Raw genomic sequence first — 44,025 nt, forward strand, 5'->3', positions numbered from 1 at the left:
GTATAATCTTTGGTGTATAGTTTTGTTTGCATAACTAAATTATACCAGGGTACGGGCTCCTTCGCGAGCCCGTATTCTCGTTATTAGACAAAAAAGGGCCGTGCAGGATGAACTAATCAACGTTCATTCTGCAACAGCCCCATTCCCAACTCTTAGCTCTGTTTCCCTCCGTGGGTTTCCACATCTTTGGCACCGTGCTGCCTGAGGATGGAGCTGGCGTCATTTGCTTTGTCATCGCTAGTCTCGATTACAGCCAAGACGCCTCCCTGCTTCAGGTTCTCTTCGTATTGGCGCCCCTTATCTTCGGGGATGCCCAGGTCAATCAAGCCCCCGGCCACACCCCCAGTCACCGCACCGGACAGGGCGCCGGCCAGCGGCCCCGCCGCCACAATGGGCCCGATGCCGGGGATGGCCAGGGCGCCAACACCAGCCAACAGGCCCGCCACGCCGCCCAGGGCCCCACCCCAGGTGGTTCCCTCGGCGATGGAATCGGTGCCGAACTCTCCCCCCGTTTCCATGTCGGTGCCGCCCCGACGGGCCTTCTCATCTTTGGCCACGATGGAGATCTCGTTGTCTTTGAACCCTTTATCTCTCAGTGCCTTAACCGCCTTTTCGGCCGTGGATATGTCACTGAAAACGCCAATGACAGTTGACAATAATGTTCCCCCTTTCCATGTCTTAGCTCTAGCTTACCCAAAGAAAGGGGGCTTATTCCAACTGCGTCCTTCCTGAATTTTCTTCATCACCGCACTGTAGTCCTCAGCCGTGGTCAGATCCACAATGATCAAATCCCGGCCGATCTTTTTGATGCCCCGCCAGGGGATGACAATGAGCTTGGGCCGGAACCAGCGGCTGCCGTAGGGAATCACGATAGACTGCACCTCACCGGTGCGCAGGTCAATGATCAAATCGGTGCGGTCCACAACCCCAAGCCGGATGCCCTCATCGATGCAGACGATCTCCTTGCCCGACAGTTCCGAGTAGCGCATACCACCACCTCGGCTTAGCATATGTGCACGCGCGAGGGGCTAGAACTGCCACCCCCAAGATAGTTTGAGCTGGGCCGGCTGGCCGAAGCTCGCGGTGAGGTTGCCCCCATCATATTCCCCCAGCTCCAGCTGTACATACTGCTTGGCCCTCTCCCAGCGCACCCTGAGGTAAGTGTGGGCTCGGTGCAGGAGGAAATCGTACTTCGCCACCAGGCGCCACTTCAGGGTCCTATCCAGCTGCACTTCGAGACGGGCGATCCTGCGCTTGGCATCGGCGCGCCAGCTCCAGCTCCCCGCCTCGGTTTCCCGGTCATGGCGCACCACTAGATTTACGGCATCAACCTGCCAGAGCAGACCCTCCCCGCTGTAGCGCAGCACCAGCGCCCGGGTGGGTTCCAGCCGCCACTGCACGCTGAAGTTTTCCCCTGCCCGGCAGGTGAAAGCCAGGCGGTTATAGCTGCGGGTCCCTGCCAGGTTGCCCTGGCGGCGCAGATCCACCTCCCCTTCCAGGGCGCCAAGGGGAAGCTTAAGTTCCAGTTCCCAGCCCCTACGGCCTGGAGGGTAGCGGTTGCTCTTCGCCAAAAGACTGGCAAAACCAGGTTCGATGCTCTGCCAGGTGAAGCTGCCCTGCAGGCCGCTGCCGCTTCTTTCCAGTACCACAACGGTGCCCCGGCTCGCCAAAGTGCCCTCCTGGACCCAGCCCGCGGCTGCCGCCGCGGCCCAAGGTCCCAGCGCGGCCTCAGCCTGCAGAACTGCCGCGGTACCCCCCTGGCCACCGCCGGCGAACTGCAGGTGCAGACCCCGGAAACCGAGGGGCCCCGCTTCCAGGAGCGCCTCTGCGAACAGCGCGCTGACGGGATCCCCGCTGCGCAGGGGTACAGCCTGCAGAAAACCGAAGGAAGCTTGGGGGCTTTCCAGGGTTAAGAAGGAACTGGCTGGGGAGCGGTTGTTTTTGCTGATTAAGCGGAAGAGATCAGAGGAGGTGTAGTGGTCTACATCTCGTCCAGCCCGCAGGAGAAAGGGGCCCAGGTCACCAAGTTCCAGCTGCCACCTGGGGCTAAGCTGGAAAGCCCCCTCAGAGCCGTACTCCCCCACCACACCGAGGCGCAGGTCTGTGGAATCCAGCTGGTGGTCAAAGGAAAGGTAAAAGCTCTGGGCAAACCCGTCGGGGGATAGAAAGCCGGAAACTTCTCCGCCCAAGCCCGCTGCGGAGGCTGCAGCTGTGGCGGCCAGGCAAAAAAGGACAAAAAAAGCTCCGCGCATGTACAAAGAACACTCTCCTTTGGACATCTCCCTGGGCGCGGAGTAACAGTATTATAACACAATCTTCTATTTGTTCCAAGCATACCCTTCCCGGTCAGTTCGGCCCTCCTGCCGGGCGAAATTCTCCTGGTTTTTGCGGATGTAGGCCCGGTACAGCTCTTCCGGCCCGATGCCGGCCTTCAGGCACATGCTGACAAAGAAGTGCAGCACATCCACGATCTCTTCCAGGAGCCGCTCGCGGTCGATCTCCTTGGGGTCTTTCCACCACTTGAAATTCACCTCATCCAAGATCTCCGCAAGCTCGGACATGATGGCCAGAACTTCCTTTTGAATCCAGACCTCCTGGCTGAAGTTGAGGCCCCGCTTTTCCACGACTGCCCGGTCAAAACGCTCCTGCAGATGGAAAATCTTCTTCAGCATATCTTTCTCCATGCGACATCCTCCCTCACATAGCGGCTGGGCCCCACAGCAGCCCAGCTCCAGCGCTCTGGATGGTACAGCTCCCGGGCCAGCTCCACAACCTGTGGATGCTGCACATCTTCAACCAAGCGAAGGACCACCTCCGGCGGCAGGGGACCGCCGTCGTAGATCTCTCCCTTGGCCAGCCGGGACATGCGGGTACTGGTGCTTTCCAAGGAGAGCAGCAGTCCGCTGCGCAGCTGCTGTTTGGACCTTTCCACCACCTCTTCCGTGATCAGCTGGGGAATATCTGTAAAGAGCCCCTGGAGCACATCCCAGACCCGGCCCCAGTTCCTGGGGGCGAAGCCCGCATAGACCCCGTAAAAGCCCACATCACTGTACAGGTCGTTGAAGGAATAGGTACTGTACACCAGGCCCAGCTCTTCCCGGAGCTTCTGGAAGAGCAGAGAACTGACCCCTCCGCCGATGATCACATCCAGAACCTGCAGGCGATACCTGCGCTCATCGCTGCGGGCAATGGCCGGGGCGCCCAGGCAGAGATGTACCTGCTCGATCTCTCTGTCCTGGAAGCGGCAGCTGCCCGCGGTGTACTGAGGCTTGCTAGCTGACACCCTGCCGCCCCGGGGCAGCTTGCCGAGGGCTTGGGCGAAAGCTTCCACCACCTCCCCATGGTGGATGTTGCCCACGCAGGCGATGACCAACCGGTCGGCGGTGTAGTGCTTGGCCACATACTCCCGCACCTTCTCCGCTGTGAACGCCTGAACGGTGGCCTCTGAGCCCAGGATGTTCTTACCCAGGGGATCTCCAGGCCAAAGCACCGCGGAGAAAAGGTCATGTACAAAGTCCTCTGGAGAGTCTTCGTACATGCGCAGCTCCTCTAGAACCACGTTTTTCTCCTTTTCCACATCCTCCGGCAGAAACAGGGAATTGAGCAGCATATCCTGGAGCAGCGCCGCGGCCGTGGAAAAGTGCTCGTCCAGCACTTTGAAATAGTAGCAGGTCTGCTCCTTTTCCGTGAAGGCATTGAGGTGACCGCCCCGCTGATCCATGATTTCCGCAATGTCCTGGGCCGAAAAGTTTGCGGTGCCCTTAAACATCATGTGCTCCACAAAGTGGGACATCCCCCACTCATGCGGCTCTTCCAGCCGGCTGCCCACTTCAAACCAAGCGCCTAAGGTTACCGAGCGCACATGGGGCAGGCGCTCGCTGATTATTCTAACCCCGTTGGGTAACACTGTCTTTTGGTACATGCCAGACCTCCACAGCACTGCCGTTCTTCACCAGCACGTGCTGTTCTTTCCACTGAAATTGGCGATATGAATATGATACCATAGATTCAGCACATCAGAAAGGGGGAGTGCCCTTTGAACCGAGGTGCCGTTGTGGCCATCTTATCCATGCTCTTTTATTTTTCATCCCTCTTGGGCGGACAGGCACCCCAGCCCGTGGAACCCCTGGTTCCCGCCGGACAGCAGCAGGCATTGGAAGTCCTGGGGCGCAGGGCGGAACTTGCCCTTGAGGCACTGACGGTGCGCGCCGCCCCCTTCGCAGAGGCACAGGCCCTGGGAGTAATCAAGCAAGATACCGAGCCCGTGGTCATCCTGGACAGGCAGGACGGATGGTACAGGATCCGCCCAAGCTCAGGACCGGTGGGCTGGGTTCCCGAATATGGGCTGAGACTGCTGAAGGAGGCCCCCAAAGAAGGGGGGCCCATGCTGCTGGGCCTTTATGAACCGGAGAGCCCCGCCTACGAGACGCTGCTGCAGCATTCCTCCCACCTCACCGCCCTCGCACCCCTGGGGTGGAGCCTGGGCAGTGGCGGGCAGATCACCGCGAACTTTGACCCTGTGGACATGGGCAGAAGCCTGTATTTCGCCGGCAATCAGGAGCTGCTCACCTTCGGGCACATCCAGGTACCGGCCAGCCCAACCCAGCTTCTGGCCAGTCCCCAGCTGAAGGAGCAAGCCCTCCGTGGGCTGGTCCAGCTCACGGAAGAGTGGGGCCTGAAGGGACTCCTTGTCCACCTGGCCTACACCCCAGGACCTGAACAGGCTGATCTTTTCGCCTTCCTCACTGCCCTCCGGGGAGAGCTGGCAGCCCGCGGGCGGCGCACCCTGATCAGCCTCCCCTGGCAGGAAGGCCTGGACTACGGCGCCGCAGGCCGCGGAGCCGACTTCCTTTTGCTCCACAGCTCCCCAGGTACCCAAGGCCCTGGCCCTCTGGCAGCCCTGCCGGAGCTGGAGGCCATGCTGGAAGCAGTTACCCAAACTGTAGACCCGGGGAAGATCATCCTCAGCCTGCCCACCTCCGGTCTAGATTGGACGCGGACAGGCACAGCCCAGGAAATCAGCCATGGAGAAGCGCTGGAGCTGGCGGCCCGGCACGGCGCGAAAATCCGCTGGGATGCCTCCTCCATGACCCCGTACTTCCACTACGGAAACGGCCGTGAAGTATGGTTTGAAAACCGCTACAGCTTGAAATACAAGTTGGAACTGGTGACCAAGTACCGCTTAGGCGGTGCAGCCCTCTCAGGTTTGGGCCAAGAAGACCCGGCGATCTGGCAAGGCGCTGCGGCGAATCTAATCGGCTAAGAGCTCGCTCACGGTGACACATTGAAAGCCCCGGGCCGCCAGGTGATCCAAGATCACCGGCAGCGCCTCCAGGGTAGGCTGTGTGGGATGCATGAGGATCAGGGCGCCATTGGCCAGCCCGCTGAGCACCCGGTCGATGATCTGGGTGGGAGCGGGCCGCTGCCAATCCACGGTGTCCACCGTCCACAGTACCGTTTTGTAGCCCATCTCCGCGGCCACCGCCACTGTCTGCTGCGTATAATCCCCCGCGGGAGGGGCGAAGACCTGGGGCCGCTGTCCTGTGGCCTCCAGGATCAAATCTTCCCCCTCCTGGATGAGCTGGGCCACCTCCCCGGGACTCATTTCCCCGGCTAAGCCGTGCCAGCCGCCGTGGTTGCCAATTTCATGTCCCCCCTCAGCTATGGCCTTGGCCAGCTGGGGGGCTTTTTCCACCCAGCGTCCGGTGAGAAACCAGGTCGCCGCGACATCGGCCTCGGCCAACACCTCCAAAAGGCCCGGGATGTACTCATCACCCCAGTCCACATTGAACATCAAAGCCACCCGCGGTTCGCTGGTGGGCCCGCGATAATAGGGGCGGAAGTGGGCCCGGGTGATGGAAGGGAGCACCACCACCGTCACCAGCCGCACCGCAGAGCGGGCCGGTGCCTCAAGCAGGGCGGCCACCGTGCTCTGCACATCCACCACCTGCCCCACAACTTCCGGCAGCACCTCACCCCGCTGCCAGTCCCAGCTGGCGTTGCTTGCTTCCACATAGAAGCTCTCCGCCAGGCTGGCCACCACATCATAGAGCTCCTCCTCCAGGAGCCCCTCCACCAGCTGCCCCTCTAAAGTGACCCCTGGCTTCACTCCGTACAGGGCCCGCTGGGCCGCCTCATAGACCACAGGGGCCAAAAAGAGCAGGGCTATGCCCACAATGATACCGGCGGTAAAGAGGAGGGCCCTCTTGGTGATGATCATGCCTAGCTGCCCCCTTTGCCGGGACGCTGGGTACCGGCGTGATCAATGTAATAATCCCCTTTGTGCAGCAGCTGGGAAACGGGCACTATTTCATAACCCTGGGCGAGCAGATCGGGGATCAGACGGCGAATAGCCCCAGGAGTACCTGGAGCTGCGTTGTGGAAAAGCACGATGGAGCCGGGTTTGATCTGACCCATAACCCGCTCGTAAATCTGGCTGCTGCTCAAGTTCTTCCAATCCAGGGAATCCACAGACCATTGGATGGTCTGGTAGCCTAAGGCGCTCGCCACGGAGATGACCTCGTTGGAGTACTCGCCAAAGGGGGGCCTGAAGAGGGTCGTTTTCTGCCCCGTGAGCTCGTGGATCAGATGCTCGTTCTTCTGCAGTTCAAAGGCAATGCCCTGCTCGCTGAGGGTGTTCATGTGGGGATGGGAGTAGCTGTGGTTGCCCAGTTCATGGCCTGCGGCGGCAATTTTCACCACATAGTCGGGATGCTTATCCACCCAACACCCTGCCAGGAAAAAAGTGGTTTTGATCCCGTGGTCCTGGAGGATCTCCAGGATCTCGTCCGTCAGGTCAGCACCCCAGGTGGCGTCAAAGGAAAAGGCCACCTTCTTTTCTGCCGTCTGCACGCTGTAAATGGGTACCAGCCGGCCCTTGGATAAAACACTGATGATCAAAGGCGCACGCAGCTGGGGAACCATGCTCAAAAAGGCCAGCATCAGCACCAGCAGCAGGTACCACCACCTGACCTTCACCACATAGACGCGCATGACCTCACCTCTAGGGCATTTTATTCACCTAGAGGGCGAAGTTATGATTCCCGATCCTCTTGATCACCTGTTTGGTTGCCCAGAACTCAGCGGACTGGGTGGTGTGGGGGTTGTAGAAAAACAGTGCCCCGCCCGTGGGATCTTCCCCAGCTAAGGCCCTGCGTACCGCTTCCACGCAGCTGGCATCGGCCTTCTTGGGCAGCTTGCCCTGCTCCACCGGGGTGAACTGCCCCGGCTGGTGCAGAACCTCCCAGACAGAATCGGGGTACCTGCTGGAGCGCACCCGGTTGAGGATCACCGCGGCCACCGCCACTTTGCCTTCGAAGGGTTCACCCCCCGCTTCAGCCTGAACCACCCGGGCCAGCAGTTCCACTTCCTCGCTAGTCACCGTGACAGTGCTGCCATCGTGGAGTACCAGTTTGGTCCCGCTCTGGGTGGTGGTGGGCAGACGCAGCCTGGTGCCCACCTGCAGTGTGGTGGGATCCTTGATTTTATTCAGCGAAGCCAACTCCTGCCAGGAAATGCCGTGGGCCAGGGCAATATCCCACAGGGTATCGCCTGGCTGCACTATGTGAACGGGGCCTGAATCCGCTTGGACCAGGCAGGAGGTGAGGGTCAGGCCCAGCAGGATCAAAACTAGATTGCGCATCATCTTTCTCCTTAATCGGTGAAGTCGGTAACACAATATTCCACATCAAAACCGCCAATCCTTCAGCGCCCTAACCGATCTAGGAAATCTAGGAAGCGGCTGCCCTCGATGACCCGTGAGAAGGAAATCCGTTCAGAAAGCAGGTTCAGCGCGGCTAAAGCCGCAAGGAGCACTGCCTTAACCGCCAGGGGTAAGTACCACGCGGCCATCAAGCCCAAGGCCGCTCCTAAAGGATTGGCTCCCGTATCACCCATCATGGCCTTGCGGGACAGATCCCAGGGCAGGTAACCCAAAACGGCACCACAGAGCACCTGGAGGGGTACAGGCCGCGGAGTGAAAAAGTGAAAAGGCAGGCTAAGCAGGAGAAACGCTTTGGCCGCCCGCCCGGGCCGCAGGTCCAAAAGGTTCAAGAAGTTGGCCCCCAGGGCCATGAGCCCGCCGTTGACCAGAAGCTCCAGCCAGCCGCTCTCCAGCAAACTGGCGGCAACCAGCGCGCTCACAGCCCCGCCTAAAGCCTTCAGGGCGCCGCTGGAAAGAACTCCACCGCGCAAGTGCCCCCGGAAGCCCTTCTGATCCGGGCTGCCCAAGGCATCATCAACCGCCCCCAAGGCGGCAAAGAGCAGGAGCAGTATGGCGCAGAGCAGTGGCTGCACGGCCCGCCCAGAGCGCAGGATCATCACCAGCACCGCGGGGAGCAAAAAGCTGTAGCCCAGCCCGGCGGGAACGGATTCGCCGCGGTAATTGCGGCTAGCCTGTTTTTTGTACAGGGGCAGAAGCAAAGGTACGACTAGATAGGCCAGGGCCGCCGCGGCTAGATTCCAGACCATCGATGCCACCCCTTCCGCCAGCAGTGCCAGAGGGCGCAAAGCACATGCACCATCTGGCGCCCCCGGTGCCAAAACCCCCGCAGGCCCCGGCCGTGGGCCCGGTGCCGCATGGGCAGGGGGACCTCTAGCACCCTGAAGCCGTGGTGCAGGGCGCCCACGGTAAGACTCACTTCCACGCCAAAACCACGGGCCAGCCCGCCCAGCTCCCGCAGGAGCTCCGCCCTGATGGCCCGCTGGCCCGAGAGGGGGCTGGTGACTTGCTGGCCCGTGAGCAGCCTCACCCCCAGGATAGCTGTGCGGCGCACCAGTCCAAAGCCCATCTTGCCTTCCGCGGACTGCCCGCCGGTAAAGGCAGCCACCGTCATGTCCGCCCGGCCTTCCAAGACGGGATCCAAAAGAGCCCTGGCCTGCCGGGCGCTCGTGCCCAAATCGGCATCTAGGAAAAGGTACACATCCCCCGCCGCCTGGGCCAACCCGTGTTCCAGGGCGGCTCCCTTCCCCTGGTTGCTGCTGAGATCGACAAGCTGGAGGCGTCCCGGTATCCGCCGCTGGAAGGTCCGCACCACCTCAGCGGTGGAATCGCCGGATCCATCGTTGACAACCACGATTTCCCCGACCTCCTCCAGGGAGCACACAGCCTCCAACGTCGCTGGGAGGCGGCTTTCTTCGTTGTAAGCCGGGATCAGCGCGACCACCTTCATGGGAATAACTTCTGGGCACTTTCCTGCAGGCCGTAGTGCCCCTCTAGGTCCGCGGACAGGGCCAAAAGCAAAGCGATCTCCCCGAAGCTGGTGTCAATGCTGTCCACCTGGAGGCTGGGGGGCAGCTCCGCAGCGGACGGCTTTAGCTCTCGACCCCAGACAAAGCTGAGGCGGGTTCCCGCGGCGGCCAGGGCCTGGACGATCTCCTGCTCCGTCTGGGAAAGCCTTTCGCTGGTCAGGGGAAAGATCACCGTCAGCCCTTCATGGAAATCCATCTGCCCCAGGCGCTCCAACCCCACCATCTCCACCTGGGCCCCAGCCTGTTCCAGTACCGAGGCCAAGGAGCTTTTCCCCTCCCCCACCACCACAACCGGCCGGCCCGTCAGCCGGTCCCGGGATATACTCTCTTTAAGCTCCAGCCAAGCCCGGCTGGACAGGTCCAGTTCCGCCTGGAGGGCAGCTAACTGGGCCCTGTTTTCCCGGAAGCGCTCCTCCAATTCGCTGATGAGCAGGGCCTGCTCTTCCACTAAAGAGTGATCTGGAAAGACAGCGCCTCCGATTAGGATGCCCAGAATGAGGCTGAAAAACACCGCGAGGAGCGATGCCACGTGGTAGCGGAAGCCCAAGTTCACCTAGAGCCACCCCGCAATCAGGCGCAGCTGCAGCCAAAGCAGGCGCAGGAAATGGCGCCAGGGAGAAGCTAAGCCCATAAAGAGCAGAATGGGGATCAAAGCCGCCAGCACCAGGGGCAGAGCCCCAAAGGCCGTCTTGGGCCGATAAAGATCGCTGACCTTCTTAGCATCCAGAAGGATGGGCCCGATTTTCAAGCGGGTCAGCAGGGTGGAAGCCATGCCCGGGCGCCCCTTCTCCAAGAAGTCGATCATATTGGAATGGGAACCCACCAGCACAATCAGCTCAGCCCCTTTGTCGTGGGCCAACAGCAGGGCCAGGTCTTCACTGGTACCCGGTGCGGCAACCACATGGAAGTCCAGGCCCAACCTGGTCAAACGCTGGGCACTGGGGCAGCGCCCGTCGGGATAGGCGTGGGCAACGAGCTGGGCTCCCGAGCGCAGGGCGACATCGGTTACGCTGTCCATGTCGCCGATGATAATGTGGGGCCGGTAGCCCGCCTGCAGCAGGGCATCTGCCCCCCCATCCACCCCCATGAGGATTGGTCCCGCCTCTTGGATAAAGGGAGCCAGAACCTGGAGATCTTGGCGGTAGCCCACTCCCCGGACCACCACCACCACCGCTTTGCCGCTGCAGTCCACCGGGAGGGGTGGAAATTCGATGCGCCCCAAGATCACATCCTTTTCCCGTGCCGCGTATTCCAAAGTGTTGCCCACGAACTTCTCCAGCTCCCTGGGGAGATTGAGCTTAGCAAGCTCGGCCCGCCTTTCAATCATGTGGCCGGTCACGATGGTGCCCACGGCGATCACCTGTCCATCCTTGAGGACCTTGCGGCCCTGGATCTCCACCAGATCGCCGTCCTGAAGGAGCTGGAAGATCTCCTCACCCACGCTGTCCAAAAGGGGTACACCGTGTTCGTGCAACAGGCGCGGTCCTAAGTTGGGGTAGCGGCAGGTCAAAGAAGCATGGGCATTGATCACCGCCGCAGCCCCCGCTTCCACCAACCCCGCGGCTGCCACCGCATCCAGATCTTCATGGGCGATCACCGCAATTTCCTGGGGCTGGAGCCGCGCCGCCAGCTCCTTGGTGCGCCTGCCCAGCCGAACCCTGCCCCGCATCCCACCACCTCCCGGCCACGAAAAAAGAGACGGTCTCTACCGTCTCTTAGTATGCGCTTCTACCAGCCTCTTTAGCCCTGGCCTTCCGCTGCTAAACCTACCAGGTTCACCATGGTACTGATGAACTCGGAGTTGGTGGGTTTGCCTCTATTGGCCTGGACATAGGGGAAGATCGCGTAGAGCTGGTCCAGATTGCCCTTGGCCCAGGCCGCTTCCAGGGCATAGCGCATGGCCCGCTCAACTTGGGCCCCGCTCACCCCAAAGCGCTCCCCAAGGGCGGGGTACAGATGCTGGGTGACCGCGTTGAGCCACTGGGGATGCAGCGAGGCCAGGTAGATGCCTTCGATCAGATAGCGGTAACCCTTGTAATGGGGAGGTATGCCCATCCGCTCGAAGTAGGCTGTGCAGATATCCTGCACGAGCTTGAAGGAAAGCTCCCGGGCGGGCGCCTCCACCGGAGACTGCAGCAGCTGCCTGATGCGCTTTTCCAGGACAACCACATCCACAGGGCGCAGGAGGAAATAATCCGCGCCCAGCTCGGCAGCCCTGGCCAGAAGCTCCTCCCCTGGGGGAGTGCTGGAAACCATGATCACTTTTGTCTCGTCCCGTTTCAAACTGCTCCTGATCTCCCTTAAGGCCTCCATGCCGCCCCGGGGCTGGCAGTACAGATCCAAGAGGATCACCTGGGGCTTGTTCCCTGCTACCGCCGGCCCGAGATCAGCTGCGCAGTCCAGGCCGCGGTAGATAAAGCCGTCTAACCTGCGGAAATAGGCGGCCACCTTGTCCCGAAAGGCCTGATCGCTATCTACCTGCACGACACGGATCACTCCGGGCCCCCCCTTTTACCCCACGCGCCCGGCCAGCAAAAAGGTCTTAGAAATCGGTGAATAATGGAAGTTCTTATCCAGGCGGAAATTCACGATTTCGCCCGTGGAAGCCATGTGAATGCGCGGCCCCGAGCACTTGAGTTTTTCCTGCCCGATGAGGATGGCATTCTCGTTGTAGACACTGATGGGTAAATCCTGCTGGATATATTCCAGTACGCGCCGCTCCACCTCCGCCAAGTCCACTTCGGGTTGGCGGGTAAACTCCACCACAAACCCGCGACGCACATCGCTATGGAAAGTGGGCGGTTCAATGCCCATCTGTTCCAGGACAATGCCCGTTAAGTCCTCGGCGCTGTGGGCCATCTTCCGGTACACCAAAGACTCATAGGCTTCCTCCGCAATCTCCGCGGGGAAGGGCCCGAAGAGGGTGGGAATGGTGACCACCACCTCTTCGCCAATACCGATGAGCATTTCCGCGTTGACGTTGAGCAGAGGATAGAGCAGCTCAAAATGCTCCACCACCACGCGGCGCCCAGCAGATATGGCCTTCTTGACGGCATCCGCCAGCTCCCAGAGGGGCGTGAAGGCCATCTCAAAGCGAACGTCCAGATGGTAAGTGTGCGTTCTGAAATGGTCGGCCTGGGCGTCCTCCAGGACCGGCAGCGGCCTCACGTTCACGCCATCGTCATCATTGGTGAGCACGAGTCCAGGGAACATGCCCCTGATGATCAGGGACTTGCCCGCCCCCGCATCACCGATGACGCCGATGAGCAGAGCTTCGGCATCGAGATACCGCTGGGCCACGATCTGCCCCAGGTGCATCAGGCGCTGGCGGCCCCGGGGCGCGTAGTAAACTGCTTTGACCAGCGTGGTGTAATGCATCTCACAACACCGCCTCAGCGTGCCGCGCCACGTGGCAGTTAATGTTTACAGCCACAGGCAGTCCGGCGATATGGGTGGGATAGGTTTCCACAAAGAGTGCTAAAGCTGTTTGGGTCCCCCCGAAGCCCTGTGGCCCCACTCCCGTTTTGTTCACCAGTTCCAAAAGCTCCTCTTCCAGCTTGGCGATGTGGGGCTGGGGATGCTTGGAACCAATCTCCCTGAGCACCGCTTGCTTGGCCAACAGCGCCGCCTTTTCCATGGTGCCCCCGATGCCCACGCCGATGATGATGGGCGGGCAGGGATTGCCCCCGGCTTCACTGACTGTCTTCACCACAAAATCCTTGATCCCCTGCACCCCGTCCGCGGGTTTGAGCATCTTCAGGGCCGACATGTTCTCACTGCCGAAGCCCTTAGGGGCCACAATCAGGCGCAGCTTGTCGCCTGCCACCAAGGACACATGGAGTACCGCCGGGGTGTTGTCCTTGGTGTTCACCCGCTGGATGGGATCGGCCACAACACTCTTGCGGAAGTAGCCTTCGTCGTAGGCCCGGCGCACCCCTTCGTTCACCGCATCACTGAGCAGACCGCCCTCAATGTGCACATCCTGCCCCACCTCGGCGAAGACCACCACCATGCCCGTATCCTGGCAAAGGGGCATCTTCTTCTCCCGGGCGATTTTGGCGTTCTGCAGAATCACATCCAAGATATTCTGCCCCAGGGGCGACTCCTCCTTCTGCTCCGCTGCCACCAAGGCCTGGTAGACGTCCATGGGCAGGTTGCAGTTGGCGTCCAGGCAGAGCTCCTTGACCTGGGCCACAATGTCCTCGTACCGGATTGTCCTCAACACCTATCCCCTACCTTGCTTTGCTTTTCAGTAAGGCCACCAGGCGGTTCATCTCGTTGGTGCAGATGGCCAAGCCCTCATCCACGCCCATACCGGGCTTAGACAAGATCTGCCGCGGCCGTGTGGCCACCGCCAGCTGCACGGTGATCTGCGCGGAGCGCTCAGTTTCGTTGCAGGTTCCGCCCAGATAGGGAATGATTCCGTGCTCATGGCAGTACAACACCGCCTCCACACTGTTGTTGATGCCGCCCAGATCCGGCGCCTTGATCTGGATCATATGCCCTGCTTTGGCTTGGGCAAACTCCTTGATATCCTCTAAGGTATTGCACCACTCATCGGCCACGAAGACCACGGGGATGTTGTGCTTGTCCACATATTCACGGAGTTCTGCCATCACCCGAATCTGCTCAGCCTTGGAGCCGCAGTCCACCGGCCCCTCAATGGCCAGGCGGTGGGGTGCCGCCAGTTCCGCGAGCTCCTGAACATAGTGGCCGATCTCCTCGATGTTGTCATCGAACGCTTCCCCGATGGTGCCGTACACATCAAATTGGAAATCAGGCAGGTAGTCCTCCCTTGGTTTAAGCTCCTGCACCCGGTTTTTCAGCCAGACCACATAATCCTTCAGGTGCTCGCCCTTCCGGCCCAGCTTGTTCACGTTGTTGAACAAGCCGTGGGGAAGTACATCCACCTGCTTGATGATCATGCGATCCGCGTTCAGCTTGCGGTCATCGCCGGTTTGGGCGAAGATCTTCACCCGCTCCGGGATGAGCTCCAGGCCGTATTCCTCCACAATGACCTCAGCCATGGTGAGGTGCTTGCTTCTGGCCACCGCATCCAGGATCGCCTGGGTCACTCCGTAGCGGATGGCCGTGTGCAGGGGCTTCCCTTCCCCGTTGGTGAGCTGGTCGATCTCTTCAGCCAGCTCACGGAAGGAGGTGAGCTTGCGCCCCACCAGCTTTGGTACAACGTATTCCTCAATCTGGGGTATATACCTATCGGCGAGGAAGAGGGGATCCCGCCCACCTGCGCCCGAATACTGAACCGCGGCGCAATCGCCATAGGCCACCTGACCGTCTTCCAGGACTAACTGAACCGACACGCTCTCCCCCGCTTGACGGATCTTGCTAAAGCCGGGGGTCATAGGCTCGCCTAGATATGCTATGCCGTTTTCTTGGTAGTTCCCCTGGCGAATAGCCCGCTGGTCATCGAAGTAAAACCCAGTAAGTCCCTTTGACAGTACGACATCCTTAATAAGCATGCCAACACTCCTTCTCCGAAATGGTTAATAGGTCAACTCCAGCAGCGGAGCGTGCTGCTGAGCCCCGTAGACATCGGTTTCCCCCAAGTCTCCGGAGGCCCGCGGCCGCACAATGGTGATCTTCACGGCATGGGCTGGCGCGAAATGGATAATGGAAAGCACCTGGCTCACGTCGATTTTGTACAGGGCAGCGATTTTTTCCTTCGTGATGCTGTGTCTGACCTGTTCGTAAGTTTCTGCATCGGGAAACATCAAGTCAAAAGTCAGTTCATAAGGACCTGCATTTTTGCTGCGGATAACCGAAGCAGCATCCTTCACGTAACGCATAGCTCACTCCTCTCTAATCTCCAGAGGGAACAGCCCCTTGGGGTCATCCACCTCCAGAAGATGGTAGATATTGAACCTGTACACCGCTCCCGTCGATGTATCCGAAGGCGAATAAGGAAAGGCCAGATTGCCCGCGGTTGACTTCCGGCCGGGATAACCATAGTGGAGCAGGGTGGAGCGGAAGAAGCTGCAGATGGTATCGGCCACCTCCTGGGTGGGCGCCACCGCTTCCATCACCAAGCCCAGTTCATGGGCGGGCTCGATCTGCGGTTCCAAACTGCCCATCACCCCGTTCTTTCCGTAGCAGTGGACATGGAGCTGGTAATCGCGGAGATCGCGGAAGTTGTCGGCAACCCTTTCTTTAACCGCGGCAATGATGTCATCGATCTGGCTGATCATGATGGGGTCCCGCACACCGGCTATGCTGATGGTGCGGTAGCCGACCTGACGGGCTCCTTCCAGCTTGAGATAGTACTTCTCCGTGGGCCTAAAGCGGGTGCCGGAAACCTTCACCTTCCCGCCGGGGAGCTCGGCAAACCGCGTCTCCCGCAGATCCAAAGTTCCACCGGGACCCGGAAGCTCATAGGGGTTGCTCTTCTCGTAGAGCGTGTGGGCGGCCACGGAAAGCTTGGTGCAGGTCCGCTCCGGACTTAGGGCTTCCAGAATAAAGGCATCTTCCTGCAGGTAGCCAAAGAGGCAGTCACTGCCGCTGCCGGGACTGGCCGCGATGGCAGCACATTCCAGGATCTTCCCCATATGCAGGGCGAGGGCCAGATCATAACCCTTAAGAACTGGCAGGGCGGCAAACACGGTGGGGTCATAGGCCCGGCCGGCCACGATGATCTGGGCCCCAGCTTCCAAGGCCTCCATGATGGGCTCTAACCCCATCTGGGCCACTATATGGGAACTGGCCAGGATTTCTTCCTCCGTGAGGGGACCCACGGGACCCAGGGGCTGGATTCTGCCCCGGCGCAGCTCCCTAAGGAGCAGCTCCCGATCCACATCGCTGTAGATCACCGCCAGCTTGGCCCGGACACCCAGTTCCTGGAGAATCTCCTTGATGATCTCCAGGGTCCAGTCCACATGGGGTTTGGCCCCGGAGCCTCCCGCCGTGCCGATAATCAGGGGGATGCCCCGCTCCAGGGCTGCTTTAACTAGGTAATGCAAATCTCTTTTCACCGGAGCACGCTGGGTGAAGGATTTACCGGCGCCCAGGTAATAGGGGCCGGGGTCGGTAGAACCAGCATCTACCGCAATCACGTGCGGATCCCGTTCCAATCCGGCCTGGAACGAGGACAGGGGAAAACCGTAGCCTAAAATGGCTGTGGGGGAAAGCACTCTCAGTTCACTCAATGCGCATCTCTCCTATCGGGGACGTCCCACTAATCTGCCTTGACCAACGGCGTAGATGTCGTCAATGACCATCTGGAAACTGGGGGCGCGCCGCTCCGCTTTGCCCCGCTCCGCCAGTTTGGCCCGGTGGAAATCCTGGATTTCCTTGGGGAAGGGCAGGTTGCCCCAGTGCAGGAAGCGCACCGCCCCCTCGTTGTCCCGGGCGGGCATGGTGCGGCCCAAATTGAAGGTGCTGGGGGCAAAGGGTACATCGATCACCCCTGCGGCAAAGGCCCTTACTGCGCCCAGGGCCCAGTCGCCCTCCCCGAGTTCCAGGGTCCGGTTTAAAATCGCCCGGGTCTCCTGCAGGATGATGTCCCGCTCCTCCGCCAGGCACGGGTTTTCCGGGAACACCTGATCCTGGAGCATGTTCAGCACCTGCTTGGTGGCCCGGATACCCTGGGCGTTTGCTTCCTTGGTGGGAATACCCAGGGCTTCATGGGTGGTTTTCACGATCACCTTCGTTGCTTTGCCCAAAGCGGCGGTGGCACTGCCCAGGGCGATGACACCATAGGCCTTGGCCTCGTCTTTGGGGAAGCCACCCATCCATTGGTGGAAGACGGTGGTGATTTCCACATCGTAGATGTTCTCCGCCCGCAGGTATTCTTCAGCCAAGATGGTCAGGGTCTGGAGGGCGGCCACATCCTGGATCACGTTGCCGCACTGGCCGTAGCCTAAGGTGATGTTCTTCACTCCCTGCTTAGCCGCGAGTACCGCCTCGATCACAGCCACCGCATGGGAGATGCAGGGCGCGACCAGGGTACCTGTGAGGGGGCCGAAGGGCTCGCGATTGATGGTCACCCCTTGCTCTTCATAAAAGCCCACTAAGCGGTCCACATACTGCCAGTGGCGGATACTTTCCTCCAAGGGGACCCGTTTGGCATAGGGGATGTTGTAGGAGATGCCTCCCCCTTCGAAGGCGGTAAAGCCCGCGGCGAGGGTGATTTCCGCCAGCAGCCGGGCATCGGGGGTGCCGTGGCGAACCTGGAGGGGGCGGGAGACGCTTTCCACCAAACGCCGGCAGCTGGCCACCCCATGATTGACCGCGGGGAATCCGTTGAGGAGTGACCTCCCCTCCCGCACGCTTTCCGCCAAGGCCTTTTCCGCTTCCTCATAGCGGTTCTGCCTGGTGTAGGAGTCTATGGTAGTGGGCAGAAGATCCGCTTCGCCCTCATCCTGCAGGTATAAAAGCAGCTGCAGGTGGCTGTTGAGGTCCGCGACCCCCGCCCTGGGCTGCGCCAGGGTTCTGCCTTCGGTCTTGGCCCGGCTCAGGCACTGGGCGAAGTTCAAATCTGCCGGCAGCTGTTTATGGAATGCCACGGCCTCGTCCACATCCACATCTTGGCCCGTGGGCCAGCTGACCAGCACCTGCTGCCTTTCCTCCTGCAGTTCATTCCAATCTAGTTTGTCATGCGTGAGCCGCTCACCCAACGATGGTTCCCTCCCCGCAAAGCTTGTAGTTGCTCAATGAGTTCTTCAAGATCTCCAGTGCAGCCTCCGGTTCCTCCTGGGCCAAAAGACCCATGGCTGCTAAGATGTAATCTCCATCCAGGTAAAACTCTGGACGCTCAGGCCGCAGTTCCAAAGGGGCATCGGCCTGTTTCCCGGCTCCTTCCAGCGCCGCTAAGGGATCGTCGCTTTTCACCAAAACGCCTCCTGTGCCGATAACCGTGGTCACCTGGGAAAGGTCCTTGCCTTCCTGCACCCAAACCAAACCCGCCGGAGTGTAAAGCTCGGAGAGATGGCCCACATGCCTGCCCACCGCGTGCCTCACCGCCTGCCGGGCCAGGGCCCGGTCGAAAGCAGCCTCCGCCTGGTTTTGAGGAAGAACCTCCGGCTGGCTGTGCAGAAGCTGGGCCCTGCTTTCCACTTCTTCCCGGGTCCAACGGGTCTCCTGGACCAGGGCGTCCACACCCACCGCCTCCAGGAGGGACAGCACGCTCACCCTCACCCCCAGATCCCCTTCCACAGTGCGTTTGGCAAAGGGTTCCGGCAGCCCCCGCAGGACAACCCCGGCCCGGCTGGGCAGACCTGTCCCCAGGGAATGGACATCGGTGGTGGCACCCCCCACATCGACGATAATCAGATCGCCCCAACCTGGGTTGGCGGCCGTGCCTTCGCTCAGAAGCTGCCCGGCCCGGAGCACCGCCGCAGGCGTGGGCATGAAGATGCCGTCGATCCAGCGCTCCGCCTTATCTAAACCTTTGGCATAGATGATCTTCTCCATGAACACCCGGCGGATCACTTCCCGGGCAGGGTCCACCTGGAGCTTGCCGATCTGAGGCATGACGTTCGGCGCTATATAAGTGCTGAACTCTTCGGGAAAACAGGCAGCCACTTCCTTGGCCACCGAGCGATTGCCAGCGATGACCACAGGCAGCGGCTGGGGCAAGCTGGCCAGCACCCGGGCGTTGTGGAGAATGTTCTCGCTGTTGCCTCCATCTGTGCCTCCAGCCAAGAGGATGATATCGGGCCCCAGTTCAATGATCTCTTCCCGATCCGCCTCGGTCAGCTGAAAGGAATAGGTGTTCAAAACCCGCGCCCCTGCTCCCAAGGCCGCCAGTTTAGCGGCTTTAGCCGTCAGATCCTGGACCAGGCCGATGGCCACCATGCGCAGGCCCCCCGCGGCACTGGAACAGGCCAGCTTCCTGGCCTGGCGCAGCTCTTCTGCGGTGAGCCCCAGCCCCTGCAGGGCATTTTTCAGACCGATGCTCACGTCTTGGATAGTGGTGGGCGCGCTGGATTGGGCCAGAATCCTTGCTTGGCCGGTGTCCACCGCCGTCACTTTAGTAAAGGTGCTGCCGATATCAACCAAAACCAGCGTCCGGTTCATGAAAAACCCCCCAACTACATACCCAGGTCTTCCCGCAGTGTGGGAATGAAATCCTCAGGCAGTGTACTGGGAGGATACACCCTATCAAAGCCCAGCTGTTTGAACTTGGCCTCCACTTCGGACCAATCCTGATTTCCCACTACCAGGTAGCCACCGATATACATTAAAATATCGCCGATACCGGCTTCGATCAGTGCTTCCCTAAGACCCCTGGCATCGATCTCCGCATGACCGTATAGGGACGAGACCAAAATTGCATCCGCGTTCGTCTCCAGGGCGGCTTCTACGAATTCCTTTTGCGAAACCAGTACTCCTAGGTTGACTACGTTGAATCCCGCTTCGGTAAGGGCGATTTCCAAAATCTTATTACCGACAGCGTGTACATCAGCGCCTATAACGCCCAATACAAGCGTCTTTGCCTCCATTCGCCTCTCTCCCTATTAACTATACGTAAATAAAATGTGCCTACGTAAGTTCTTCTCTATGGGCACAAAAAAACCTCCCGCGAAGACGCTTGTTTCGCGGGATTTTGTTCACTCAGGCCTAACCCTGCCTCATAGACCATCCATTCGGCAAAACTGGCGTACCCCTTTGTGGGATTATTCACAAAAACGTGGGTGATCACCCCCACAAGCATGCCGTTTTGCACCAGGGGACTTCCGGACATCCCTTGGACGATGCCACCTGTGAGCCGCAGCAGCCGCTCGTCGGTAACCTCAACCACCATCCCCTTTTCTGCGGGTTTGGTCTGGTTCACCACCTTGATGATCTCCACCTCAAACCGCTCGATGTTGGTGCCCTCCACCACGGTGTACATCTGCGCGGGCCCGGCCCTCACCTGGTGGGCAAAGGCCACGGGAATCGGCTGCGGGAAGGAGCTGCGGGCCTGGGAGCCCACCAGCTGACCGTAAATCCCTAAGCTGCTGTTGGAATCGATGATGCCCAAAATATTCTGCTCCCCGTGGAAGAACCCCACCTTTTCACCGGGCGTGCCCCTGCTGCCGTAGCGGATGGAATCGATGGAGGCCTCCACGATGGTCCCCTCATCGATCTGCACAGGCCGTCCCAAGCTGTCGGTGATGGTATGGCCCAGCGCCCCGAAGCGCCCCGTCTCGGGATGGAAGAAACTCAAGGTGCCCACTCCAGCCGCGGGATCTTCCAGGAGGATGCCTAAAAGGTACTGATGGGAACCCTGGCCGAAAATGTTGGTCTGCCAGGTCTTGGCAGGCTCCACAGCGATGGTCAGGATGCGGTCGCCCCGCTTCACCTCCAGCTGCAGAAAGCGCTTTTCCTGGGCCAGGGCGTTGATCAGCTGGCTCACCAGTTCAGGTCGGCGGGTGGGATAGCCCTCGATGGACAGGAGAATGTCCCCCGCCCTAATGCCGGCTTCCCGGGCCGGTGAGCGCTCCTTTCCCTCCAGGTCCACCACAGCGCCCAATTCGCTGATGACCAGGCCCTCGGAGTTGAGCAGCACGCCAATGGACTGCCCGCCGGGGAAGACCTCCACCAGGGGGACAACATCCACCACCAAGTTGGTCACCGGCAGCCAGCCAAACAAGCTGACCCGATAGACCCGGCTGCCTAAGCTTTCTGTGTCAAAAAAGCCGGTTACTTCCCGGCCATCTTGATCTTGGATGCGAAAGGGAGGTTTGAGGTCCACAGGCAGCTCCATGCCAGGGAAAACCCTGAGCTGCCGGGGTATACCCACTGCCGAGACCCAGTAGGGAACTGTGGAGAGCAAGAGCACGCAGGCCAAAACCAAAGTCACAACTACTCTGAGTAAAACTTTCCTCACAAAGCCACCTACCCCCTACATGCAGTTCATGGGTGTAGGTTGCCCGGCCCGCGAGGGCTATATAGAAGGAACTAGCTGCCAAGCTCCCCGGAAGTTCTGCGCAGAAGCTCCCGGGCATGTTCGCTGGTGACCTGCTCATCGGCGCTGCCGCCCAACATGCGGGTGAGTTCCACAACCCGCTCTTCAGGCCCCAGAAGCGAAGCCTGCACGATAGTCCGGCTTTGGCGGGTGGATTTCTGCACCGAATAGTGATGCGTGCCAAAACTGGCCACCACAGGCAGGTGAGTTACGCAGAGCACCTGGCGCAGCTCACCCAGGCTCCTGAGCTTCTCGCCCAGCTTAACCGCGGTGCGTCCGCCTAAGCCCGCATCCACTTCATCGAAGACGATGGTGGGAATCTCCTCCGCCTGGGCCAGCACGGTCTTCAGGGCCAAGAGCACCCGGGCTAGTTCACCCCCGGAGGCCACTTTGGCCAAGGGCTTGAGCTCTTCGCCCACGTTGGCGGCAAGCAGGAACTCAACCCTTTCCCGGCCCCCCAGGGCGGGGCTGCGGCCTTCCCTAGGCACAAAGTGCACCGCAAAGCGGGTGCCTTCCATGGCCAGATCCCTCAGCTCCTCCTTGACCCGCCGCTCCAGCTCCTGGGCCAGCTCCCGGCGGCGCTGCGTCAGCTGCTCCGCGCAGTGCAGCCAGTGCTCCTCCAAGCGCCGGCATTCCTCATCCAGACCCGCGGCCCTAACACCTGCCGTCTGGAGCACGGCCAGTTCGTCTGCGGCCCGCTGCCCGTAGCTGAGGATTTCCTCCACCGTACTTCCATATTTCCTCTTCAATCCGTCCAAAAGCGCCAGCCGCTCCTCGATGGCGTTGAGCCGTCCCGGGTCCGCGGGCAGGCCCTCCAAATAGCCCCGCAGTTCCCGGTGGAGCTCCTGTAGGTTGATGACCAGTTCTCCGTAGCGCTGGGCCAGCGGTTCCAGCTGCAGATCAAGCCTCGCGGCCCGGCCGAGTTCCCCCTCGATGGAAGAGAGCAGGTGCAGCAGGGGCTCGCCATCTCCCAAGCCTTCCCCCAAGAGGCCCACCGCCAGCTCCACAGCCTGGCGGATGCGGTCCAAGTTGGCCAGCCGGGAGCGCTCCTGTTCCAGCTGTCCATCTTCTCCGGGCTGCAGCTGCGCGGCGGTGATCTCTTCGATCTGGTAGGCTAGCAGATCCATCCGCCGGTTCCTCTCCCGCTCATCGCTCTCCAGGCGCCGCTTTTCCGCCTGGAGGGCCAGCCACTTTTTGGCCAATTCATCGCTTCTGGCCAGAAGACTCAATTGGTCCGGGCCCCCATAGCCGTCCAGCAGCTGCACATGGTTCTCCGGCCTTAAGAGGCTTTGGCTGTCGTGCTGTCCCACAATATCGACCAACTGGGCCCCTAAGGAGGCCAGCTGGCCCACGGTGGCCAGATGGCCGTTAATCCAGCACCTGCTGCGGCCGCTTGTGCTGATCTCCCTGGTGATGATCAGCTCCTCCCCCTCCAGCATGCCCCATGTTTCCAAAAGGGCAGCCGCGGCTGGGCTGGGGGTAAAGGCGCCGGAGATGAGGGCGCGCCCGGCTCCAGTGCGGATCACCTCGGTGGAGGCCCTAGCCCCCGTGAGCAGGCTCAGAGCATCGATGATGATGGATTTCCCGGCACCCGTTTCTCCGCTGAGCACACTGAAGCCAGAATAGAATGATAATTCCAAGTCCTCGATTAGGGCAAAGTCGCGAATCTGCAGCTCTTTGAGCATGCACTCACCTCTCCATGAGCTCTTGGATGCGGCTGAAGACAAGACCTGCGGGACCTTCCGGTTGGCTGGGCTTATTTTGAGGATCGTGGGTGAGAATCAGGATGCTGTCATCACCGGCTATGCTCCCAAGCATTTCCGGCCACTCCAGTTCATCTATGATGGCCGCCACCGCATGGGCCCCGCCGGGGTAGGTCTTGATCAGAATGAAAGGGCCGCTGAAGTCCACACTGCGCACATAGTCCCGGAAAATGCGGCGGGCGCGCCCCAAAAGATCCCCCATGGTCACGGTGGAGGGCAGGGAATACTTGTAGCCGCCCTGACCGTTGGGAACCTTAACCAAGCGCAGCTCTTTGATATCCCTGGAGATGGTGGCCTGGGTTACCCGGAACCCGTGGGCCTGGAGAAGCTCCATGAGGGCTTCCTGGGTCTCCACATTGTGCTGGCGCACCAGTTCCAAGAGCTTGCTCTGGCGCTTATGCTTCACGGATCCCACCTCCCATCTGCGGCATTCTCAGGCGAGAATGCAGTACTTGAAAAAAGCCCCGATCACCCAGCCGGGCGAATAAAGCCCACTGCCCTGCCCGCCGGATGGTCACCCGATCTCCAGTCAAGAGGGGAAAGCCATCGTGTCCGTCGATGGTCAGCATCACCGACTCACTGGCCCGGTTGAGGCGGATCTGCACCTCCACCTCGGGCCTGATCACCACGGAGCGGGCAGCCAAAGAATGGGCGCAGATGGGAGTGATGCAGATGGATTCCAGCAGGGGTTCGATGATGGGCCCTCCAGCTGCCAGGGAATAGGCGGTGGAGCCTGTGGGCGTAGCCACAATAACTCCGTCACCTACATAATCAGCAACTGGCTGTCCGTCGGCGAAAATACTGAACTCGATAATGCGGGCAAAGGTGCCCCGGGTCACCACAAAATCATTGAGGGCCACATGGCTGGCGATCTCCCGGCCTTCCCGCTCAATGCTGGCGCTGATCAGCATGCGCTTCTCGATGGTGAACTCCCCGGCCAAGAGCCTGTCCAGGGCGGGGAAGAGTCCATCGGTTTCCACTTCGGTCAAAAAGCCCAAATGGCCCACATTCACCCCAAAAACGGGCACCTGGACGTGGCTGGCCAGGCGCGCCGTGTTGAGCAGCGTTCCATCACCGCCCAAGACGATCACCAGGTCTACATGGGCCAGGTTATCCCGGCTGGGCGCCAAGATCACCCGGTGTTCCACACCCCGCTGGTCAAGGATGTGTGCCAGTTCGCGGCTGAGATCCATGGCTGTCTCTTTTCCCGTATGGGGTACGATTCCTATCCTCATCGACGTTCATCCTTTCCCTGACTGGCGGTCCCACCCGGCGCGGATAGCCTCGGCAACCACGTGGGAGGCGTCGCGCACCGCGGCCCCCAGGCGAAAATGGGCCAAAAATTCCAAATTGCCCTTCAGACCGCTGATGGGCGAGGGCTCAAAGCCCAAGAGCCCCAGATCCTGGCCCTGCAGTTCATTGACCAGCGGAGGCAGATAGGTCAAGTGGATCCTGGGGTCCTGGATCACCCCGTGCTTGCTCAAGCCCACGCCACCCGTTTCGAACTGGGGCTTGATTAAGGCGATCACATCGGCACCCGGCTTAAGAAGGGCCCGCACGTGGGGGAAGACCTTGGTGAGCGAAATAAAGGAAACATCTATCGTGGCTAAATCAGCCAGCTCCGGCAGCTGCTCGGGGGTGAGGTCCCGGATGTTGGTCTTTTCCATCACCACAACCCGGGGATCGCTGCGCAGCTCAGGCACCAGCTGATCCTGCCCCACATCTACCCCATAGACCTTCCTGGCCCCGGCCCGCAGCAGGCAGCTGGTGAAACCGCCGGTGGAAGCCCCCACATCCAGGGCGGTTCTGCCGGTCACCTCCACGGCGAAGACCTCCAGGGCCCGTTCCAGCTTCAGCCCAGCCCTGCTGGGATAGGGTAAGGGTTCTCCTAAGATTTCCAGCACCGCATCTGCGGGAGCCTGGTAACTGGGCTTGACAGCCTTAACGCCGTTCACCAGAACCTGGCCCTCGGCAATCAACTCCTTGGCCCGCTGCCGTGAGGGCGCCAGCCCCCGCCTGACCAACAGCTGATCCAGTCGGATCACTTGGCATCCCCACTTATGGCCACCCGCAATTTACGCCGGGAAACCGCTCTACGCAGGGCCTCGGCAACCTGCGGTGCGGTCAAGCCGTACTCCTGGTGAATGCGCTGGATGGAACCATGGGGAATGAAGCCATCGGGGTAGCCCAGGCGCTCCACCCTGCATGGGGGTTTGCCTGCGCCCATGTCCATAAGTACTTCGAGAACGCCGCTGCCAAACCCTCCAGCCAAGACGTGATCTTCCAGGGTGAACACGTATTTCTTCCCCTCCACCGCGCTGCGGACCACGGCCTGGTCCAGCGGCTTGAGGGTGCGCATATTCACGACAGAAAAACTCAGCTTTGGCTCCAAGCTTTCGGCGGCCTCCAGGGCCACATCCACCATGGGTCCGAAGGTGAAAACCACCCCATCACGGCCGGGTTTTACTTCCACGGCGGGAATGGGCTCTCGCGGGGCGAAGGGCCCCCGCGCGGCCAGGTTTCCGGCACTGCCCCGCGGGTAGCGTATGGCCACCGGCCCCTCCTGCGTGAGGGCCCAGGCCAGCATGGCCGCGAGCTCGCCGCCATCCCTGGGGGCCAGCAGGGTCAGACCCGGTACGGGACGCAGAAAGCTGATGTCGAAAACACCCTGATGGGTTGCGCCATCTTCCCCCACCGCACCGGCGCGGTCCACCGCCAGCACCACCGGCAGCCCCTGCAGGGCCAGATCGTGGATCACCTGATCGTAACCCCGCTGCAGGAAAGTGGAGTAAATGGCCACCACAGGGCGGAGGCCTTCCTTGGCCATACCCGCGGCCAAACCGAGGGCATGCTGCTCGGCAATACCCACATCGAAAAAGCGGGCGGGAAAGACTTGGGCAAAGGGTCCCAGCCCGGTACCGTCCCGCATGGCCGCGGTGATGGCCACAATCCTGGGATCCTTTTCCGCCAGCTGCACCAGGGTCCGGCCGAACACCTCGCTGAAGGTGGGACCGTTATCTTGGTCCCCGCTCCGGCTGGGGCCGACACCATGATAGCGGTGGGGATTTTCTTCGGCCAGAGCATGCCCCCTCCCCTTTTGGGTATGGACATGGATGAGCACGGGCCCCCGCCGCTGCATGCCGGCCCTGATGGCCCGCTGCAGCTCGGCGATGTTGTGTCCGTCGAAGGGACCCAGGTAGGCAAAGCCCAGTTCTTCAAAGAGCTGGCCAGGGAGCATGTGTTTCAGAGTGACTTTCACCCTATGGGCCAGCCTGGCCAGGGGCTGACCCACCAGGGGAACGCTGCGCAGGAAAGCTGCCAACCCCTCCCGGGCCTGGTAGAGCCCACTGTGGGAACGGATGCGGCCCAGATAATCGCTGAGGGCCCCCACGTTGTTGGTGATGGACATCTCGTTATCATTGAGGATCACGATAATGTCCCGGCCCAAGGAGCCGATGTGGTTCAGCGCCTCAAAGGCCATGCCCCCTGTGAGGGCTCCGTCCCCGATCACCGCCACCACCTGGTAGTCCTCGCCCCTCAGGTCCCGGGCAATGACCATACCTGCAGCCGCGGAAATGGAGGTAGAACTGTGTCCTACCCCGAAATGGTCGTATGCACTCTCGCTGGGAAGGGGAAAGCCCGAGAGCCCGCCCCACTGGCGTAAAGTGTGAAACCGGTCCTGGCGGCCGGTTAGCAGTTTGTGGGTGTAGCACTGGTGCCCCACATCCCAGATGATTTTGTCCCGCGGCGCGGAGAGGACCGAGTGCAGAGCCAAGGTAAGCTCCACCACGCCCAAATTGGCACCGAGATGCCCGCCGTTTTTCTCCACCGTGGAGACAATGATCTGCCGGATTTCTCCGGCCAGCTGCTCTAAGCTGCGCAGATCCAGCTGCTTAAGATCTTCCGGAGAATTGATGCGTGCCAAAAGTCCTTCGCCCATCTTGTTACCTCTTTTTGCTTTTCACCGTGAGGCCAGGCAGCCTCACCCCGATCTTCTCCAAGGAATAGAGTATGCGTCCCGCCACCAAGAGGATGGTGGTGGATTTGGAGATGGCCACTCCCTTGCCCAGGGCCTTACCACCCACCGTCACCGCGGCGATCAAGGCCACCATCAGTGTATTGGCCACCGTTTCCTGGAGCCGCGGCGACGCGCCCCGCAGCTGCAGCAGGATGGCCACACCCAGAGCTCCGCTGAGGGTACCCACCACATCACCCACCAGATCATTGCAGAAGGTGGAAACGCCGTCCGCGTGGCGCACCAGCAGGATGGCATGCCTGGCGCCTCGTACCCGGTTGGAAGCCATGGCATGAAAGGGCGCCTCCTCGCCCGCGGTGGCGGCAACGCCCAAAATGTCAAAAACTACACCTATAAGAATAATAAAAAGTAGTAACACCAAGCTCGCCGTCACCGGCATAATCGCTAGAACACTGTTACTACCCAGGTTAAATACTATGGAGACCACAAATGTCGTTAAGGTTAACGTAAGTACAGCCTTCCATCGGCCCATTACTCCGTGAAAACCTCTTTCTTATGTATACTGAGGTGAATGGCAGTGAACTGAGTAAAGATTGTGGCTTAGGTCCAGCAGGTTTTCCCAAAGATCTTCCAGTCCGTCACCGTAACTGGCGGTTTCCCCTTTCCGATCTTTTCGCTTGTCACCAACGCGAGGCTGGATTACCACTTAGACCACACCGTAATCCCCAGCTCACCTTCTCACTGAGAAACAGTCTAGGAGTTTTCCTCGACGCCATCCTTGTTTTCTAGTCTCTTTTGCAGTGATGGTTTCAAGGGTACTTCGCCTCCCGGCGAAAGACCGAGCTCCCTGGCCAGGGGAGCACAGCCCGCAAACCCTATCCCCCGATCACCACTCAAGACAGGCTACGCTGCACCCAACACTTAAGTACAACTAAGCTGCAAATGCGTATCGCGTGCAGGTTCAGTCCCAAGCCGTAGAAACGCGGTTTCCCTGTTTCCACGAGAATGGGTCTCCGTGGAGGGAGGGTCAACGCCTGCATGCCCTTGCAGATCGCCCTCCCACCTTAACCCTCAGCAGCAGCCCCCAACGGGGCGTCAGAAGCCGCCACCAAGGACTTCATCGATGTGCCAGCAACGGATTTTTAGGCCCGTGTTCAAAAACAAGGCAGGCGACTAGAATACTGCGCCATTCACCTCCAGGGTAATCTCATTATAGCATACTCTCTTCATGCGGGGCAAGCAAATGGCCCACGGACTAATGGGTGCGCTGGAGAATAAAGGAGGCCAACTCCCGCAGGAGCCCAGCCCGCTCAGGAAAGTCTTTCAGGGCCTCCAGGCAGTGCTCCACGCACTCCGCGGCCAAAGCCCGGGATCGTTCCAGCCCGTAGAGGCGGGGGTAAGTCTGCTTACCCAGGGACCGATCGCTGCCCACCGGTTTCCCCAAGCTCTGGGCATCACCCACTTCATCCAGGATATCATCGGTGATCTGGAAAGCTAAGCCAAACCATTCGCCGTAGCGGGTGATGGCCGCGAGCTCCTCCTCGCTGGCTCCGCCCAGAAGTGCCCCGCTGCGCAGCGCGGCCTTGAACAGCGCCCCGGTCTTGTGGGTGTGGATGTAGCGGAGGGTCTCTTCATCGGGGGTCTGCTCTGTGCTCAGCAGGTCCACAGCCTGTCCCCCCACCATCCCCCGGGATCCTGCGCCCAGGGCCAGCTCACCCACGATGCGCACCGCTGTTTCCGGAGACACCCCGTATTTTTCCGGCAGCCGGGCCAGTTCAGCAAAGGCTTCCGTCAGCAGGGCATCCCCGGCCAAGACGGCCATGGCTTCCCCGTAGACGATGTGGTTGGCGGGCTTACCCCGCCGGAAATCATCATCGTCCATACAGGGCAGATCGTCATGGATCAGGGAATAGGCATGGATCATCTCCACCGCGGCGGCTAGACCCGCAGCCTGGGCAGGGTCCCCGCCCACCGCGGCGCAGGCCCCCATGGCCAAAACGGCCCGGAGGCGTTTTCCGCCCCCCAGGGTGGAATAGCGCATGGCTTCATGCAGAACTTGGGGGAAGGTGTCCGCCGGGGGCAGCGCCTTATCTAAACTTGCCTCGACATCTTGGATCCAGCTGGACCACTCCCGGGAGAGGATCGTCACTCTTCTGCCACCTCCAGGGGTTGGATTTGTCCTTCCTTAATCATGATCTCGATTTTACCTTCCGCCTCATCCAGCTTATTGCTGCAGAAGCGGGCCAACTTGACCCCTTCTTCGAACAGGGTCAAGGACTCATCCAATGTGGACTCGCCCTGTTCCAGCAGGCGGACGATCTCTTCCAGTCGGGCCAGGGCCTCCTCAAATTTTAGCTCCTGGGCATTAGGCTCCGTCATGGAGAACTCTCCCTTCTACTCTGCACACTAAGCGCCCTTGATAGAGGGTTACGTTCACCGCATCCCCGCTGCTTACCTGCTCTGCACTGCGCAGCACACGCCCCTCTTCATCTGAGCAGATGGCATAGCCCCGGGCCAGGGTCTTGAGGGGGCTGAGCGTCTCCAGCTTCCCCGCAAAGGTGCCCAGCCGGCTGCGGCGTAAAGCCAGATTGTGGGTGGTGTGCAGACCCAGGCTGGTCACCAGGTCATCCACTCTCTGGCGCAGTTGATTCACCATAAAGTCGGGCCGCTTCAGGGCGGCACTCTTGGTCAGCTGAGCCAGGAATCTGCGTTCCGCGCCGATCTTCCGCCGCAGGGCAGCCGCCAAGCGGACCCCATACGACCCCACCGCAGCCCTCAGTTCGCTCTGGAGGGGCACCACCAGCTCCGCGGCGGCAGACGGGGTGGGGGCCCGGAGATCGGCCACGAAGTCGGCGATGGTGAAGTCGGTTTCGTGCCCCACCGCAGAAACCACGGGGATGGCGGATTGGGCTATGGCCCGGGCCAGCTGCTCGTCGTTGAAAGCGGACAGCTCCTCGAAGGATCCCCCTCCCCGGCCGATAATCAGCACATCGCAGTCTGTACCTTGGGCCAGCTCCAGGGCGTGGCGCAGACTGGCCGGCGCTTCTTCACCCTGAACTAAAGCGGGAAAGACCAGCACATTCACGCCGGGATGACGCCTGGTGAGCACGTGCAGGATATCCCGGAGCGCCGCCCCAGAGGGTGAAGTGATCACCCCCACTCGCCTGGGCAGCAGAGGCAGGGGCTTTTTGCGGGCCGGGTCGAAAAGCCCCTCCGCTTCCAGCTTGGCCTTGAGCTGTTCAAAGGCCAGGTGCAGCTCGCCGATTCCTTGGGGAAACAGCACCTCCACATAGAGCTGGTACTCCCCATTGGGTTCATAGACCCCCACCGAGCCCACTGCGATCACGGTGTCGCCGTTTTTGGGCAGGAACTTGAGCAGCCGGTTGCGGCTGCGGAACATCACCGCTTTGATCCGGCTGTGGGCGTCCTTCAAAGAGAAGTACATGTGCCCCGAGGAATGGTGGACGAAGTTGGAAACCTCACCGATAACAGCCAGGTTCTGGAAAACAGGATCGGCCAGGGCCGAGCTGATCATCCTGGTTAGTTCACTGACGGTGATGGGCTGCACCGGCATCCCCCTTTGCTTTGTGGTTAAGGCAGATAGAGCGCCCCTTCCCGCAGGGCACTGAAATAGGCGGCTCCCAAGGCATTGTCCACGCTGTAGCGGGGCGGCGCGAAGTACAAGCACCAGTTAGGCAATCTCCGCTGAAGCTCCCCCCGGATCAGCAGATTGGCCGCTACCCCGCCCACCAGCAAGAGCTCGCGGCAGTCTGTTCTCTCCTCCGCCCAGCGGATCCATTTCACCAGCGTCCTGGCGATGCCAAGCAGGCAGGAGCGCGCCAAGATCGCGGGCTCCACCTGGCCCACCATCCTCTCCAGGGCGGTGAGGGGACCGGAGAAACTCACCACCCCCTGCCGGTGAAAGGTGGGTACAGGTACCGTCTCCGTGGTCTCGTCCGCCAGCGCCTCCAAGGCAGGCCCAGCAGGAAAATCCAGACCCAGCCGTACCCCCAAGCGGTCCACAACCTGACCCGCATGCAGATCCAGCGTTCCGCCCCAGAGGTCTATGCCCAGGCGGTAGGTCTCACTGTTCCTCACCACATGCATAAGCTCGGTTGTTCCACCGGACAGGTGAATGGCGAGAAACTCACGGGCCTGGGGACCTGGAGCTGCGGCAATCCCGCTCCAGATGTGTGTTTCCTGATGGGAAAGCTCGTGGCAAGGCACGTGGAAAAAATCCGCCAGGCTCCGGGCCAAGCCCCGGCCTGGCAAAAACACGGGCATGTAGGAATCGTCCTGCGGTCGGGGCTGCACAGAAACGCCCAGAGCCGCCAGGGTATGGCCAGCCAAAGCCGGCCGCAGGGCTGAGGTGAGCTCCGGCAGATTCTTCACGTGTTGAAATAAAGCTTCTGATTGGCGCAGTCCCCGCGAACCAGAAGCTACTTGCAGCGGCAGGCGTTCATCGGCGATGATCTCCCCGTCCTCGCCCAGCAGACACATGGATGTTGTGTAGTTGCTGGTGTCAATGCCGAGAAAAACCCTCATGCAAAGCCCCCATCCCGGACCACGGTGCCAAGGAGCCCGTTGATGAACTTGGGTGATTCCTCATCGCCGAATTCCTTGGCCAGCTCTACGGCTTCGTTCACCGCCACCCGCACCGGGATTTCATCCATAAAAACGATCTCGTAGATCGCCAGCCGCAGAATGTTGCGATCCACAAAACCAAGCCGGTGTACCTGCCAACCCTTGGAGACCGCGGAGATCTGGGCATCAAGGGCGGGCAGCTTCTGCATTACTCCCCGCACGACCTCTTTCACATATTCCTGGTTGTCCACATCTAGTGCAGCATCGTCCAACCGCTGTTCCAGCGCGGTTTCCACGTCACTGTTGGCCAAGTCAATCTGGAACAGGGTCTGAAATGCAACTTGGCGTGCCAGCCTTCTACTCAAACGCGATCACCTCAAAAACCGACCCAAGAAACTGTCCGACCCCCTGGGGGAATCCAGCAGCGCTCCGAGATACAGCCCGGCGGCAACACAGAGCACCACGAACAAGCCCTTCAGAATCCCGTAGGCGATGATAATCCAACCAAGTATGAGACCGAGCACCGCACCGAAAATCTTCCCCATGTGGGCACTCAGTATGGCCACAAGCCTTTCCTTCATTGCGCACACACCTTTCTACGCTATCCCATGGAGTTCGGTGTCGGTTTTCTTGGAAATTCCCACCACTGATATGTCAATCTCCTGGATGACTACTCCCACCGTTTTTTCCACATATTCCTTTACGCTTTCCTGAATCTCTTCAGAAAGCTCCCCCAGATTGTGATCGGGATAAGCGGTGATTTTCAAAGTTACCTTCGGTTCCACCACATCTGTAAAGGAAGCCCGTACCTGCTGCACGCCGGGTATCTGACTGGCCGCCTCCACAATGAGGCTCTCCACGCTGTCGGCGCTGATGCGCACGGTACCTAGTTCCCGCTGGTAAACGATATACTTACTGGTATCCATCCTGCCGATCAAAACCACCAGATAGGCAGCTAAAAGCACCAGAATGAGGGCTACCAGGGAACCGTCAAAACCGAAGCTGGGCGAGTTCAGCCAAGCCACCAGCACGTCGCTGCCAAACAAGGTGGCCGCGGTCAAACCCGCAAAAATGACCAACACCAGTGCACTGATCCCAAGAAACACTCGGTCCAAAAGAGTCATCTTACTTCCCCCTAGAGGCGGGCACCTGCTCTTCTTCTACCTTTTCTCCCTTGTCTTCCTTCTTCTCTTGAGGAAACTGGACACCCAAAACGTGCAGATTAACTTCCATCACATCAAGGCCGGTCATAACCTCGATGGCGCGCTTCACGTTCTCCTGGATCTGCCGGGCGACTTCGGGAATGCTGTAACCATACTCGATGATCACAAAGAGGTCGACCACGCATTCGTGGGCCCCAACATCCACCTTGACGCCCTTGGACAGATTGCGGTGCCCCAGCATTTCCGCGATTCCTCCGGCAATCCCGCCACTCATACCGGCGACGCCCGGTACTTCAGTGGCAGCCAACCCGGCAATGATCCCCACTACTTCGTTGGCAATCTTCAGATCGCCCAATTCAGTGCGGCGTTCGTTTTCTGACATGTTCCACACCTCCTTAGGGTATTATACCAAACAATTCCTTATCCTACAATTTTCGATTCTGGGGCGATAGTGTCAAGGCACTGTAGGATCGAAGGTCCGTTCCCGCCCCTGTGACGAGCCAAGATATCATGTCGTTCTGATCAGAACTCGAACACTGCGTTGGATATGCGTCGCAACAATGGAGACCAACCCTTAGTGCCACTGGCAAGGGAAGGAATGTTACCTAGAGTCTCGCAACTTGAACCAACGGCTTTGGAAATCTGACGCACAGCCGCCGTAGGAACATGCTCTGAAGTAAACCCCTTCTTCCTCTGGGCGCTTTGCTCTATGTAAACCTGGGATAAATTGACTCCATTCGCGCGATGGACTCTCAAGTGGGCCATCTGGTTGGCCCCCAAGTACGACCATCCCATGGGTCGGCTGCTCAAGCGTGCGGACAAAACATGACTCACGTGGCCTTCCGCACTGCAACCGACAAGCAGTCTGTCGTATTTCCGCATAGCCCGGATACCGCTCCATTGGTTGTTGATGTATGTTTGGACTTCCGAAATGGCCTTCTTGCGAGATTCCTTTTCCGTCTCTTGGCGAAATGCCGCTAGAAGGCGGTTCATTTCTCGCTTCTTTCCGCTCAATACAGCTCCAAACAGGGCTTCCCTCTTTTCTTCGTCGGCACCTGCTGCCCTGAAAATGGCACGCCGCAGATGAAACCCGTCAAGTACATAGTGTGCACCATGAATGTACTCGGCTCCAGCCTTGATCCAAGGAACCCCATCACCGGAAATGAAGATGTATTTCGTCTGTTCGAGATCGTAAGTGGCCTCAAGATAGCGCCAAATGGTGTCCCAGATCACCTGTGACGCAGTACCAGGAGGAAAAGTGAAGTACTTCTTCCCAATCAGCTCATACCGATCCTTGCCGACTCTAACTCGTCCTTCATGGACGTAGACAAGACGTTGCTCAAAAGCACTAACACCTTTCTCTCGATGCGGAACATGGTCTTCATCGGCCTCAACGTACAGGATGCTGGCAACCTTCTTAACCTTAATTCTTTCCTTGAGCTCTATCTTCTCGGGCTGCAATTTTCGGACAATGTTGAGAACGGTCTGCCCTGATACTCTAATGCCCGTATGGGTTTCAAAGCTCTTACCCGCCTTGGCGTACGACCGGTCAACAGCTTCTTCTAACAAGTCCGCTTCCAGTAGGGTGTCGAGGCGTTGGTGAGGCTTGTATCCCACCAACCTATCTGCCAAATGCGCATGTTGTCCGGATTTCTTGTTCCGGAACAGTGTACGTTCATAGTGAACTTCACCAAAGGGTGAGAGGATGGTCTTGGGGTCTCGTCGTACGATAACCCAACCTTTCCTAAGCGGAAGGTTGTCGCGCAACTCCTGGTCAATCAACTCCAGTACCCGCTGCTGAATGGTACAGCAGATTCTGTTCAGACCATTTCGCAACGCCTGCTGAAAGGCCGGCATCCCCTTACCGGCCATAACCTCGGACACCGCTTCTTTGACAACTTCCTGAAAGGAAAACACTAGACTTTCATCGAATATTGCTTGCATAGAAGATCTCACCTCTGAGTACTTCGTACTCGTCTCCTGCAGGGACGGTGGGATCTTCTTCTATTTTCTTGAGTCAAACTCCTGTCCTACAGTAACTTTACACTAGCTTCTGGGGCAGCGGAGAGCCCCAGGCCACGGAACTAAAAAGGCCCCAAACCCACAGGTCTGAGACCCAAGGGAACTCAGCCTTAGACACTAGTCGTCTCATCAACGATGGTGATCCGCTCCATACTCAGTCCCGTCAAGCGGTGCACCAGTTCACCGATGCGGGCCGCCTCATCCCTGGTGAGGGTAACCGGTACCACCACCGTGATCGCTTCCTGGTCCAAAAGCACCAGGGCATCCAGATACCCCTTGGCCTTGAGCAGATTTTCAATTTCCGTTTCCCTGGTGATTCGCTCAATGAGCAGCTGGAGCTGAATCTGGGCTTCCTCCCTACGCTCCTCCTGCGTATGGGCATCGTAGGCGATGTTCTGCAGCAGTTCGATCTGCCTGCTGCGCATGCGCTCCCGTTCCAGTTTGTACTCGGCGAACTTGGTGGGTACCGTGCGCACCGTGACCGGCTCCACCACCACAACCTGCTCCACGCTGCTGGTGGGTTCGGCGGTCACCGCTTCTTCCGGCAAATCGCTTTCCACCCGGAAAATGTAAACCAAAGCCGCCAGCACCAAAACCATAATGACTAGATTCCGCAGGGCCTTCTTGCCCCGTACAACGTAAAACTTGGCCATTTTCCACCCTCCTATCTTTGAAAAACAACCTCAATGCGGTACATAGCCAGCTGCAGGGCAGTGGCCACGGCCTGGGCCACCGCCAGCCTCAGCTCGGCACTGGCCGGCGCATCCACCACCACCAGCACCCCCCTCACTTGGGGCTCAATCTGCTCCAGCACCAGGGGAATTTCCCGGCGGTCCGCATCACTGCGGAGGATAACAGGTGTTGAAGTGAACCGCCTCTCCACCGAACCCTCTGGTCCCGTGCGCACCTCTTCGGTGACGTTTCGGGCCACCTCCAGCCTGGCCCCCCGGTCCATGGTCAAAAACACGGAGCAGCGCTTCCCCCCCAGCATCATGTTGAGAATGTCCGTGAGCTCTTTAGCCAGGCGCTCACCCAGATCCCCAGGCCCTTCCGAAGGCTGCGGAGCAGGCGGTGCTGTGTACGACTGGGGCCCTGGCGACGGCTGAAGCAGAAGCAGGCCCGCTCCCATCACCAGAATCACCGCCAGCCAGGGAAGTATCCTTTTCTGCCGCTCGGTCAAGCGATTCCAGAGTTCACCCATGGCCCACCTCCTCACTACGGCCAGGGCAGCACGGCGATGTGCCCGGGGGAAACCCGCAAAAGCGCGGCTGCCGTTTCCTGAACATCCAGCCTCAGGTGGGGCTCGTATGGTTCCAGGAAAATCCGCACACTCTGGGCCCCGCTGCCCTGAGGGGGCAGGTCCGCCTGGACCTTCTGCACCCCTGGGAGGGCCGCCAAAGCCTTTTCCAGTTCAGCCGCGAACTGCTGATCATGCTCCTGCCACAGGACCTGGATCCCTGCCCACTGCAGCCGCTCCGCGGAGAGCTCCACCTCAGGGGCGACATCTGTTCCGCGCAGCCAGGCCAAATCTACCCCCAGCAGGTCCTGGTTCACCAGCAGCACCAGGGGCTGCAGGACGGCCAGCATCAGGCACAACCCCAGCACCAGTTTGGCAAACCTGGCCAGCTCCCCCGGGGGGAGCAGCAGCTCCGACACACCCAGAAGAACCACTAGACTTAACAGCGTTTGCAGCCACTGTTTCCAGTACATCGACTTCACCTCATGAAAACGGCTAAGTTACCTATGCCCACCAGGATGGTAATGGCCAGGAAGAACATGAGTGCGGCGGTACCCAGGGCAATCATCACCAAGACCAAAGAACTCTCCAACACTGCCAAGGCCTGCAGCAGGCGCCGATCACTGATGGGTTCCAGCAGGGCACCCACCAGCTTGTAGATGAACACCATGGCCAGGACCTTGAGCAGGGGAGCTGCCATCAGGCAGAGGATCATCACCAGGCCAAAGATACCCACGGCGTTTTTGATCAACAATGACCCGCCCACAACCACCTCCAGGCTGTCGGCGAACATGCCGCCGGCAATGGGAATGAAGGCCTTGGTCAAGTACTTGGCTGTGCGCAGCGAGATGCCATCTGTAATGGGGGCAATGGCGCCCCGCACCACCATGAAGCCGGAGAAGACGATGAACATAACTCCGAGAATAGTGATCACCGCCTGCCTGAGCAGGCCGCCCAGCTTGGGGAAGGCGAACTCGCTGCTGAAGCTGCTCACCAGGGAAAAGGCGGTGCTGAGCAGGATCAAAGGAAGCAGCAGGTGCTGCACCAAGCTGGCGATGGTGGTCACCAGGGCCCAGAGCAGAGGATGAAACACCGCAGCGGAAGTCACTCCCCCCACCGCGACTAAGAGTGTGGCCAACATGGGCAGGAGGGAATGCATAAAACTCACCATGGTATCCACTGTCTCCTGGGCAATGCCGGCCGCCAAGCGGAAACTCTGCAGCCCCAAAAGGACCAGGACGAAAAAACAAACGGCAAAGGCCAGATCCACCACCATCTTGCTGCCAAAGGAAGTGCTCAGTCTCTGGAGCAAAGCGGCTAAAATGCCAATCACCAGAAGCTGGCGCAGGAGGGCTAGGCTGAGGCTCAACTCCCCCAAGAAGCTTTGCAGCAGCAGTGCCAGAAGCTCCCCCACAGATCGGGAGGTGGTGGCCCCCGCGGTGAGATCCCGCCAATGGAGGCTGGGCACCAGCTCCCGGTAGCCCTCCTCCAAAGTTTCTGTAAAGCGCAGCAGCTGCCCCAAATCCAGCTCTTCCAGCTGGGCCCGGATGGACTCTTGGAAAAGCTCCTGAGCCTGCCCGCAGCTGCCCATGCACAGGAGGACCACAAGTAAACCGGCGGCAAGCACTCTAGCCACGGCCGCCACCTTCTACAGGCCCAGGAGGCCAAACAGGGTCTGGACGATGGCCTGGAGCAGAGGCAGGCCGATGATGAGGATGACCAGCTTCCCCGCGAGTTCGATCACCGCAGAAATGGCCGCCTCCCCCGCTTCTTGGCTGACCTGCACCCCGAAGGAGGTGACATAGGCCACCCCAATGGTCTTGAGCACCGGGTTGAGATAGAAGGAGCCGATGGAGCCTTCCCGGGCCAGGGCAGTTAAGGCCTGCACCACGCTGGCAACTTCCGGCATAAGAATCAGCAGCACCACTCCGGTAAAGGCCACGGCCAGCAAAACCGCCCAGGAGGGCTGCTCTTCCCGAAACTCCGCTTGAAAAACCGTCAGCGCTATACCCACACCCACCACCAGGGGAAGCCAGAGCACAGCCTTCACCACCTAAAGACCGATTCCACATGGGAGAACAGCTGGCCCACCATCTGCACCAGCCACAAAAGCACGATGATAACCCCGGCCAAGCTCAGCATCTGGGCTTGTTCTTTGCGGTCCGCCTGCACCAGGAAAATGTTGAGCACCGCCACCAAAATGCCTAGGCCGGCGATGCGGTAGATCGGAGATAAGTCGGTCAACGCCCATCCCTCCTAAACCAAGAGCAGCACGAGGAGCAGTCCTGCGCCGAAGCCCAAATACTGCCAGAGGCGCAGGTGTTTTTCTTGATCCCGTTCCGCCGCGGCCAGCGCCTGTTCCAACCGGTAGAGCAGCTGTTTGAGGTGTTTGCTCTGTTCCGCGGCGTCGCTGCGGCCGAGAACCTTTCCGCAGGCGTGGAGTTCTTCCAGTACCTCAGGGGGCAGGCCGTCCTGCGCCAAAATGGCCAAGCCCTGGTCCCAGATGGAGGCAAAACTCTCGCCGGTGCCGGCGGTCAAAGCCTCCTTGAGCTCTGTGAGGAATCTGCCCACGGCACCTGAAAAGTGGGCGGCCTGCCCGGCGATGAGCTTGGGCAGGGTGGTGCGGGCGAAGTGGATCTCCGATTCCAGGAGCTGGACAAAGCGGATCAGTTCCCGCAGATGGTGTACCCGCTGTTTGTAGCTGCCAGCGATGATGAGGCCCATCCCCCCGCAGGAAAAAATGATCAGGGCCGCGGCTAAGCTCTTCATATCCTCACCCCTGTCCTCCTATGCTTATGACCGCTATCCGATTCTTAGAACCGACTCCACTGTCCCGGGGCCCAGGCGGCGGGAGAGGATCACCACCAGCTCAAAAACGCCTAAGCCGTCCTTGAGCCAGCTGCGCCTTTTCACCTGCTCCCAGCCCTCCCCGTGGCAGGTGGCCATGACCTTGACACCGCTGCGGGCCAGTTCAGCCAAGATCCAACCATCTCTCTGTTGGCCGATCTCATCGGTGACCACAACCTGTGGGGCCAGGGCCCTGAGGGCGTGCTGGACGCCCAGTTCCTTGGTGTAACCGTCTAGTACATCTGTCTGGAGCCCCACATCCAGTTGGGGCACGCCCTGGTAGGAAGAGGCGATTTCCGAACGCTCATCGATGACCACGACTTGAAAACCCGCCCCAGCCACCTGGCGGGTGAGATCCCGCAGCAGGGTCGTTTTGCCGCACCCCGGCGGAGAGACGATCAAAGTGGAGAGCACCCGCTCCCCGGGGCGGGGTACCACCTGCTTGATCACGGAGTCAGCCGCCCCCAAGACCTCCCTGGCCCGCCGGAAGTTCAGGGAAGAGATGCTGCGGATGGTTTTCAGGCTGCCGCCGCTGTACACCGCTTGGCCGGCGATGCCCACTCGATGCCCGCCGGGGAGGGTCAAATAGCCGCCTAGGATTTCCTGTTCCCAGGCGTACCAGGAGCTTTCCGTGATCAGCTGCAGCGTGCGCTCCAGATCGTCCCCGGTGACCAGATAGGCCCGGCTGGACGGTGCAGGCTGCGCCTGGGGCGAGAGGTAGAAATAACCGGTTCGGTCCTTGAGCATCAAGGGCCGCTGGAGCCGCAGACGCACTTCCTCCAGTTCCCCCAGGGGGGCCCGGCTCACCAGTTCCCTGATGGCAGGGGCTAGAAACTTAAGCATGTAGCCCACCTCTACCGCACTATATGAGCAGAGGGGACAAGTTATGACAAAAAAAGACTGCCCCTTAACCGGGCAGCCTCGCTGATCTTAGGTACTAGTCTCTTCTTATTCCTCTTCTTCAGGCTCGGTGTCTTCGTTGAAGACCTCTTCTAAGTCTTGGAAATCATCGGTTTCAACGACCACGGCACCACAGCGCTGGCAGCGGATCTGGATTCCCTCATCAAACAGGAAGTCCTCATCAAACCTCATCACATACCCGCATTCGGGGCACTCCGCTTCGGCATAGGACTCCTCATCATCGTCCCACTCCTGGGGATAGTACTCATCCTCATCCGCGAAAAACTCATCTTCCAGGTAGGCCAGGTCGAAATCCACTTCCTCCAGATACTCTTCCAGCTCCCTTTGGGCTTGCTTCAGCTCTTCCACATCCGCGGCCAGCTGCTCTAGGATCTGCAAAACCCTGGAAAACAGAAAAGTGGCTCGACCTTCCTCCGGCGGCGACTCTCCGTCAATCACCCCGCGCAAGTATGCGATCTTCTCCTTTACGGTCTCCAACAAATCCACCTCCTAATTCTTCTGCCTGATTAAGCCCGGGAGAGATACTCCCCTGTCCTGGTATCCACCTTCACCATATCGCCCTGTTCCACAAAGAGGGGCACCTGCACCGTGATACCCGTCTGCAGCGTAGCCGGCTTGGTGGCACCCTGTGCGGTATCGCCTTTGAAGCCCGGCTCGGTATGGACAACCTCTAACACGACTGTTGTGGGCAGTTCCACGCCCACCGGCTGACCCTGGTAAAACTGGATGCCGATGGTCATGTTCTCAATAAGGTATTTCGGGGCATCCCCCAGGTCGTCCTTGGTCAGGGAAATCTGATCATAGGTTTCCATATCCATGAAGAAATAATCATCGCCGGTGCTGTACATAAATTGCATTTCCTTCAGCTCGATATGGGCGCGGGCCACCTTCTCGCCGGCCCTGAAGGTCTTTTCCACAGTGTTCCCGCTGCGCAGATTTTTCAGTTTGGTCCGCACAAAGGCCGCGCCCTTGCCCGGCTTCACATGGAGAAACTCCACGACACTGTAAATTTCACCGTCCACCTCGATGGTGAGTCCTGTGCGCAAATCGTTCACTGAGATCATAGCCGCTTCCTCCTATTCCACCACATACAGTTCTTTGAAGCTGGACGTCAAGACCTCGTGGCCATCTTCGGTGACCACCACCAAGTCTTCGATCCGTACCCCGCCAAAGCCAGGCAGGTACACGCCGGGTTCCACAGTCACAATCATCCCGGGCGCCAGCACCGTCTGATCGGTCTTGGAAAGCCGCGGGTTTTCGTGGACCTCCAGGCCCACACTGTGCCCCAGGCCGTGCCCGAAATAGTCGCCGTAACCCGCTTCGGCAATGATCTCCCGGGCAATGGCATCGATTTCCGCCCCGGTTTTTCCTGGCGCCACAGCCTCCACGGCCTCCACCTGCGCCTTGAGTACCAGATCATAGATGAGCAGATGCCGCTCCTCGGGCTCGCCGATGACGATGGTCCTGGTCATATCGGAGCAGTAGCCGTTCACCACGCAGCCGAAGTCCATCACCACGAAATCGCCATAGCTCAAGATGCGTTCCCCGGGCCGAGCATGGGGCAGGGCACTCTGGGGGCCAGAGGCCACAATGGGGGCAAAGGACATGGCGCTGGCACCTTTCCGGCGCATGAGATACTCCAATTCCAAGGCGATCTCCCGCTCCGTGCGGCCAGATTTGATGTTGGGCAACAGCTCGGCAAAGGCTTCATCTCCGATCTGGGCCGCGCGGCGGATGTGCTCGATTTCAGCGGGGGTCTTGCACATGCGCAGCTCTTCCACCCAGCCGCTGCTCCCCTTAAGCTCCACCGCAAACCTATCCTGCCACTCCCTGAGCTGCTTGACGGTGACATGCTCCTCTTCAAAAACGATGCTGCGGATATTTTCCCCCTTGATCAGCTCTTCTAGTGCATCATTGTACGTCTCAATCCTGATCAGTTCCCAACCAGGGCATTCCGCCTTTACTTGTTCCACATAACGAAAGTCGGTCAAAATGGCCTGCTTCGTGCTGGAAATCCAGACCAGGCCGGCAGAACCGGTGAAACCCGTTATGTAGCGTCTGTTGACGGGATTGGAGATAAGGAAAACATCTGCGCCTTCAGCCTGCAGACGCTCGCGAATCCGGGCTACTCGCTCCATACTCGACCTCCTAAATGGCAGTTGATAACTGTCTTTTCTATCCCTTTTATGGAAACTCCTGCCTTACTCCGCAATTGGCAAAAGAAAAACCCCATCTGGGATTGGGGTTTTAGGCTTTGGGCTGGAAATACAAGGTAACGCTCACGGTCTCCTTGTTCTTATGTACCGTCAAATCCGCCAGGGAATAGTCCTTCAGTTGGGGATGGGTGCGCTTGAGCTCCTGCACCGTCTGGCGGATGTCTCCCAGAAACTGCCCGCTGGACTCAAACACAACGGCTGTTTCATAGACAAAGGGCTGCACAGCATCATCCTCCCTGACCCATTTGATACTAACAGTATGTGCAGGGAGGACAAGCTTTATGCCTAAAAACGATCTATTTTTTCCGTCCGATCAAGTTGGGCCTAATGAAGTGCTTCACGCCCACCGGGATATGGAGCCGCAGCTTAAAAGGGGTCTTCCGGGCGGAAACCCAGCCTAACCCACTGATCAGCAAATCTTCCCCCGGCCTAAGGCAAACGGGGCGCTGTTCCCAACGGGCGAAGGCGGAATCCCGCTGCAGCCACTTTTCCAGATGCTTGAGGCTGGATTTATGCCAGTGTACACCTGAGCCGGTGAAGCCCAGAAGGAGCCCTCCCTCCCCCGCTTCCAGACATTCCACTACGCACAAGCCCGCGATCAGAACTAGATCACCTGGGCCCACGGGGTAAAGATGGGACGAGATGCTTTTGTGGGGGATGATCTTCACCGCCTGCTCCGCCCCCACCAGGTCGCTGATCCGGCCCCGGGGGACAAAGCCCGGGGAATCGCCCAAGGTAATCCCTGGACAGTGCCATTGGGAGACGCTCACCGTCGTGCCCGGATAGGGGCTGATGGTGGGTTTGATCCCCCGGCGCTGGCCTCCGCCGATGCGCATTCGCAAAAGGCGCTCCAACACGCTTGATTTTCCCACATTGGTCACGCCCACGAAGAGCACCCGGCTGCCCAGGCCCTCCACCCGATCCGCCAGGGCGGGAAAGCCCCAGCCGGTAACGGCGCTGATCAGGCAGACCTCTACCCCAGGCAGGCCCAAATCCTTAAGGCGGCGGCGGGCCCACCGCTCCACTTCATCCAGGGGTGTCTGGGGTGGAAGGAGGTCCACCTTGTTCACGGCCACAAGCAGCTCGCGGCCCTGCAGCAGGCGGATAAACTCTGGAGGCAGCCCCGATTCAAAATCCAGGATGTCCACCACCAGGACCACCCCTTGGGCCCAGTCCAGACCGTGGGCGATGGACTGGAGGGCCTGGTCCGCCTGGACTGCCCCCAGTTCATGGCGGCCGTAATGGATAATCCTGTAGCACCGCTGGCAGATGATGGAACCCCCCTCTTCCAGCAGGTGTTCCGGCACATAGCCGAATTTTTCCGGATCTGTGCTTTGGATTTTGGCTCCGCAACCCTGGCAGTACAGTTCCCGCATTTTATTCGCTCCCCAGCCGAGATCTAAGGGCTGCTTTGTCGATGAGTCCAAGCCGCGCTAATCTTCCCAGTGCCTTCCGCTCCAGGCGGCGCATGATTTTCGTCATGCCCAGCTCCGTTGTGCTCAGGGGATTGACCAAAACGGTAAGAAGTCCCAGGCGGTTCCCTCCGAAGACGTCGGTAAAAAGCTGGTCGCCCACCACAGCCACCTGCTCCGGCGGTAGACCCAAGAGGGCCAGCCCCCGGCGAAACGCCCTGGCCAGGGGCTTCATGGCCCGGGGTACGGCGGGGATGTCCAAGAGGTCGGCAAAGCTTTTGGTCCGCTCTGGCAGGGCGTTGGAAACCAGGCAGATGCGGAACCCCTCCGCCTTGGCCCGCCTGATCCACTCCACCAAAGCCTGATCGATTTGGGGATTGCCCCAGGGAACTATGGTGTTGTCAATATCCACCAGCAGGCCCGCTATACCGCGGCGCCTCAGGTCAGCTAGATCCACATCCAGCACACTGGGATAGATGGCATCGGGAATGAGTAACTTCATCCAACTGCAGCTCCACTTCACTTAATGTCCATCTATTATACCACACTCCCAGTTCAGGAGAAAATAGCCAAAGGGCTCGATAGCGTCAAGGCTCATTGTAGAATGAAATGCAACACGAAGAAATGAATGGAACCACAGCCAGAAACCCTGTATGATGTTGGTAACCAAACTAACACGATACGGAGGGTTTAGCTATGGTTCCTGAACATAAGAATACCACATCTCGCC

52 protein-coding genes are annotated in these 44,025 nt (G+C 59.7%); 1 reads left to right on the forward strand and 51 read right to left on the reverse strand.

What is annotated here, in order from left to right; translation table 11 throughout:
• Positions 1-152 precede the first annotated feature (152 nt).
• Genes ACE4YL_RS05305 through ACE4YL_RS05325 form a run of 5 tightly spaced genes read right to left on the reverse strand, consistent with a single transcriptional unit; the run spans position 153 to position 3,922 of the window.
• Positions 153-656 carry a general stress protein gene (locus ACE4YL_RS05305; protein ID WP_461358957.1) on the reverse strand — a complete coding sequence of 168 codons (504 nt, stop codon included), beginning with the start codon at positions 654-656 and terminating at the stop codon, positions 153-155.
• A 33-nt stretch (positions 657-689) separates the two neighbouring features.
• A complete protein-coding gene (locus ACE4YL_RS05310; RefSeq protein WP_461358956.1) occupies positions 690-989 on the reverse strand; it encodes a YlmC/YmxH family sporulation protein in 300 nt (99 codons plus the stop codon).
• A gap of 39 nt (positions 990-1,028) precedes the next feature.
• Positions 1,029-2,258, reverse strand: a complete 1,230-nt coding sequence (locus ACE4YL_RS05315) for a hypothetical protein (protein ID WP_461360194.1) — start codon at positions 2,256-2,258, stop codon at positions 1,029-1,031.
• Positions 2,259-2,318: 60 nt separating this feature from the next.
• Positions 2,319-2,684, reverse strand: coding sequence for a dUTPase (locus tag ACE4YL_RS05320; protein WP_461358954.1), 366 nt, complete (start codon positions 2,682-2,684; stop codon positions 2,319-2,321).
• Positions 2,666-3,922, reverse strand: coding sequence for a M16 family metallopeptidase (locus ACE4YL_RS05325; RefSeq protein ID WP_461369344.1), 1,257 nt, complete (start codon positions 3,920-3,922; stop codon positions 2,666-2,668). The genes ACE4YL_RS05320 and ACE4YL_RS05325 overlap by 19 nt, the downstream gene beginning before the upstream one ends.
• 114 nt (positions 3,923-4,036) lie before the next feature.
• Between ACE4YL_RS05325 and ACE4YL_RS05330 the strand changes: the two genes are divergently transcribed.
• Entirely contained in the window at positions 4,037-5,263 is a 1,227-nt protein-coding gene (locus ACE4YL_RS05330) for a glycosyl hydrolase family 18 protein (RefSeq protein WP_461360196.1), read from the forward strand.
• On the opposite strand, the gene ACE4YL_RS05335 is transcribed toward ACE4YL_RS05330, so the two are convergent.
• From ACE4YL_RS05335 to ACE4YL_RS05560, 46 genes are all read right to left on the reverse strand, one after another.
• Positions 5,252-6,220: a polysaccharide deacetylase family protein gene (locus ACE4YL_RS05335; RefSeq protein WP_461358951.1), complete on the reverse strand. Its 969-nt coding sequence runs from the start codon at positions 6,218-6,220 to the stop codon at positions 5,252-5,254. The genes ACE4YL_RS05330 and ACE4YL_RS05335 overlap by 12 nt on opposite strands.
• A 2-nt stretch (positions 6,221-6,222) precedes the next feature.
• Positions 6,223-6,993: a polysaccharide deacetylase family protein gene (locus tag ACE4YL_RS05340; RefSeq protein WP_461358950.1), complete on the reverse strand. Its 771-nt coding sequence runs from the start codon at positions 6,991-6,993 to the stop codon at positions 6,223-6,225.
• Positions 6,994-7,021: 28 nt separating this feature from the next.
• Positions 7,022-7,642 carry a cell wall hydrolase gene (locus ACE4YL_RS05345; protein WP_461358949.1) on the reverse strand — a complete coding sequence of 207 codons (621 nt, stop codon included), beginning with the start codon at positions 7,640-7,642 and terminating at the stop codon, positions 7,022-7,024.
• A gap of 62 nt (positions 7,643-7,704) precedes the next feature.
• Complete coding sequence (locus ACE4YL_RS05350; RefSeq protein ID WP_461358948.1) at positions 7,705-8,469, reverse strand: hypothetical protein; 765 nt, start codon at positions 8,467-8,469, stop codon at positions 7,705-7,707.
• Positions 8,454-9,170 carry a glycosyltransferase family 2 protein gene (locus tag ACE4YL_RS05355; protein ID WP_461358947.1) on the reverse strand — a complete coding sequence of 239 codons (717 nt, stop codon included), beginning with the start codon at positions 9,168-9,170 and terminating at the stop codon, positions 8,454-8,456. Before ACE4YL_RS05355 ends, ACE4YL_RS05350 begins: the two co-directional genes overlap by 16 nt.
• A complete protein-coding gene (locus ACE4YL_RS05360; protein WP_461360198.1) occupies positions 9,167-9,802 on the reverse strand; it encodes a copper transporter in 636 nt (211 codons plus the stop codon). Before ACE4YL_RS05360 ends, ACE4YL_RS05355 begins: the two co-directional genes overlap by 4 nt.
• A complete protein-coding gene (steA, locus tag ACE4YL_RS05365) occupies positions 9,803-10,918 on the reverse strand; it encodes a putative cytokinetic ring protein SteA (protein ID WP_461360199.1) in 1,116 nt (371 codons plus the stop codon).
• A 71-nt stretch (positions 10,919-10,989) separates the two neighbouring features.
• Positions 10,990-11,745, reverse strand: a complete 756-nt coding sequence (locus ACE4YL_RS05370) for a sporulation initiation factor Spo0A C-terminal domain-containing protein (RefSeq protein WP_461369345.1) — start codon at positions 11,743-11,745, stop codon at positions 10,990-10,992.
• A 15-nt stretch (positions 11,746-11,760) separates the two neighbouring features.
• Complete coding sequence (locus ACE4YL_RS05375; protein WP_461358943.1) at positions 11,761-12,627, reverse strand: alanine-tRNA synthetase second additional domain-containing protein; 867 nt, start codon at positions 12,625-12,627, stop codon at positions 11,761-11,763.
• 1 nt (position 12,628) lies between these two features.
• Positions 12,629-13,471, reverse strand: a complete 843-nt coding sequence (locus ACE4YL_RS05380; RefSeq protein ID WP_461358958.1) for a fumarate hydratase — start codon at positions 13,469-13,471, stop codon at positions 12,629-12,631.
• 10 nt (positions 13,472-13,481) lie between these two features.
• Positions 13,482-14,729, reverse strand: coding sequence for a methylaspartate ammonia-lyase (locus ACE4YL_RS05385; RefSeq protein ID WP_461360201.1), 1,248 nt, complete (start codon positions 14,727-14,729; stop codon positions 13,482-13,484).
• Positions 14,730-14,753: 24 nt separating this feature from the next.
• Positions 14,754-15,056, reverse strand: coding sequence for a DUF4387 domain-containing protein (locus ACE4YL_RS05390; protein WP_461358941.1), 303 nt, complete (start codon positions 15,054-15,056; stop codon positions 14,754-14,756).
• Between the two features lie 3 nt (positions 15,057-15,059).
• Positions 15,060-16,409 (reverse strand): acyclic terpene utilization AtuA family protein, encoded by a 1,350-nt coding sequence (locus ACE4YL_RS05395; protein WP_461360202.1) that lies wholly within the window; start codon positions 16,407-16,409, stop codon positions 15,060-15,062.
• A 12-nt stretch (positions 16,410-16,421) separates the two neighbouring features.
• Positions 16,422-17,879 (reverse strand): methylaspartate mutase subunit E, encoded by a 1,458-nt coding sequence (locus ACE4YL_RS05400; RefSeq protein WP_461358939.1) that lies wholly within the window; start codon positions 17,877-17,879, stop codon positions 16,422-16,424.
• The gene (gene glmL / locus ACE4YL_RS05405; RefSeq protein WP_461358938.1) at positions 17,872-19,281 is read right to left on the reverse strand and encodes a methylaspartate mutase accessory protein GlmL; all 1,410 of its coding nucleotides are present in this window, start codon (positions 19,279-19,281) and stop codon (positions 17,872-17,874) included. Before glmL ends, ACE4YL_RS05400 begins: the two co-directional genes overlap by 8 nt.
• A 14-nt stretch (positions 19,282-19,295) precedes the next feature.
• Positions 19,296-19,706, reverse strand: a complete 411-nt coding sequence (gene glmS, locus ACE4YL_RS05410; RefSeq protein WP_461358937.1) for a methylaspartate mutase subunit S — start codon at positions 19,704-19,706, stop codon at positions 19,296-19,298.
• Between the two features lie 56 nt (positions 19,707-19,762).
• On the reverse strand, positions 19,763-21,076 hold the full coding sequence (spoIVB, locus tag ACE4YL_RS05415; protein WP_461358936.1) for a SpoIVB peptidase: 1,314 nt from the start codon (positions 21,074-21,076) through the stop codon (positions 19,763-19,765).
• A gap of 71 nt (positions 21,077-21,147) precedes the next feature.
• Positions 21,148-22,839, reverse strand: coding sequence for a DNA repair protein RecN (gene recN / locus ACE4YL_RS05420; RefSeq protein ID WP_461360203.1), 1,692 nt, complete (start codon positions 22,837-22,839; stop codon positions 21,148-21,150).
• Between the two features lie 4 nt (positions 22,840-22,843).
• Positions 22,844-23,323, reverse strand: a complete 480-nt coding sequence (gene argR, locus ACE4YL_RS05425) for an arginine repressor (RefSeq protein WP_461359430.1) — start codon at positions 23,321-23,323, stop codon at positions 22,844-22,846.
• Complete coding sequence (locus ACE4YL_RS05430; RefSeq protein WP_461359431.1) at positions 23,313-24,152, reverse strand: NAD(+)/NADH kinase; 840 nt, start codon at positions 24,150-24,152, stop codon at positions 23,313-23,315. Before ACE4YL_RS05430 ends, argR begins: the two co-directional genes overlap by 11 nt.
• Positions 24,153-24,158: 6 nt before the next feature.
• The gene (locus ACE4YL_RS05435) at positions 24,159-24,962 is read right to left on the reverse strand and encodes a TlyA family RNA methyltransferase (RefSeq protein WP_461359432.1); all 804 of its coding nucleotides are present in this window, start codon (positions 24,960-24,962) and stop codon (positions 24,159-24,161) included.
• The gene (gene dxs, locus ACE4YL_RS05440) at positions 24,959-26,857 is read right to left on the reverse strand and encodes a 1-deoxy-D-xylulose-5-phosphate synthase (RefSeq protein WP_461359433.1); all 1,899 of its coding nucleotides are present in this window, start codon (positions 26,855-26,857) and stop codon (positions 24,959-24,961) included. The genes ACE4YL_RS05435 and dxs overlap by 4 nt, the downstream gene beginning before the upstream one ends.
• A gap of 4 nt (positions 26,858-26,861) precedes the next feature.
• Positions 26,862-27,221 carry a hypothetical protein gene (locus tag ACE4YL_RS05445; protein WP_461359434.1) on the reverse strand — a complete coding sequence of 120 codons (360 nt, stop codon included), beginning with the start codon at positions 27,219-27,221 and terminating at the stop codon, positions 26,862-26,864.
• Between the two features lie 927 nt (positions 27,222-28,148).
• Positions 28,149-29,042 carry a polyprenyl synthetase family protein gene (locus ACE4YL_RS05450; protein ID WP_461359435.1) on the reverse strand — a complete coding sequence of 298 codons (894 nt, stop codon included), beginning with the start codon at positions 29,040-29,042 and terminating at the stop codon, positions 28,149-28,151.
• The gene (xseB, locus tag ACE4YL_RS05455; RefSeq protein ID WP_461359436.1) at positions 29,039-29,272 is read right to left on the reverse strand and encodes an exodeoxyribonuclease VII small subunit; all 234 of its coding nucleotides are present in this window, start codon (positions 29,270-29,272) and stop codon (positions 29,039-29,041) included. Before xseB ends, ACE4YL_RS05450 begins: the two co-directional genes overlap by 4 nt.
• Positions 29,259-30,467 carry an exodeoxyribonuclease VII large subunit gene (gene xseA / locus ACE4YL_RS05460; RefSeq protein WP_461360204.1) on the reverse strand — a complete coding sequence of 403 codons (1,209 nt, stop codon included), beginning with the start codon at positions 30,465-30,467 and terminating at the stop codon, positions 29,259-29,261. Before xseA ends, xseB begins: the two co-directional genes overlap by 14 nt.
• Positions 30,468-30,484: 17 nt before the next feature.
• Positions 30,485-31,438 carry a Kae1-like domain-containing protein gene (locus ACE4YL_RS05465; protein ID WP_461359438.1) on the reverse strand — a complete coding sequence of 318 codons (954 nt, stop codon included), beginning with the start codon at positions 31,436-31,438 and terminating at the stop codon, positions 30,485-30,487.
• Positions 31,435-31,842, reverse strand: coding sequence for a transcription antitermination factor NusB (gene nusB, locus ACE4YL_RS05470; protein ID WP_461359439.1), 408 nt, complete (start codon positions 31,840-31,842; stop codon positions 31,435-31,437). The genes ACE4YL_RS05465 and nusB overlap by 4 nt, the downstream gene beginning before the upstream one ends.
• A 6-nt stretch (positions 31,843-31,848) precedes the next feature.
• Positions 31,849-32,058, reverse strand: a complete 210-nt coding sequence (locus ACE4YL_RS05475) for a DUF2273 domain-containing protein (RefSeq protein WP_461359440.1) — start codon at positions 32,056-32,058, stop codon at positions 31,849-31,851.
• 15 nt (positions 32,059-32,073) lie between these two features.
• Positions 32,074-32,601 carry an alkaline shock response membrane anchor protein AmaP gene (gene amaP, locus ACE4YL_RS05480; protein ID WP_461359441.1) on the reverse strand — a complete coding sequence of 176 codons (528 nt, stop codon included), beginning with the start codon at positions 32,599-32,601 and terminating at the stop codon, positions 32,074-32,076.
• A gap of 1 nt (position 32,602) precedes the next feature.
• Entirely contained in the window at positions 32,603-33,022 is a 420-nt protein-coding gene (locus ACE4YL_RS05485) for an Asp23/Gls24 family envelope stress response protein (protein ID WP_461359442.1), read from the reverse strand.
• A 140-nt stretch (positions 33,023-33,162) separates the two neighbouring features.
• Positions 33,163-34,584, reverse strand: a complete 1,422-nt coding sequence (locus ACE4YL_RS05490) for an ISLre2 family transposase (RefSeq protein WP_461365088.1) — start codon at positions 34,582-34,584, stop codon at positions 33,163-33,165.
• 188 nt (positions 34,585-34,772) lie between these two features.
• Positions 34,773-35,315 (reverse strand): SpoIIIAH-like family protein, encoded by a 543-nt coding sequence (locus ACE4YL_RS05495; protein WP_461360206.1) that lies wholly within the window; start codon positions 35,313-35,315, stop codon positions 34,773-34,775.
• An 11-nt stretch (positions 35,316-35,326) separates the two neighbouring features.
• Complete coding sequence (locus tag ACE4YL_RS05500) at positions 35,327-35,863, reverse strand: hypothetical protein (RefSeq protein ID WP_461358971.1); 537 nt, start codon at positions 35,861-35,863, stop codon at positions 35,327-35,329.
• A 14-nt stretch (positions 35,864-35,877) separates the two neighbouring features.
• The gene (locus ACE4YL_RS05505) at positions 35,878-36,372 is read right to left on the reverse strand and encodes a stage III sporulation protein AF (RefSeq protein ID WP_461358970.1); all 495 of its coding nucleotides are present in this window, start codon (positions 36,370-36,372) and stop codon (positions 35,878-35,880) included.
• Positions 36,373-36,377: 5 nt separating this feature from the next.
• Positions 36,378-37,535 (reverse strand): stage III sporulation protein AE, encoded by a 1,158-nt coding sequence (gene spoIIIAE / locus ACE4YL_RS05510; RefSeq protein WP_461358969.1) that lies wholly within the window; start codon positions 37,533-37,535, stop codon positions 36,378-36,380.
• 12 nt (positions 37,536-37,547) lie between these two features.
• Positions 37,548-37,940: a SpoIIIAC/SpoIIIAD family protein gene (locus ACE4YL_RS05515; protein ID WP_461358968.1), complete on the reverse strand. Its 393-nt coding sequence runs from the start codon at positions 37,938-37,940 to the stop codon at positions 37,548-37,550.
• 5 nt (positions 37,941-37,945) lie between these two features.
• Positions 37,946-38,143 (reverse strand): stage III sporulation protein AC, encoded by a 198-nt coding sequence (gene spoIIIAC, locus ACE4YL_RS05520; protein ID WP_461358967.1) that lies wholly within the window; start codon positions 38,141-38,143, stop codon positions 37,946-37,948.
• A 12-nt stretch (positions 38,144-38,155) separates the two neighbouring features.
• A complete protein-coding gene (locus tag ACE4YL_RS05525; RefSeq protein WP_461358966.1) occupies positions 38,156-38,668 on the reverse strand; it encodes a hypothetical protein in 513 nt (170 codons plus the stop codon).
• 33 nt (positions 38,669-38,701) lie between these two features.
• Positions 38,702-39,589 (reverse strand): stage III sporulation protein AA, encoded by an 888-nt coding sequence (spoIIIAA, locus tag ACE4YL_RS05530; protein ID WP_461358965.1) that lies wholly within the window; start codon positions 39,587-39,589, stop codon positions 38,702-38,704.
• Positions 39,590-39,694: 105 nt separating this feature from the next.
• Positions 39,695-40,144 (reverse strand): CD1247 N-terminal domain-containing protein, encoded by a 450-nt coding sequence (locus ACE4YL_RS05535; RefSeq protein WP_461360207.1) that lies wholly within the window; start codon positions 40,142-40,144, stop codon positions 39,695-39,697.
• Between the two features lie 29 nt (positions 40,145-40,173).
• Entirely contained in the window at positions 40,174-40,731 is a 558-nt protein-coding gene (gene efp / locus ACE4YL_RS05540) for an elongation factor P (RefSeq protein WP_461358963.1), read from the reverse strand.
• A 12-nt stretch (positions 40,732-40,743) separates the two neighbouring features.
• The gene (locus tag ACE4YL_RS05545; protein ID WP_461358962.1) at positions 40,744-41,805 is read right to left on the reverse strand and encodes a M24 family metallopeptidase; all 1,062 of its coding nucleotides are present in this window, start codon (positions 41,803-41,805) and stop codon (positions 40,744-40,746) included.
• Positions 41,806-41,914: 109 nt separating this feature from the next.
• Positions 41,915-42,106, reverse strand: a complete 192-nt coding sequence (locus ACE4YL_RS05550) for a hypothetical protein (RefSeq protein WP_461358961.1) — start codon at positions 42,104-42,106, stop codon at positions 41,915-41,917.
• Positions 42,107-42,179: 73 nt separating this feature from the next.
• Positions 42,180-43,259, reverse strand: a complete 1,080-nt coding sequence (locus ACE4YL_RS05555; RefSeq protein ID WP_461358960.1) for a GTPase — start codon at positions 43,257-43,259, stop codon at positions 42,180-42,182.
• A gap of 1 nt (position 43,260) precedes the next feature.
• Positions 43,261-43,797, reverse strand: coding sequence for a YqeG family HAD IIIA-type phosphatase (locus tag ACE4YL_RS05560; protein WP_461358959.1), 537 nt, complete (start codon positions 43,795-43,797; stop codon positions 43,261-43,263).
• Between the last annotated feature and the right edge of the window lie 228 nt (positions 43,798-44,025).

The organism is Candidatus Darwinibacter acetoxidans, assembly GCF_041936445.1.
GTDB lineage: Bacteria > Bacillota > Limnochordia > Darwinibacteriales > Darwinibacteriaceae > DTU010.

Excerpts from the sequence above, each read along its gene's own strand:
- ACE4YL_RS05525 (WP_461358966.1), bottom strand. The coding sequence starts at position 38,668 with ATGAAGAGCTTAGCCGCGGCCCTGATCATTTTTTCCTGCGGGGGGATG.
- ACE4YL_RS05445 (WP_461359434.1), bottom strand. The coding sequence starts at position 27,221 with ATGGCTTCCAACCGGGTACGAGGCGCCAGGCATGCCATCCTGCTGGTG.
- ACE4YL_RS05495 (WP_461360206.1), bottom strand. The coding sequence starts at position 35,315 with ATGGCCAAGTTTTACGTTGTACGGGGCAAGAAGGCCCTGCGGAATCTA.
- steA (WP_461360199.1), bottom strand. The coding sequence starts at position 10,918 with ATGCGGGGCAGGGTTCGGCTGGGCAGGCGCACCAAGGAGCTGGCGGCG.
- ACE4YL_RS05560 (WP_461358959.1), bottom strand. The coding sequence starts at position 43,797 with ATGAAGTTACTCATTCCCGATGCCATCTATCCCAGTGTGCTGGATGTG.
- ACE4YL_RS05345 (WP_461358949.1), bottom strand. The coding sequence starts at position 7,642 with ATGCGCAATCTAGTTTTGATCCTGCTGGGCCTGACCCTCACCTCCTGC.
- ACE4YL_RS05325 (WP_461369344.1), bottom strand. The coding sequence starts at position 3,922 with ATGTACCAAAAGACAGTGTTACCCAACGGGGTTAGAATAATCAGCGAG.
- ACE4YL_RS05340 (WP_461358950.1), bottom strand. The coding sequence starts at position 6,993 with ATGCGCGTCTATGTGGTGAAGGTCAGGTGGTGGTACCTGCTGCTGGTG.
- ACE4YL_RS05485 (WP_461359442.1), bottom strand. The coding sequence starts at position 33,022 with ATGTCAGAAAACGAACGCCGCACTGAATTGGGCGATCTGAAGATTGCC.
- ACE4YL_RS05310 (WP_461358956.1), bottom strand. The coding sequence starts at position 989 with ATGCGCTACTCGGAACTGTCGGGCAAGGAGATCGTCTGCATCGATGAG.
- glmL (WP_461358938.1), bottom strand. The coding sequence starts at position 19,281 with ATGAACCGGACGCTGGTTTTGGTTGATATCGGCAGCACCTTTACTAAA.
- efp (WP_461358963.1), bottom strand. The coding sequence starts at position 40,731 with ATGATCTCAGTGAACGATTTGCGCACAGGACTCACCATCGAGGTGGAC.
- amaP (WP_461359441.1), bottom strand. The coding sequence starts at position 32,601 with ATGACTCTTTTGGACCGAGTGTTTCTTGGGATCAGTGCACTGGTGTTG.
- ACE4YL_RS05320 (WP_461358954.1), bottom strand. The coding sequence starts at position 2,684 with ATGGAGAAAGATATGCTGAAGAAGATTTTCCATCTGCAGGAGCGTTTT.
- recN (WP_461360203.1), bottom strand. The coding sequence starts at position 22,839 with ATGCTCAAAGAGCTGCAGATTCGCGACTTTGCCCTAATCGAGGACTTG.
- xseB (WP_461359436.1), bottom strand. The coding sequence starts at position 29,272 with ATGACGGAGCCTAATGCCCAGGAGCTAAAATTTGAGGAGGCCCTGGCC.
- ACE4YL_RS05555 (WP_461358960.1), bottom strand. The coding sequence starts at position 43,259 with ATGCGGGAACTGTACTGCCAGGGTTGCGGAGCCAAAATCCAAAGCACA.
- ACE4YL_RS05500 (WP_461358971.1), bottom strand. The coding sequence starts at position 35,863 with ATGGGTGAACTCTGGAATCGCTTGACCGAGCGGCAGAAAAGGATACTT.
- xseA (WP_461360204.1), bottom strand. The coding sequence starts at position 30,467 with ATGCCGGTGCAGCCCATCACCGTCAGTGAACTAACCAGGATGATCAGC.
- ACE4YL_RS05465 (WP_461359438.1), bottom strand. The coding sequence starts at position 31,438 with ATGAGGGTTTTTCTCGGCATTGACACCAGCAACTACACAACATCCATG.
- ACE4YL_RS05505 (WP_461358970.1), bottom strand. The coding sequence starts at position 36,372 with ATGTACTGGAAACAGTGGCTGCAAACGCTGTTAAGTCTAGTGGTTCTT.
- ACE4YL_RS05430 (WP_461359431.1), bottom strand. The coding sequence starts at position 24,152 with ATGAGGATAGGAATCGTACCCCATACGGGAAAAGAGACAGCCATGGAT.
- ACE4YL_RS05390 (WP_461358941.1), bottom strand. The coding sequence starts at position 15,056 with ATGCGTTACGTGAAGGATGCTGCTTCGGTTATCCGCAGCAAAAATGCA.
- ACE4YL_RS05335 (WP_461358951.1), bottom strand. The coding sequence starts at position 6,220 with ATGATCATCACCAAGAGGGCCCTCCTCTTTACCGCCGGTATCATTGTG.
- dxs (WP_461359433.1), bottom strand. The coding sequence starts at position 26,857 with ATGGGCGAAGGACTTTTGGCACGCATCAATTCTCCGGAAGATCTTAAG.
- ACE4YL_RS05475 (WP_461359440.1), bottom strand. The coding sequence starts at position 32,058 with ATGAAGGAAAGGCTTGTGGCCATACTGAGTGCCCACATGGGGAAGATT.
- ACE4YL_RS05490 (WP_461365088.1), bottom strand. The coding sequence starts at position 34,584 with ATGCAAGCAATATTCGATGAAAGTCTAGTGTTTTCCTTTCAGGAAGTT.
- ACE4YL_RS05545 (WP_461358962.1), bottom strand. The coding sequence starts at position 41,805 with ATGGAGCGAGTAGCCCGGATTCGCGAGCGTCTGCAGGCTGAAGGCGCA.
- ACE4YL_RS05355 (WP_461358947.1), bottom strand. The coding sequence starts at position 9,170 with ATGAAGGTGGTCGCGCTGATCCCGGCTTACAACGAAGAAAGCCGCCTC.
- spoIIIAA (WP_461358965.1), bottom strand. The coding sequence starts at position 39,589 with ATGCTTAAGTTTCTAGCCCCTGCCATCAGGGAACTGGTGAGCCGGGCC.
- ACE4YL_RS05350 (WP_461358948.1), bottom strand. The coding sequence starts at position 8,469 with ATGGTCTGGAATCTAGCCGCGGCGGCCCTGGCCTATCTAGTCGTACCT.
- ACE4YL_RS05385 (WP_461360201.1), bottom strand. The coding sequence starts at position 14,729 with ATGCTTATTAAGGATGTCGTACTGTCAAAGGGACTTACTGGGTTTTAC.
- glmS (WP_461358937.1), bottom strand. The coding sequence starts at position 19,706 with ATGGAGGCAAAGACGCTTGTATTGGGCGTTATAGGCGCTGATGTACAC.
- ACE4YL_RS05375 (WP_461358943.1), bottom strand. The coding sequence starts at position 12,627 with ATGCATTACACCACGCTGGTCAAAGCAGTTTACTACGCGCCCCGGGGC.